The 57,671-nt window shown below is 71.1% G+C and carries 47 protein-coding genes (1 of these 47 running past the window's edge); 34 read left to right on the top strand and 13 right to left on the bottom strand.

The window, feature by feature from the left end; translation table 11 throughout:
* The 7 genes from ACZ4U4_RS26975 to ACZ4U4_RS26945 all read left to right on the top strand — a co-directional run.
* A protein-coding gene (locus tag ACZ4U4_RS26975; RefSeq protein WP_467879326.1) for an acyl-CoA dehydrogenase family protein crosses the window boundary here: on the top strand, window positions 1–1,744 show its 3' portion. It extends 197 nt beyond the left edge of the window; the window shows 1,744 of its 1,941 coding nt (coding positions 198–1,941); its start codon lies beyond the left edge, outside the window; its stop codon occupies window positions 1,742–1,744.
* 339 nt (window positions 1,745–2,083) lie between these two features.
* The gene (dxr, locus tag ACZ4U4_RS26970; protein ID WP_467879323.1) at window positions 2,084–3,358 is read left to right on the top strand and encodes a 1-deoxy-D-xylulose-5-phosphate reductoisomerase; all 1,275 of its coding nucleotides are present in this window, start codon (window positions 2,084–2,086) and stop codon (window positions 3,356–3,358) included.
* Window positions 3,355–4,659 (top strand): M50 family metallopeptidase, encoded by a 1,305-nt coding sequence (locus ACZ4U4_RS26965; RefSeq protein WP_467879320.1) that lies wholly within the window; start codon window positions 3,355–3,357, stop codon window positions 4,657–4,659. The genes dxr and ACZ4U4_RS26965 overlap by 4 nt, the downstream gene beginning before the upstream one ends.
* Before the next feature lie 188 nt (window positions 4,660–4,847).
* A complete protein-coding gene (ispG, locus tag ACZ4U4_RS26960) occupies window positions 4,848–6,005 on the top strand; it encodes a flavodoxin-dependent (E)-4-hydroxy-3-methylbut-2-enyl-diphosphate synthase (protein WP_467879317.1) in 1,158 nt (385 codons plus the stop codon).
* Window positions 6,006–6,179: 174 nt separating this feature from the next.
* Window positions 6,180–7,025 (top strand): GNAT family N-acetyltransferase, encoded by an 846-nt coding sequence (locus ACZ4U4_RS26955; protein ID WP_467879315.1) that lies wholly within the window; start codon window positions 6,180–6,182, stop codon window positions 7,023–7,025.
* A gap of 265 nt (window positions 7,026–7,290) precedes the next feature.
* On the top strand, window positions 7,291–7,827 hold the full coding sequence (locus tag ACZ4U4_RS26950; RefSeq protein WP_467879312.1) for a GNAT family N-acetyltransferase: 537 nt from the start codon (window positions 7,291–7,293) through the stop codon (window positions 7,825–7,827).
* Between the two features lie 337 nt (window positions 7,828–8,164).
* The gene (locus ACZ4U4_RS26945; protein ID WP_467879310.1) at window positions 8,165–9,874 is read left to right on the top strand and encodes a proline--tRNA ligase; all 1,710 of its coding nucleotides are present in this window, start codon (window positions 8,165–8,167) and stop codon (window positions 9,872–9,874) included.
* Between the two features lie 515 nt (window positions 9,875–10,389).
* Here ACZ4U4_RS26945 and ACZ4U4_RS26940 read toward each other — a convergent pair.
* The 3 genes from ACZ4U4_RS26940 to ACZ4U4_RS26930 form a co-directional block, all read right to left on the bottom strand.
* Window positions 10,390–11,304 carry an aminoglycoside phosphotransferase family protein gene (locus ACZ4U4_RS26940; protein ID WP_467879307.1) on the bottom strand — a complete coding sequence of 305 codons (915 nt, stop codon included), beginning with the start codon at window positions 11,302–11,304 and terminating at the stop codon, window positions 10,390–10,392.
* Window positions 11,305–11,365: 61 nt separating this feature from the next.
* Window positions 11,366–11,863 carry a ferritin-like domain-containing protein gene (locus tag ACZ4U4_RS26935; protein WP_467879304.1) on the bottom strand — a complete coding sequence of 166 codons (498 nt, stop codon included), beginning with the start codon at window positions 11,861–11,863 and terminating at the stop codon, window positions 11,366–11,368.
* 153 nt (window positions 11,864–12,016) lie between these two features.
* Window positions 12,017–12,634 (bottom strand): hypothetical protein, encoded by a 618-nt coding sequence (locus tag ACZ4U4_RS26930; protein WP_467879301.1) that lies wholly within the window; start codon window positions 12,632–12,634, stop codon window positions 12,017–12,019.
* Window positions 12,635–12,793: 159 nt separating this feature from the next.
* Here ACZ4U4_RS26930 and rimP point away from each other — a divergent pair, with 159 nt between their 5' ends.
* The 8 genes from rimP (at window position 12,794) to ACZ4U4_RS26890 (ending at window position 21,341) form a co-directional block, all read left to right on the top strand.
* On the top strand, window positions 12,794–13,336 hold the full coding sequence (gene rimP / locus ACZ4U4_RS26925; RefSeq protein WP_467879299.1) for a ribosome maturation factor RimP: 543 nt from the start codon (window positions 12,794–12,796) through the stop codon (window positions 13,334–13,336).
* 2 nt (window positions 13,337–13,338) lie between these two features.
* On the top strand, window positions 13,339–14,331 hold the full coding sequence (nusA, locus tag ACZ4U4_RS26920; protein ID WP_467603556.1) for a transcription termination factor NusA: 993 nt from the start codon (window positions 13,339–13,341) through the stop codon (window positions 14,329–14,331).
* Between the two features lie 133 nt (window positions 14,332–14,464).
* Window positions 14,465–14,755 carry a YlxR family protein gene (locus ACZ4U4_RS26915; RefSeq protein WP_467879296.1) on the top strand — a complete coding sequence of 97 codons (291 nt, stop codon included), beginning with the start codon at window positions 14,465–14,467 and terminating at the stop codon, window positions 14,753–14,755.
* Between the two features lie 156 nt (window positions 14,756–14,911).
* On the top strand, window positions 14,912–17,971 hold the full coding sequence (infB, locus tag ACZ4U4_RS26910) for a translation initiation factor IF-2 (protein ID WP_467879294.1): 3,060 nt from the start codon (window positions 14,912–14,914) through the stop codon (window positions 17,969–17,971).
* A gap of 173 nt (window positions 17,972–18,144) precedes the next feature.
* Window positions 18,145–18,444 carry a DUF503 domain-containing protein gene (locus ACZ4U4_RS26905; protein WP_467879291.1) on the top strand — a complete coding sequence of 100 codons (300 nt, stop codon included), beginning with the start codon at window positions 18,145–18,147 and terminating at the stop codon, window positions 18,442–18,444.
* A 61-nt stretch (window positions 18,445–18,505) separates the two neighbouring features.
* The gene (gene rbfA / locus ACZ4U4_RS26900) at window positions 18,506–18,961 is read left to right on the top strand and encodes a 30S ribosome-binding factor RbfA (protein WP_467879288.1); all 456 of its coding nucleotides are present in this window, start codon (window positions 18,506–18,508) and stop codon (window positions 18,959–18,961) included.
* Window positions 18,958–19,884 carry a tRNA pseudouridine(55) synthase TruB gene (gene truB / locus ACZ4U4_RS26895; RefSeq protein WP_467879285.1) on the top strand — a complete coding sequence of 309 codons (927 nt, stop codon included), beginning with the start codon at window positions 18,958–18,960 and terminating at the stop codon, window positions 19,882–19,884. The genes rbfA and truB overlap by 4 nt, the downstream gene beginning before the upstream one ends.
* A gap of 509 nt (window positions 19,885–20,393) precedes the next feature.
* A complete protein-coding gene (locus tag ACZ4U4_RS26890; protein ID WP_467879282.1) occupies window positions 20,394–21,341 on the top strand; it encodes a bifunctional riboflavin kinase/FAD synthetase in 948 nt (315 codons plus the stop codon).
* 254 nt (window positions 21,342–21,595) lie between these two features.
* Here the strand turns inward: ACZ4U4_RS26890 and ACZ4U4_RS26885 are convergent, their stop codons facing one another.
* From ACZ4U4_RS26885 to eccE, 3 genes are all read right to left on the bottom strand, one after another.
* Window positions 21,596–24,277, bottom strand: a complete 2,682-nt coding sequence (locus ACZ4U4_RS26885) for an SCO5717 family growth-regulating ATPase (protein WP_467879279.1) — start codon at window positions 24,275–24,277, stop codon at window positions 21,596–21,598.
* 297 nt (window positions 24,278–24,574) lie between these two features.
* Window positions 24,575–25,423 carry a hypothetical protein gene (locus tag ACZ4U4_RS26880; RefSeq protein ID WP_467879276.1) on the bottom strand — a complete coding sequence of 283 codons (849 nt, stop codon included), beginning with the start codon at window positions 25,421–25,423 and terminating at the stop codon, window positions 24,575–24,577.
* Window positions 25,423–26,640 carry a type VII secretion protein EccE gene (gene eccE, locus ACZ4U4_RS26875; RefSeq protein ID WP_467879273.1) on the bottom strand — a complete coding sequence of 406 codons (1,218 nt, stop codon included), beginning with the start codon at window positions 26,638–26,640 and terminating at the stop codon, window positions 25,423–25,425. The genes ACZ4U4_RS26880 and eccE overlap by 1 nt, the downstream gene beginning before the upstream one ends.
* Before the next feature lie 335 nt (window positions 26,641–26,975).
* Here eccE and ACZ4U4_RS26870 point away from each other — a divergent pair, with 335 nt between their 5' ends.
* The 7 genes from ACZ4U4_RS26870 (at window position 26,976) to mycP (ACZ4U4_RS26840) (ending at window position 34,465) form a co-directional block, all read left to right on the top strand.
* Window positions 26,976–28,661, top strand: coding sequence for a type VII secretion protein EccB (locus tag ACZ4U4_RS26870; RefSeq protein ID WP_467879270.1), 1,686 nt, complete (start codon window positions 26,976–26,978; stop codon window positions 28,659–28,661).
* Window positions 28,662–29,044: 383 nt separating this feature from the next.
* A complete protein-coding gene (locus ACZ4U4_RS26865; RefSeq protein ID WP_467879268.1) occupies window positions 29,045–29,371 on the top strand; it encodes a WXG100 family type VII secretion target in 327 nt (108 codons plus the stop codon).
* A 119-nt stretch (window positions 29,372–29,490) separates the two neighbouring features.
* On the top strand, window positions 29,491–29,784 hold the full coding sequence (locus ACZ4U4_RS26860) for a WXG100 family type VII secretion target (RefSeq protein ID WP_467879265.1): 294 nt from the start codon (window positions 29,491–29,493) through the stop codon (window positions 29,782–29,784).
* Between the two features lie 210 nt (window positions 29,785–29,994).
* Entirely contained in the window at window positions 29,995–31,248 is a 1,254-nt protein-coding gene (gene mycP, locus ACZ4U4_RS26855; RefSeq protein WP_467879262.1) for a type VII secretion-associated serine protease mycosin, read from the top strand.
* Window positions 31,248–31,577, top strand: coding sequence for a hypothetical protein (locus ACZ4U4_RS26850; RefSeq protein WP_467879260.1), 330 nt, complete (start codon window positions 31,248–31,250; stop codon window positions 31,575–31,577). The genes mycP (ACZ4U4_RS26855) and ACZ4U4_RS26850 overlap by 1 nt, the downstream gene beginning before the upstream one ends.
* Before the next feature lie 2 nt (window positions 31,578–31,579).
* Window positions 31,580–33,079: a hypothetical protein gene (locus ACZ4U4_RS26845; RefSeq protein ID WP_467879257.1), complete on the top strand. Its 1,500-nt coding sequence runs from the start codon at window positions 31,580–31,582 to the stop codon at window positions 33,077–33,079.
* An 87-nt stretch (window positions 33,080–33,166) separates the two neighbouring features.
* Window positions 33,167–34,465 (top strand): type VII secretion-associated serine protease mycosin, encoded by a 1,299-nt coding sequence (gene mycP, locus ACZ4U4_RS26840; RefSeq protein WP_467879256.1) that lies wholly within the window; start codon window positions 33,167–33,169, stop codon window positions 34,463–34,465.
* Between the two features lie 162 nt (window positions 34,466–34,627).
* Here the strand turns inward: mycP (ACZ4U4_RS26840) and ACZ4U4_RS26835 are convergent, their stop codons facing one another.
* A complete protein-coding gene (locus ACZ4U4_RS26835) occupies window positions 34,628–35,692 on the bottom strand; it encodes a WXG100-like domain-containing protein (RefSeq protein ID WP_467879254.1) in 1,065 nt (354 codons plus the stop codon).
* Window positions 35,693–35,831: 139 nt separating this feature from the next.
* Window positions 35,832–36,128 carry a hypothetical protein gene (locus ACZ4U4_RS26830; RefSeq protein ID WP_467879251.1) on the bottom strand — a complete coding sequence of 99 codons (297 nt, stop codon included), beginning with the start codon at window positions 36,126–36,128 and terminating at the stop codon, window positions 35,832–35,834.
* Window positions 36,129–36,522: 394 nt separating this feature from the next.
* Here ACZ4U4_RS26830 and ACZ4U4_RS26825 point away from each other — a divergent pair, with 394 nt between their 5' ends.
* A complete protein-coding gene (locus ACZ4U4_RS26825) occupies window positions 36,523–36,825 on the top strand; it encodes a hypothetical protein (protein WP_467879248.1) in 303 nt (100 codons plus the stop codon).
* A gap of 272 nt (window positions 36,826–37,097) precedes the next feature.
* Here the strand turns inward: ACZ4U4_RS26825 and ACZ4U4_RS26820 are convergent, their stop codons facing one another.
* Complete coding sequence (locus tag ACZ4U4_RS26820; protein WP_467879246.1) at window positions 37,098–39,089, bottom strand: ATP-binding protein; 1,992 nt, start codon at window positions 39,087–39,089, stop codon at window positions 37,098–37,100.
* 434 nt (window positions 39,090–39,523) lie between these two features.
* Window positions 39,524–39,931 carry a hypothetical protein gene (locus ACZ4U4_RS26815; RefSeq protein ID WP_467879243.1) on the bottom strand — a complete coding sequence of 136 codons (408 nt, stop codon included), beginning with the start codon at window positions 39,929–39,931 and terminating at the stop codon, window positions 39,524–39,526.
* A 237-nt stretch (window positions 39,932–40,168) separates the two neighbouring features.
* Here ACZ4U4_RS26815 and ACZ4U4_RS26810 point away from each other — a divergent pair, with 237 nt between their 5' ends.
* Window positions 40,169–40,477, top strand: coding sequence for a hypothetical protein (locus ACZ4U4_RS26810; RefSeq protein ID WP_467879241.1), 309 nt, complete (start codon window positions 40,169–40,171; stop codon window positions 40,475–40,477).
* Entirely contained in the window at window positions 40,474–41,214 is a 741-nt protein-coding gene (locus ACZ4U4_RS26805) for a WXG100 family type VII secretion target (RefSeq protein ID WP_467879238.1), read from the top strand. The genes ACZ4U4_RS26810 and ACZ4U4_RS26805 overlap by 4 nt, the downstream gene beginning before the upstream one ends.
* A gap of 119 nt (window positions 41,215–41,333) precedes the next feature.
* On the opposite strand, the gene eccCa is transcribed toward ACZ4U4_RS26805, so the two are convergent.
* The gene (eccCa, locus tag ACZ4U4_RS26800; RefSeq protein ID WP_467879235.1) at window positions 41,334–45,290 is read right to left on the bottom strand and encodes a type VII secretion protein EccCa; all 3,957 of its coding nucleotides are present in this window, start codon (window positions 45,288–45,290) and stop codon (window positions 41,334–41,336) included.
* Window positions 45,291–45,567: 277 nt separating this feature from the next.
* Here eccCa and eccD point away from each other — a divergent pair, with 277 nt between their 5' ends.
* The 6 genes from eccD to ACZ4U4_RS26770 all read left to right on the top strand — a co-directional run bounded on the left by eccD (window position 45,568) and on the right by ACZ4U4_RS26770 (window position 52,620).
* Window positions 45,568–47,028, top strand: a complete 1,461-nt coding sequence (gene eccD / locus ACZ4U4_RS26795) for a type VII secretion integral membrane protein EccD (protein ID WP_467879232.1) — start codon at window positions 45,568–45,570, stop codon at window positions 47,026–47,028.
* Window positions 47,029–47,181: 153 nt separating this feature from the next.
* On the top strand, window positions 47,182–47,469 hold the full coding sequence (gene rpsO, locus ACZ4U4_RS26790; protein ID WP_467879229.1) for a 30S ribosomal protein S15: 288 nt from the start codon (window positions 47,182–47,184) through the stop codon (window positions 47,467–47,469).
* 295 nt (window positions 47,470–47,764) lie between these two features.
* Complete coding sequence (locus tag ACZ4U4_RS26785; protein ID WP_467879529.1) at window positions 47,765–49,981, top strand: polyribonucleotide nucleotidyltransferase; 2,217 nt, start codon at window positions 47,765–47,767, stop codon at window positions 49,979–49,981.
* Window positions 49,978–51,357 carry a M16 family metallopeptidase gene (locus tag ACZ4U4_RS26780; RefSeq protein ID WP_467879226.1) on the top strand — a complete coding sequence of 460 codons (1,380 nt, stop codon included), beginning with the start codon at window positions 49,978–49,980 and terminating at the stop codon, window positions 51,355–51,357. Before ACZ4U4_RS26785 ends, ACZ4U4_RS26780 begins: the two co-directional genes overlap by 4 nt.
* 35 nt (window positions 51,358–51,392) lie before the next feature.
* Window positions 51,393–52,145 (top strand): 4-hydroxy-tetrahydrodipicolinate reductase, encoded by a 753-nt coding sequence (gene dapB / locus ACZ4U4_RS26775; protein WP_467879224.1) that lies wholly within the window; start codon window positions 51,393–51,395, stop codon window positions 52,143–52,145.
* A 4-nt stretch (window positions 52,146–52,149) separates the two neighbouring features.
* Entirely contained in the window at window positions 52,150–52,620 is a 471-nt protein-coding gene (locus ACZ4U4_RS26770; protein WP_467879221.1) for a hypothetical protein, read from the top strand.
* A 109-nt stretch (window positions 52,621–52,729) separates the two neighbouring features.
* Here the strand turns inward: ACZ4U4_RS26770 and ACZ4U4_RS26765 are convergent, their stop codons facing one another.
* Both ACZ4U4_RS26765 and ACZ4U4_RS26760 read right to left on the bottom strand, forming a co-directional pair.
* Window positions 52,730–53,281, bottom strand: coding sequence for a hypothetical protein (locus tag ACZ4U4_RS26765; RefSeq protein WP_467879219.1), 552 nt, complete (start codon window positions 53,279–53,281; stop codon window positions 52,730–52,732).
* Window positions 53,282–53,390: 109 nt separating this feature from the next.
* Complete coding sequence (locus tag ACZ4U4_RS26760; protein ID WP_467879216.1) at window positions 53,391–53,630, bottom strand: hypothetical protein; 240 nt, start codon at window positions 53,628–53,630, stop codon at window positions 53,391–53,393.
* A 230-nt stretch (window positions 53,631–53,860) separates the two neighbouring features.
* On the opposite strand from ACZ4U4_RS26760, the gene thyX reads away from it, so the two are divergent.
* The 3 genes from thyX (at window position 53,861) to ACZ4U4_RS26745 (ending at window position 57,528) form a co-directional block, all read left to right on the top strand.
* The gene (gene thyX / locus ACZ4U4_RS26755) at window positions 53,861–54,637 is read left to right on the top strand and encodes an FAD-dependent thymidylate synthase (RefSeq protein WP_467879213.1); all 777 of its coding nucleotides are present in this window, start codon (window positions 53,861–53,863) and stop codon (window positions 54,635–54,637) included.
* A gap of 193 nt (window positions 54,638–54,830) precedes the next feature.
* Window positions 54,831–55,730 (top strand): 4-hydroxy-tetrahydrodipicolinate synthase, encoded by a 900-nt coding sequence (gene dapA / locus ACZ4U4_RS26750; protein WP_467879210.1) that lies wholly within the window; start codon window positions 54,831–54,833, stop codon window positions 55,728–55,730.
* A gap of 112 nt (window positions 55,731–55,842) precedes the next feature.
* The gene (locus ACZ4U4_RS26745) at window positions 55,843–57,528 is read left to right on the top strand and encodes a ribonuclease J (protein ID WP_467879207.1); all 1,686 of its coding nucleotides are present in this window, start codon (window positions 55,843–55,845) and stop codon (window positions 57,526–57,528) included.
* Window positions 57,529–57,671: the final 143 nt, after the last annotated feature.

The following is a 57,671-nucleotide window of genomic DNA, read 5'->3' as shown; positions in this document are numbered from 1 at the left end:
GCGCACCTTCTGCGAAACGCGGATCGACGGCGCCCGCATCGAGCGCGAGGGGCAGATCCCCGACGAGACCGTCAACGGGCTCAAGGAACTCGGCGCGCTCGGCATGAAGATCGATACGAAATACGGCGGACTCGGCCTCACGCAGGTCTACTACAACAAGGCGCTCGCCCTCGTCGGCTCCGCCAGCCCCGCCGTCGGCGCGCTGCTCTCCGCGCACCAGTCGATCGGTGTCCCGCAGCCCGTGAAGCTCTTCGGCAGCGAGGAGCAGAAGAACGCCTTCCTGCCCCGTTGCGCCCGTACCGACATCTCGGCGTTCCTGCTCACCGAGCCGGACGTCGGTTCGGACCCGGCGCGCCTGGCCACCACAGCCGTCCCCGACGGCGACGGGTACCTCCTCGATGGCGTGAAGCTGTGGACCACCAACGGCGTCATCGCCGACCTGCTGGTGGTGATGGCGCGGGTCCCCGCATCGGAGGGGCACCGGGGCGGCATCACCGCCTTCGTCGTCGAGGCCGCGACGCCCGGCATCACCGTCGAGCACCGCAACGCGTTCATGGGCCTGCGCGGGCTGGAGAACGGTGTCACCCGCTTCCACCAAGTGCGGGTCCCCGCCGCGCACCGTATCGGCCCCGAGGGCGCCGGTCTGAAGATCGCACTGACCACCCTCAATACAGGGCGGCTGTCGCTGCCCGCGATGTGCGTGGGCTCCGGGAAGTGGGCCTTGAAGATCGCCCGGGAGTGGTCGGCCGCCCGCGAGCAGTGGGGCAGACCGATCGCCGCGCACGAGGCGGTCGGCGCCAAGCTCTCGTTCATCGCCGCGACCACCTTCGCCCTGGAGGCGGTCGTCGACCTCTCCTCCCAGATGGCCGACGAGAACCGCAACGACATCCGGATCGAAGCCGCCCTCGCCAAGCTCTACGGATCCGAGATGGGGTGGCGGATAGCCGACGAACTGGTCCAGATCCGCGGTGGCCGCGGCTTCGAGACCGCCGACTCGCTCGCCGCACGGGGCGAACGCGCCGTGCCCGCCGAGCAGCTGCTGCGCGACATGCGAATCAACCGCATCTTCGAGGGATCGACGGAGATCATGCATCTGCTGATCGCCCGCGAGGCCGTCGACGCGCACCTGTCCGTCGCGGGCGACCTCATCGACCCGCGGAAGAGCCTCGGCGACAAGGGCCGGGCCGCCGCCGACGCCGGTCGCTTCTACGCCCGCTGGCTGCCCCAGCTCGTCACCGGATCCGGTCAACTCCCGCGTGCATACCAGGAGTTCGGGAAGCTCGCGGGGCATCTGCGGTACGTCGAACGGTCCTGCCGCAAGCTGGCCCGCGCCACCTTCTACGCGATGTCGCGCTGGCAGGGGCGGATGGAGACCAAGCAGGGCTTCCTCGGGCGGATCGTCGACATCGGCGCCGAACTGTTCGCGATGAGCGCCGCCTGCGTACGGGCCGAGCACCTGCGGCTGACCGGCGACCACGGGTGGGAGGCGTACCAGCTGGCCGACGCGTTCTGCCGGCAGTCCCGGATCCGTGCCGACGAGCTCTTCGCCCGGCTGTGGACCAACACCGACGCCCTCGACCGCAAGGTCGTCTCCGGCGTCCTCGACGGCGCCTACCGCTGGCTGGAGGACGGTGTCGTCGACGCCAGCGGCGAAGGCCCCTGGATCGCCGACGCCACCCCCGGCCCCAGTACCCACCAGAACGTCCACCGCCCCGTCCGACGCCCCGACTCCGACGCGCCGTAACCACGGACGGCGCACGGCGGGGGAGCGGCGGGCAGCCCGCCACCGTGCTCGCACGCCCCATGCGCCGTGCCCCATGCGCTGTGCCCCGTGCCCCGCGCATGGGGCACAGCGCCCCATGCCTTACGTCCCATACGGCGCCGACCCCACCCCGCGCACGGGGCCCCGCCCCATGCCCCCGCCCCACGCGCCACCACCCCGCCACCTCACCCCTCCCGCACGGGCCCCGCCCCATCCCGTTCCACCCACCCCACCCCATATCCACCCCTCCCCACCCGCCGTATGCGCCCGAGCGCCGACGTGTTGCGTCCGCCGCCTCCGCGACCGGCCACAATGGACCCCATGACGGACTCCCTCGCCCACCCGCACCTGCGTTTCACCCCGGTTTCCACGGATCCGGACGCGCAGCACGGCCCCCGCGACATCGTGATCCTCGGATCGACCGGTTCCATCGGCACCCAGGCGATCGACATCGTGCAGCGCAACCCCGACCGTTTCCGGGTGACCGCGCTCTCCGCCGCCGGTGGCCGGGTGGAGCTGCTCGCCGAGCAGGCGCACCAGTTGCGGGTCCGCACCGTCGCCGTGGCCCGCGACGAGGCCGTCCCGGCGCTGCGGGAGGCGCTGCGCGCGCGGTACGGCGCGGGCGAGCCGCTGCCGGAGATCCTCGCCGGACCCGACGCGGCCACCGACCTCGCCGCCTCCCCCTGCCACACCGTCCTCAACGGCATCACCGGATCCATCGGCCTCGCCCCGACGCTCGCCGCCCTCAAGGCCGGCCGGGTGCTCGCCCTCGCCAACAAGGAATCGCTGATCGCCGGCGGCCCGCTGGTCAAGGCCGTCGCCGCCCCTGGGCAGATCGTCCCCGTCGACTCCGAGCACTCCGCGCTGTTCCAGGCGCTGACCGGCGGCGCCCGCCAGGAGGTCCGCAAGCTCGTCGTCACCGCGTCCGGCGGCCCGTTCCGCGGCCGCAGCCGCGCCGAGCTGGCCGATGTCACCCCGGAGCAGGCGCTGGCCCACCCCACCTGGTCCATGGGCCCCGTCGTCACCATCAACTCCTCGACCCTCGTCAACAAGGGTCTCGAAGTCATCGAGGCGCATCTGCTGTTCGACGTCCCCTTCGCACAGATCGAGGTCGTCGTCCATCCGCAGTCCTACATCCACTCGATGGTGGAATTCACCGACGGCTCCACCCTCGCCCAGGCCAGCCCGCCCGACATGCGGATGCCCATCGCGCTGGGCATGGGCTGGCCCGCCCGCGTCCCCGACGCCGCGCCCGGCATCGACTGGACGACGGCCCGGACCTGGGAATTCTTCCCCCTCGACGAGAAGGCGTTCCCCTCCGTCCCGCTCGCCTGCCACGTCGGCGACCTCGGTGGCACCGCACCCGCCGTCTTCAACGCCGCGAACGAGGAGTGCGTCGACGCCTTCCTCCACAGCGGGCTGCCTTTCACAGGGATTGTGGATACGGTCGCCGAAGTGGTCGCCGAACACGACATGCCCGGACGGGGAACTTCCCTCACCGTCGCGGACGTACTGGAGGCGGAGACCTGGGCGCGCGCCCGCGCCCGCGAACTCGCCGCCCGGGCGGCACGTACACCTTCGGAGGCTCGCGCATGACGACCTGGATGACCATCCTCGGCATAGTCGTCTTCGTCGTCGGCCTGCTGTTCTCCATCGCCTGGCACGAGCTCGGCCATCTCTCGACGGCCAAGATGTTCGGCATCCGTGTGCCGCAGTACATGGTGGGCTTCGGGCCGACGCTCTTCTCCCGCAGGAAGGGCGACACCGAGTACGGCATCAAGGCCGTCCCGCTCGGCGGCTACATCCGCATGATCGGGATGTTCCCGCCCGGCGACGACGGAAAGCTCCAGGCCCGCTCCACCTCACCGTGGCGCGGCATGATCGAGGACGCCCGTTCGGCCGCCTTCGAGGAGCTCCAGGAAGGCGACGACAAGCGGCTCTTCTACACGCGCAAGCCGTGGAAGCGCGTCATCGTGATGTTCGCCGGGCCGTTCATGAACCTGATCCTCGCGGTCGTGATCTTCATGAGCGTGCTGATGGGCTTCGGCATCAACACCCAGACCACCCAGGTCGGCTCGGTCTCGGACTGCGTGATCTCGGCGTCCGCCAAGACGGACAAGTGCCCCGCCGGCGCCAAGGACTCCCCGGCCAAGGCCGCGGGGCTGCGCGCCGGTGACAAGATCGTCAGCTTCAACGGCCGGGCCATCCCCGACTGGGACACCCTCCAGGGCCAGATCCGCGACACCACCGGCCCCGCCACGCTCGTCGTCGAACGCGACGGCGCCCGCCGCACCCTCCACGCCGACCTCATCGAGAACAAGGTCGCCAAGACCGACGGCCACGGCGGCTATGTCGACGGCCAGTTCGTCACCGCCGGATTCCTGGGCTTCACCCCGGCCAGCGGCGTCGTCCAGCAGTCCTTCGGCCAGTCCGTCGACCGCATGGGCAACATGGTCCAGCAGGGCGTCACCTCTCTGATCAACCTCCCCGGCAAGGTCCCCGACCTGTGGAACGCCGCCTTCAACGGCGCGGAACGCAAGCCGGACTCCCCGATGGGCGTGGTCGGCGCCGCGCGCGTCGGCGGCGAGGTCTTCTCCCTCCACATCCCCCCGGAGCAGCGCGTCGCGACGATGCTCCTCCTGGTGGCGGGCTTCAACCTCTCCCTCTTCCTCTTCAACATGCTGCCGCTGCTCCCGCTGGACGGCGGCCACATCGCCGGCGCCCTGTGGGAGTCGCTCCGCCGTGCCTTCGCGAAGGTCGTCCGCCGCCCGGACCCGGGCCCGTTCGACGTCGCCAAGCTGATGCCGGTCGCGTATGTCGTCGCGGGCGTGTTCATCTGCTTCACCCTGCTCGTCCTCGTCGCCGACGTCGTCAACCCGGTCACCCTCACCGGATAGCCCGGAAAGCAGCAGGTCACACACGTGGACGGCCGGACGTCCCGCGGAGCGCCGCGGGCGTCCGGCCGTCGTCGTACGACGCCGCCACGCGGCCACGATGTGCTTCGGGGAACCCCGGTGCCGTAATCTCGGTTGCCGGAGCCCGCCGACTTCGGGACCTAGATCCACACCTTGGGGTTGCTCGCCAGATGACTGCCATTTCGCTGGGAATGCCGGACGTACCGACCAAGCTTGCCGACCGCAGGGTCAGCCGCAAGATCCACGTCGGGGCGGTACCCGTGGGCGGAGACGCACCGGTTTCGGTGCAGTCGATGACGACCACCCGCACCTCCGACATCGGCGCCACGCTCCAGCAGATCGCCGAGCTGACCGCCTCCGGCTGCCAGATCGTCCGCGTCGCCTGCCCGACCCAGGACGACGCCGACGCGCTGCCCGTCATCGCGAAGAAGTCCCAGATCCCGGTGATCGCGGACATCCACTTCCAGCCCAAGTACGTCTTCGCCGCGATCGACGCCGGCTGCGCCGCGGTCCGCGTCAACCCCGGCAACATCAAGAAGTTCGACGACCAGGTCAAGGAGATCGCGAAGGCGGCCGGCGACGCGGGTACCCCCATCCGCATCGGCGTCAACGCCGGTTCGCTCGACGCCCGCCTGCTCGCCAAGTACGGCAAGGCCACCCCCGAGGCGCTCGTCGAGTCCGCGCTGTGGGAGGCGTCCCTCTTCGAGGAGCACGGCTTCCGCGACATCAAGATCTCGGTCAAGCACAACGACCCGGTCGTGATGGTCAACGCCTACCGCCAGCTCGCCGCACAGTGCGACTACCCGCTCCACCTCGGCGTCACCGAGGCGGGCCCCGCCTTCCAAGGCACCATCAAGTCCGCGGTCGCGTTCGGCGCGCTGCTCTCCGAGGGCATCGGCGACACCATCCGCGTCTCGCTCTCCGCACCGCCCGCCGAGGAGGTCAAGGTCGGCATCTCCATCCTGGAGTCCCTGAACCTCCGCCAGCGCCGCCTGGAGATCGTCTCCTGCCCGTCCTGCGGCCGCGCCCAGGTCGACGTGTACAAGCTCGCCGACCAGGTCACCGCCGGCCTGGAGGGCATGGAGGTGCCGCTGCGCGTCGCCGTCATGGGCTGCGTCGTCAACGGCCCCGGCGAGGCCCGTGAGGCCGACCTCGGCGTCGCCTCCGGCAACGGCAAGGGCCAGATCTTCGTCAAGGGCGAGGTCATCAAGACCGTCCCCGAGTCGAAGATCGTCGAGACCCTCATCGAAGAGGCGATGAAGATCGCCGAGCAGATGGAGAAGGACGGCGTGACCTCCGGCGAGCCGGTCGTCACCGCCGCCGGCTGATCGCCCCGTCAGCCGCCGCACGGCGCCCGTCGCGGCCGAGCCCCGCCGCCCCCTTCCCCGGGGCGGCGGGGCTCACATGTAGCGCCATAGGTGGTGCCCGACAGCGGGAGGTACAGTGCGAGAACCTGCTCCTGCCTGGCCTCCCAGGCCCGCACCGGTGAGGCTTTCCGACACGTGCTGACGACCACCACCCTCAAGGTCCTGGAGCCGGGGGAGCTCGACGCCGCCCTGGAGGTCCTGGACCGCGACCCGGTCGCCAACGCCTTCGTCGCCGCCCGGGTCCAGGTGGCGGGGCTCGACCCCTGGCGGCTCGGCGGCGAGATGTGGGGCTGGTACTCCGGCGGCCGCCTGGAGTCCCTCTGCTACGCCGGGGCCAACCTCGTCCCCATCTGCGCCACCCCCGAAGCCATCCGCGGCTTCGCCGAACGTGCCCGCCGCCAGGGCCGCCGCTGCTCCTCCCTCGTCGGACCGGCCGAGGCCACCGCCGCGCTGTGGGCCCTCCTGGAGCCCGCATGGGGCCCCGCCCGCGAGGTCCGCGCCCACCAGCCCCTCATGGTCACCTCCGCCCCGTCCGCGGAGATCGCCCCCGACCCGTACGTCCGGCGCATCCGCAAGAACGAGATGGAACTGATCATGCCCGCCTGCGTGGCCATGTTCACCGAGGAGGTCGGCATCTCCCCGATGGCCGGCGACGGCGGACTCCTCTACCAGGCACGCGTCGCCGAACTCGTCGGCGCCGGCCGCTCCTTCGCCCGCGTCGAGAACGGCAAGGTCCTCTTCAAGGCCGAGATCGGCGCCGCCACGCCCCGCGCCTGCCAGATCCAGGGCGTCTGGGTCGACCCCGAACACCGCGGCAAGGGCCTCTCCGAAACCGGCATGGCGGCCGTCCTGCGCTACGCCCTCGCCGACGTCGCCCCCGTCGTCAGCCTCTACGTCAACGACTTCAACACGGCCGCGCGCGCGGCGTACCGCCGGGTGGGGTTCGAGGAGGTCGGGGCGTTCATGAGCGTGCTGTTCTGAGCCGGGCTGTCGTGTGGTGACGTGAGCGGGCCCCGCCTGGCCCGAGCTCAGGTCGCGGCGCGCCCCGCGCCCGCATGGTGCCGCCCGGTCTCCGCCGCACCATGCCCCGTCCCGCACCCTGGGGCGCGCGGCGCTGCGGCCCCGTCGGGCTCCGTCCGCACCGTCGCGCGCACCGTGCAGACGCCGGTCCCGCGCCGTCCGCGCCGTTGTCACCGTACGGCTGTGACCGTGCTGTCCGGGGCGTACGCCTTGTACGCTCCCGACCATGGATGACATCGCGGTCGGCCCCCTCGATCTCGCCGCCCGTGTGGACGACGCGCTGGCCGTGCAGGCCCTCGCCTTCGGGCTCACCGACGACGAGATGGCCATCCGCCGCCCCATCGTGCTCCGGCACCTCCAGTGCCCCGGGGCCCGCGCACTGGGCGCCACCACCCCCGCCGGCCGCCTCGTCGGCTTCATCTACGGCATGCCCAACGACCGCGCCCACTGGTGGTCCGGCGTCGTCGAGCCCTACCTCCGCGCCCAGCAGCTCGACCACTGGCTCGACGACTCCTTCGTCATCACCGAACTCCACGTCCACCCCGCCCACCAGCACCGCGGCATCGGCCGCCGACTGATCACGGAGCTGACGGACGGCACCACGCGGCCCCGCAGCATCCTCTCGGCCCTCGACACCGACAGCCCCGCCCGCGCGCTCTACCACTCCCTCGGCTACCAGGACCTCGCCCGCCGCGTCCTGTTCCCCAGCGCTCCCACGCCGTACGCCGTCATGGGCGCCCCGCTGCCGCTGCTCCGGCGCTGACCCCGCTTCGCCGGTGAGGCCGGACGGGGCGTGGGGCATGGGGCGGCGGGCAGCGGCGCCCCGGGGAGGCTGTGCCCTGCCCCGTGCGGTTGCCCCATGCCGTACGCGCCAGGCCCCGCGCGCCGCGCCCCGTGCAGGCGCCGTCCCTCCCTGCGCCGTTCCCCGTACGGGGTGTCCCCGGTGCCTGCCGCAGGCACCATGCAGGCGCCCCGTGCGCACGGCGCTGGGCTCCATAGGGCGCACCGCGCCCCGTGTGCGGCGAGCAACCCATTTCCGTGCGCCCTGCCCAGGCGGCTAATCTCCAAGGAGTCACCTTTCTTACGCAGGAGAAATTCCCATGGCCCACGCCGCTCAGGTCCAGCGCATGTCCCGATTGATGATCAAGACGCTGCGCGACGACCCGGCCGACGCCGAGACCGCCAGCCACAAGCTGCTGGTACGCGCCGGATATGTCCGCCGTACGTCCGCGGGCATCTGGACCTGGCTCCCGCTGGGCAAGAAGGTCCTGGAGAACGTCTCCCGCATCGTCCGCGAGGAGATGGACGCCATCGGCGGCCAGGAAGTCCTGCTCCCCGCCCTGCTCCCCAAGGAGCCGTACGAGGCGAGCGGCCGCTGGGAGGAGTACGGCGACCTCCTCTTCCGCCTCAAGGACCGCAAGGGCTCCGACTACCTCCTCGGCCCCACCCACGAGGAGATCTTCACCCTCACGGTCAAGGACCAGTGCACGTCCTACAAGGACCTGCCGGTGATCCTCTACCAGATCCAGACCAAGTACCGCGACGAGGCCCGCCCCCGCTCCGGCGTGCTCCGGGGCCGCGAGTTCCAGATGAAGGACTCGTACAGCTTCGACACCACCGACGAGGGCCTGGCCGCCTCGTACGCGCTGCACCGCGAGGCGTACACCAAGATCTTCGAGCGTCTCGGCCTGGACTACCGCATCGTCTCCGCCGTCTCCGGCGCCATGGGCGGCTCCGCCTCCGAGGAGTTCCTCGCCCCCGCCGCGGCCGGTGAGGACACCTTCGTCGACTGCCCGTCCTGCGACTACGCCGCGAACACCGAGGCCGTCACGGTCAAGATCGCCCCGGTCGAGGGCGCCGACCACGGCCCCGTCGAGGAGCTGGACACCCCCGACACCCCGACCATCGAGGCCCTCGCCGCGCACCTGGGCGTCCCGGCATCCGCGACGCTGAAGAACCTCCTGGTGAAGGTCGACGGCGAGATCGTCGCGGTCGGCGTCCCCGGTGACCGTGAGGTCGACCTCGGCAAGCTCGGCGAGCACCTCGCGCCCGCCACCGTCGAGCTGGTGACCGCCGAGGACTTCGTCGACCGCCCCGACCTGGTCCGCGGCTACGTCGGTCCGCAGGGGCTGGCCGGCACCGCGTTCCGCTACCTCGCCGACCCGCGGGTCGCGAGCGGCACCGCCTGGATCACCGGCGCCAACAAGCAGGGTATGCACGCCAAGAACGTCGTCGTCGGCCGCGACTTCGAGGTCGACCAGTACCTCGACGTGGTCGTCGTCGAGCCGGGCGACCCCTGCCCCAAGTGCGGCACCGGCCTGCGCATCGACCGGGCCATCGAGATCGGCCACATCTTCCAGCTCGGCCGCAAGTACGCGGACGCTTTCGAGCTGGACGTGCTCGGCCAGAACGGCAAGCCCGCGCGCGTCACCATGGGCTCGTACGGCATCGGCGTCTCCCGCGCGGTGGCGGCGCTCGCCGAGCAGAGCCACGACGAGTCCGGCCTGTGCTGGTCCCGCGAGGTCGCCCCGGCCGATGTGCACGTCGTCGCGGCAGGCAAGGCCAAGCAGACCGAACTCGCCCTGGAGATCGGTGAGAAGCTCGGCGCCGCGGGCCTGCGCGTGCTGGTCGACGACCGCCCCGGTGTCTCGCCCGGCGTGAAGTTCACCGACGCCGAGCTGATCGGTGTCCCGACCATCGTGGTCGCCGGTCGGCGCGCGGGCGAAGGCGTCGTCGAGGTCAAGGACCGCCGCACGGGCGAGCGCGAGGAGCTCTCCGTCGAGGACGCGGTCGCGCGACTCAGCGCCTGACACGTGCTACGGGGCCGACCGGGGCGAGAGCGCCTCGGCCGGCCCTTTCGGCGTGCCTGGGTGGCTGTGGCTGCGGAGTGCGTGAGGGGAGCCGTGCCTGCTCCGGGGCCCCATGCGGGACGGAGCCGCGCACCGCGCATGGGGCGCTCGCACCGTGCGCGTCCTTGCCGGGGCCCACGCCCCCCCGCACCGTGCGGCCCTGTTCCGGGCCCCATGAGCCTGCCACACGCGCGGCCTCGCGCCGCAGGCAACCGCGTATCGCGCATGAGGCGGAGGAGCCTCATACGGCACGGAGCCGCGCACCACGCACGGGGCGGAGGGGCCTCATGCGGCACGGGGCGGAGCAGCCCCATGCGGCACGGAGCCACACACCGTCCATGGGGCGGACCGGCCCCATGCCTCCGCACCATGCGGAGAAGAGCCGCCGCCCCATGCGTGACCCACGAGCCACAGGGCGACGGGGCCGGCTGCACGAGGCCCGGGCGGAGTGGTGGGGGAGCGCCCCATGCCCCCGTTCAGAGCCAGGTGGCGAATTCCAGGAGGAGTTCGCCGTGGCGGCGGTCGCCCGATGCGGTTTCGCGGACTCCGGCGGCCACCGCGCGGTAGAGCGTCCAGTCGCGCAGCCGGTCCCGGTCGACCTCCAGTGACTCGGCGAGCTTCGCCACCCGGCGGCGGGTCGCGGCCGCGGCGCCCGAACCGGCCGCCAGGTCCTCGAAGCGGTCCGTGACCAGCGCCGCGAGATCGTAGGCCCGCTCGCCGATCACCGGGACGGGGCCCACCGCCAGCCACGGCGCCCGCTCCCCGGCCAGGACCTTGCCCTGACGGAACGCGCCATGCAGCACGTACTCCTCGGTGGCCGAGTCCGGCAGCGCACGGCGCAGCTCCGCCGCCTGCTCCACGAGCGGGGCGGCCGTCGGCGTCCGTGTCCCCGCCGTGCGCAGCGCCTCCACCGCCTCCTCCGTACGGCCCGACAGCGTCTCGAAACCGTGGTCCCCGCCGGGCGGCGCCACCCAGAGGCGGCGTACCGTTCCTGCAGCCTCCAGCAGCGCCTTCGCCGACGGCAGCGACCGCAGCGAGACCGCGCCCTGGAGACGCTCCAGCAGCAGCGCGCCGCTCGCCTCGTCCGCCTGCAGCAGCCGGACCGCGCCCCAGCCGTCCCACAGCCGCAGCACCGCGGCCTCCTGCGCGTGCGAGCGGCCCGGGACGGGGAACTTGAGCGCCGCCGGGGTCCCGTCCTGCTGCCGGACGAGGGCGACCAGGCTGCTGCGGCCCCCGGGTGCGTCCACCCGCTCCAGCGTCAGCCCCCAGGCGTCGAGCCGCTCCTGAACCGCCGACGGCAGCGCGGCCAGCCAGGCGCGCACGGGGGCGGCCGGGTCGCTGCCGAGGGAGTTCACCAGCCGCCGCGGTGGTTCGACGGGTGCCGTTGCCATGCCTTGCCGTCCCTTTCCGGGATCCTGGGCCGCCCGGCCCGCCAGGGCCCGCGGCCGGTCGTCAGAGCGCGTTCGCCGAGGCGCTCGCGGAGGGGGACGGGGCGCTGGTCGCCGCCCGTTCCACGAGCCCAGGGAAGGCTACGCCGCTGCCGCGCCAGCGCACCGCACGCACCGCCGCCTCCCGCAGCGCGGCGGCCGCGTCCGCCCGGCGCTTCTCGTCACCCGAGCGGACCAGCCCCGCGTAGACGGCGGCGAGCCGGTCCTCCAACTCGGCGGCGAGGCGGACCGCGGCGGCGGCGTCCGGCACCGGGAAGGGCAGCTCGTACGCGGCGGCCGCCGCCGCGGGGGTGCCGCCGAGGTCGCGCACCGTGCGGTGCAGCGCGTCGCGGCGCGCACGGTGGGCGTCGTACGCCTCGCGGGCCTCCTTGCGGCGGTCGTCGGCGATCCGTCCGCCGACCACGCCGTAGCCGTAGACGGCGGCGTGCTCGGCGGCCAGGGCGCTCTGCACGGCGGACAACTGCGTGGGGCGGGCATCTGCGGGGCGCGGGGAGGGCGTCACGGGGCGGGCCTGTTCCTTCGGTGAGTGGGGGAGTGTGCCGGGACGGGGCACGGGGCGGCCCGCACGGTGCGGGCGCCCCGTGCGGACCGGAGCGGGGGCCGCGTGCGCCGGGCGCCCGTCCGGACTGTGGCGGTCCGGTGCGTACCGGCCGTCTCACCCGGTGGCGGTCAGCAGATACGCGTGGGCGGCGCCGGCGGCGGCCACCGAGGCCAGCAGGCGGGCCAGGTCGGGCGGCGCGGTGCGCAGCGTGCGGGTACGGGCGTCGGCCAGGCGGCGCTCGGCGTCGGCCAGCGCGGTGCGCGCCGCCTTCTCGTCACCGGGCACCCCGGAGCCGGGCGCCGCGGACCCGTCGTCCCCCTGCTTCGACGCCGCGGCCTTCTGCGGGGCCTCGGCCCTCGGCGATGCGCCGGACTCCGGCGAGGCGTCCGGTTTCCCGGAGGCGCCGGACGCCGACGGCCCGGCCGGACCCGTCGGCCCGCCGCCGGGGGAGGACGCACCGTCGGCGGGCCGGGCGCCGAACGCCTCGGCGTGGCGCGCCACTTCGGCGCGGAGCGGCCCTAGGCGCGTCCCCAGCGAGGGATGGGCCGCGAGGGTCGCGTCGTAACGGGCCAGCAGGCGCGTGCTGTCGCCCGCCGCCGCGGCCCGCAGCCGCTCGGTGGCCGCGGTCTGCCGCCCACGGGGCGTCCCGGAACCGTCGGAGCAGCCGCTCAGCAGGGGGGCGGCGCCCAGCACGGCACCGGCCAGCAGGGTCGTTCTGCGCGTGAGCGCCACGTTCGGCACGTTCCACATCCCGGGTCTTCCGTAGTGATCACCGCTGGCGAGCGTATCCGCGACCGGCCACCGAATCGTCAGTACCCCGCCGGAACAGATAGGCTTTGACCCGACACGCGACCCACCCACAACAGCACACGCGGCCGAGGAGTCACCCGGATGAGCACCACCCAGAGCGAGAGGCTGCGCGGGCTGCTTGAACCGCTCGTCGCCGCGCGAGAGCTGGATCTGGAAGAGATCGACGTGACCCCCGCGGGCAAACGGCGGGTGCTGCGGGTCGTGGTGGATTCCGACGCGGGCGTCCAGCTCGACGAGTGCGCCGAGCTCAGTCGCGAGGTCTCGCAGGCGCTGGACGACTCCGACGTGATGGGCGGCGCCCCGTACACCCTTGAGGTCACCTCGCCCGGCGCCGACCGGCCGCTGACCGAGCTGCGGCACTACCGCCGCGCCGTCGGCCGGCTGATCAAGGCGCAGCTGCGCGAGGGCGGCGAACTGGTGGCCCGTATCCAGGCGGTGGACGAGGACGGCCTCGACCTGGAGGTTCCGGGCGTCAAGGGCCGCAAACCGACCCAGCGGCGCCTCGCCTTCGACGAGGTCGCCAAGGCGCGGGTCGAGCTGGAGTTCAACCGTAAGAGCGAGTCGTCCGATCGGCGCGGTGCGCAGGACGACGAGAAGATCGACGAGAGTCAGGAGGAGGCGTAGCCGTGGATATCGACATGAGTGCCCTGCGGGGTTTGGTGCGGGAGAAGGAGATCTCCTTCGACCTGCTGGTCGAGGCGATCGAGTCGGCCCTCCTCATCGCCTACCACCGTACCGACGGCAGCCGCCGTCAGGCGCGGGTGCAGCTGGACCGCAGCACCGGCCATGTGACGGTGTGGGCGAAGGAAGATGCGGCGGACCTGGAGCCGGGCGAGGAGCCCCGCGAGTTCGACGACACCCCGTCCGGCTTCGGCCGGATCGCGGCGACCACCGCCAAGCAGGTCATCCTGCAGCGGCTGCGGGACGCCGAGGAGGAGATCACCTTCGGCGAGTTCGCCGGACGTGAGGGCGACGTCATCACCGGCGTCGTCCAGCAGGGCAAGGACCCCAAGAACGTCCTCGTGGACGTCGGTCCGATGGAGGCCATGCTCCCCGTACAGGAGCAGGTCCCCGGTGAGGACTACTCGCACGGCACCCGGCTGCGGTCGTACGTCGTCCGGGTCGCCAAGGGCGTCCGCGGCCCGTCCGTGACGCTGTCGCGTACCCACCCCAACCTGGTGAAGAAGCTCTTCGCCATGGAGGTGCCGGAGATCGCCGACGGTTCCGTCGAGATCGCCGCCATCGCGCGTGAGGCCGGGCACCGTACGAAGATCGCGGTGCGCTCCACGCGCTCCGGGCTCAACGCCAAGGGCGCCTGCATCGGCCCCATGGGCGGTCGGGTGCGCGCGGTCATGGCCGAGCTGCACGGCGAGAAGATCGACATCGTGGACTGGTCCGACGACCCGGCCGAGCTGGTGGCGCACGCGCTGTCGCCGGCCCGGGTCAGCAAGGTCGAGGTCGTCGACCTCGCCGCGCGTTCCGCCCGGGTCACCGTCCCCGACTACCAGCTGTCGCTGGCCATCGGCAAGGAGGGGCAGAACGCCCGCCTCGCCGCCCGGCTGACCGGCTGGCGTATCGACATCCGCCCGGACACCGAGCAGCAGGCCCCCCGGGACTGAGCCGCACGGCACGCCCCCGCGGCACCGCTCGGGAAATTGAGTGGTGCCGCGGGGGCCGACCGGGAATTCTGATGGAGTCGTCCGGCCTTTACCCCATCGGGGTGAGGCCGGCGCGGGGAGGTAGACTTAAGCAGTGTCTGGCCGGACGCATGCCCGCGCATGCCCTGAGCGAACCTGTGTGGGATGCCGGGAGCGAGCGGCCAAGGGCGATTTGCTGCGCATCGTGGCGATGGAGGGTGAGTGCACCCCCGATCCTCGCGGTACGCTGCCCGGCCGGGGTGCTCATGTGCACCCGACACGGGTCTGTCTCGACCTGGCGGTCCGCCGCCGGGCGTTCAACCGGGCCTTCCGGGGCCCGGGGCCGTTCGATGCAGCGGCCTTGCGGCAGTACATCGAAGGCGTCGAACAGCGGCCCGGGCAATAACGCACGAATGCACAGCGCACGGAAAACCCCGTGCGGTCAGGTACCTCGCGAGTCGGAAGTAGGTCGAGATTGCGATGAGCACTCGATGAGTACGCGATGAGTACGCCCATGAAGTAGCGACGGTCCGGTGGACAACCCGGACCTAGAAGGAGCGAAGTGGCTAAGGTCCGGGTATACGAACTCGCCAAGGAGTTCGGAGTGGAGAGCAAGGTCGTCATGGCCAAGCTCCAAGAACTTGGCGAATTCGTCCGATCGGCATCCTCGACGATCGAGGCACCGGTTGTTCGCAAGTTGACCGACGCTTTCCAGGCGGGTGGCGGCAGCGGCCGCGCCGCCGGCAAGCCCGCGGCGCCGCGCAAGGCTGCGCCCGCAAAGCCGTCCGCGCCCTCCCCGGCGCAGGCGGCGCGTCCGGCTGCCCCGAAGCCGGGCGCCCCCAAGCCTGGTGCACCCAAGCCGGGCCCCGCGGCCCCGGCCGCGCCCGAGGCGCCCAAGAGCGAGGCGCCCAAGAGCAGCGCGCCCACCCCGGGTCCGCGCCCGGCGTCGGCCCGTCCGGCCCCCAAGCCCGCTCCGGCCGCCCCCGCGCAGCCCGAGTTCCAGGCCCCGCCGTCCGCGCCCGCCGCACAGCCCGGCCCGCGCCCCGGCGCCACCCCCGGCCCCCGTCCGGCGCGCCCCGCGCCGCAGGGCGGCCAGGGTGGTCAGGGCCGCGGCAACGCCCCGCGTCCCGGTGGCGAGCGCGCCCCGCGTCCCGGCGGCGGTCGTCCGTCCGGCCCGCGTCCGGGTAACAACCCCTTCACCTCCGGTGGCTCCACGGGCATGGCCCGTCCGCAGGCCCCCCGTCCCGGTGGCGCGCCGCGCCCCGGCGGCCAGGGTGGTCCCGGTGGTCCCCGTCCGCAGGGCGGCGGCCAGGGTGGTCCCCGTCCCCAGGGTCAGGGCGGCGCCCGTCCGACCCCCGGTGGTATGCCCCGTCCGCAGGGTGCGGCCCCCGGTGGCGCCCCGCGTCCCGGCGGCGGTAACCGTCCGAACCCGGGCATGATGCCGCAGCGTCCGGCTGCCGGCCCGCGTCCGGGCCCCGGCGGCCGTGGCCCCGGCGGTGCCGGTCGTCCCGGTGGCGGCGGCGGTCGTCCTGGTGGCGGTGGCGGTTTCGCCGGTCGTCCCGGTGGCGGCGGTGGTCGTCCTGGTGGCGGTGGCGGTTTCGCCGGTCGTCCCGGTGGCGGTGGCCCCGGTGGCGGCGGCTTCGGCGGTCGTCCCGGTTTCGGTGGCCGTCCCGGCGGCCCCGGTGGCCGCGGTGGCACGCAGGGTGCGTTCGGTCGCCCCGGCGGTCCCGCGCGTCGCGGTCGTAAGTCGAAGCGGCAGCGTCGCCAGGAGTACGAGGCCATGCAGGCCCCGTCGGTGGGCGGCATCATGCTGCCGCGCGGCAACGGCGCGAAGGTCCGCCTCTCGCGTGGTGCCTCGCTGACCGACTTCGCCGAGAAGATCAACGCGAACCCGGCCTCGCTGGTCCAGGTCATGCTGAACCTCGGCGAGATGGTGACCGCGACCCAGTCCGTCTCCGACGAGACGCTGGAGCTGCTCGCCGGCGAGATGAACTACGTCGTCGAGATCGTCAGCCCGGAGGAGGAGGACCGCGAGCTGCTCGAGTCCTTCGACATCGAGTTCGGCGAGGACGAGGGCGGCGAGGAGATGCTCGTCGCGCGTCCGCCGGTCGTGACCGTCATGGGTCACGTCGACCACGGTAAGACCCGACTGCTGGACGCGATCCGCAAGACGAACGTCATCGCGGGCGAGGCCGGCGGCATCACGCAGCACATCGGTGCGTACCAGGTCTCCACCGAGGTCAACGACGAAGAGCGCCGCATCACCTTCATCGACACCCCCGGTCACGAGGCGTTCACCGCCATGCGTGCCCGTGGTGCCAAGTCGACCGACATCGCGATCCTCGTGGTGGCGGCCAACGACGGTGTCATGCCGCAGACGATCGAGGCCCTGAACCACGCCAAGGCGGCCGAGGTGCCGATCGTGGTCGCGGTCAACAAGATCGACGTCGAGGGCGCCGACCCGACCAAGGTGCGCGGTCAGCTCACCGAGTTCGGTCTGGTGGCCGAGGAGTACGGCGGCGACACCATGTTCGTCGACATCTCCGCGCGCCAGGGCACCAACATCGAGCAGCTGCTGGAGGCCGTGGTCCTGACCGCGGACGCCTCGCTCGACCTGCGCGCCAACGCGGAGCAGGACGCCCAGGGCATCGCGATCGAGGCCCACCTCGACCGTGGCCGCGGCGCCGTGGCGACCGTCCTGGTCCAGCGCGGCACCCTGCGGGTCGGCGAGACCATGGTCGTCGGCGACGCCTACGGCCGTGTCCGCGCCATGCTCGACGACAAGGGCAACAACGTCGAGGAAGCGGGTCCGTCGACCCCCGTCCTGGTCCTGGGTCTCACCAACGTCCCCGGCGCCGGCGACAACTTCCTCGTCGTCGACGAGGACCGTACGGCCCGCCAGATCGCCGAGAAGCGCGCGGCGCGCGAGCGCAATGCCGCCTTCGCCAAGCGCACCCGCCGGGTGTCCCTCGAGGACCTCGACAAGGTGCTCAAGGCCGGCGAGGTGCAGCAGCTCAACCTCATCATCAAGGGCGACGCGTCCGGTTCGGTCGAGGCCCTGGAGTCCTCGCTGCTCCAGCTCGACGTCGGCGAAGAGGTCGACATCCGGGTGCTGCACCGCGGCGTCGGTGCGGTCACGGAGTCCGACATCAACCTGGCGTCCGGCTCCGACGCGATCGTCATCGGCTTCAACGTGCGCGCCGAAGGCCGTGCCACGCAGATGGCCGACCGCGAGGGCGTCGACGTCCGGTACTACTCGGTCATCTACCAGGCGATCGAGGAGATCGAGGCGGCCCTCAAGGGCATGCTCAAGCCGGAGTACGAGGAGGTCGAGCTCGGTACCGCGGAGATCCGCGAGATCTTCCGCTCGTCCAAGCTCGGCAACATCGCGGGTGTCCTCATCCGCTCCGGCGAGGTCAAGCGCAACACCAAGGCGCGCCTCATCCGCGACGGCAAGGTGGTCGCGGAGGACCTCACGATCCAGGGCCTGCGCCGCTTCAAGGACGACGTCACCGAGATTCGCGAAGGTTTCGAGGGCGGTATCAACCTCGGCAACTACAACGACATCAAGATCGACGACGTCATCGCGACGTACGAGATGCGCGAGAAGCCGCGCGGCTGATCACGTAGCGCACCGTCCGCGCGGAGCCCGGCCCCCTTCGGGGCGGCCGGGCGGCGGGCGGACCCGGGGCCGGTCGGCGGAGCGTAATTTCCGTCGATCGGCCCCGGCCGTTGCGTGTACGGTGCGAGGGACTCGCGATTCCGAGGCCCCACGGGTGGCTCTACCCGTCGTACATGTACGTAGGGACACTGTCCTTCGACCTGCTTCTCGGCGACGTACGGTCGCTCAAGGAGAAGCGCTCCGTCGTCCGCCCGATCGTCGCCGAGCTGCACCGCAAGTACGCGGTGAGCGTCGCGGAGGTCGGGGACCAGGATCTGTACCGCCGGGCCACCATCGGCCTCGCGGTGGTCTCCGGGGACGCGGGGCACCTCACCGAGGTGATGGACCGCTGCGAGCGCCTGGTCGCCGCACGGCCCGAAGTGGAGCTGCTGTCGGTACGCCGACGGCTGCACGGCGACGACGACTGGTCATGACGGCCGGGCGGACGGACGCCGGTGGAAGCACAATTGTGGAAGATACGAAGGAGACGGACCAGTGGCCGACAATGCGCGGGCGAAGAAGCTGGCGGACCTCATCCGGGAGGTGGTCGCCCAGAAGCTGCAGCGTGGCATCAAGGACCCGCGGCTCGGCACGCACGTGACCATCACGGACACCCGGGTCACCGGCGACCTGCGGGAGGCGACGGTCTTCTACACGGTGTACGGCGACGACGAGGACCGGGCCAGCGCCGCCGCGGGCCTGGAGAGCGCCAAGGGCATCCTGCGCTCGGCGGTCGGCGCCGCGGCCGGGACGAAGTTCACGCCGACGCTGACGTTCGTCGCGGACGCCCTGCCGGAGAACGCCAAGACGATCGAGAACCTGCTCGACAAGGCACGGGCCTCGGACGCCAAGGTGCGGGAGGTGTCGTCGGGCGCGCAGTACGCCGGTGAGGCCGACCCGTACCGCAAGCCGGGCGACGACGAGGACGACGAGGGCGCAGCCGCAGAATGAAGCGTAAGAACACCGGGCCGGACGGTCTTGTCATCGTCGACAAGCCGTCCGGCTTCACGTCGCACGACGTCGTGGCGAAGATGCGGGGCATGGCCCGGACACGCCGGGTCGGCCACGCAGGGACCCTCGACCCGATGGCGACGGGCGTCCTCGTCCTCGGCATCGAGCGGGCCACCAAGCTGCTGGGCCACCTCGCGCTGACGGAGAAGGAGTACGTCGGCACGGTGCGGCTTGGGCAGACCACCGTCACCGACGACGCGGAGGGCGAGATCACCGCGTCCAAGGCGGCGCACGGCCTGGCGCGGGGGGACATCGACGCGGGCGTCGCGGAGCTGTCCGGCGCGATCATGCAGGTGCCGTCGAAGGTCAGCGCCATCAAGATCGACGGTAAGCGTTCGTACTCGCGGGTGCGGAACGGCGAGGACGTCGAGATCCCGGCCCGGCCGGTCACCGTCTCGTCGTTCGTCGTCCACTCCGTGCACGAGGCCGAGGCGGAGGACGGCACCCCGGTGACCGACCTGCTGGTCTCGGTCACCTGCTCCTCGGGGACGTACATCCGCGCCCTCGCCCGGGACCTGGGCGCGGGGCTGGGTGTCGGCGGGCATCTGACGGCGCTGCGGCGCACCCGCGTCGGGCCGTACAAGCTCGACCGGGCGCGGACCCTGGAGCAGCTGCAGGGCGCGGTGGACGACACCGAAGGCGCCGGGCTGCCGGTGATGCCGATCGGCGAGGCGGCGGCTGCCGCCTTCACCCGGTGGGACGTCACCGTGTCGCAGTCCCGGCTGCTGATGAACGGCGCGCGGATCCCGATGCCGCTGTTCGAGACCGACGGCCCGGTCGCGGCCTTCGACCCGGACGGCACCTTCCTCGCCCTGGTGGAGAACCAGGGCGGCCGGGCCAAGAGCCTGGCGGTGTTCGCCTAGAGCGGACGAGCACCGTACGGGGCTGTGCGGCCCGGTGTGGAGTGATCGGGGGAGCCGGTCCGGAGCTTTTGGCTTCGGGCCGGCTCTCTGTGTTGGGGGAGAGGCGGGGTCGCTCCGCGTGGGGGGGCGGGGCCTGGGCTGCGCTGCGTGAGGCGGGGCGTGGTGCGTGGGCCCCATGCGGCGGGCCCCGTGGGTGGGGTTGGGTGGCCCCATGCGGGGCGTGGCTTGCCGGTCGTTCCGGCCCCGTGCCGTTGCTCCGGCTCTGCCCTGTGCCGGTCGTTCCGGCCCCGTACTGTCGCTCCGCTCCGCCCCGTGCGGCGGGCCCCGTGCCCCTCGTGCGGGGCGCCCCATGCACGCGCCCCAGGGGCTCGGGGCGTGCGCCCCAGGGGGTTCGGGGCGGTGAGGCCACCCTTCTCGGGTGGCGGGGGGCCCGGCATGGCAGTCTTAGACCTGCGTCATGCCGAATTGACGCAGTGGACGGACAAGAGTTCGGGCGAGGAGCGGGCACAGTGCAGCGCTGGCGTGGCTTGGAGGACATTCCCGAGGGCTGGGGGCGCAGCGTCGTCACCATCGGCTCGTACGACGGAGTGCACCGCGGCCACCAATTGATCATCGGTGAGACCGTCGCGCGCGCCCGGGAGCTGGGTATCCCCGCGGTGGTGGTCACCTTCGACCCGCACCCCAGCGAGGTCGTCCGTCCCGGTACCCATCCGCCGCTGCTCGCCCCGCACCACCGGCGCGCGGAGCTGATGGGGGAGCTGGGTGTCGACGCCGTTCTGGTGCTGCCGTTCACCCGGGAGTTCTCGCAGCTGGCGCCCGCCGATTTCGTGGCGAAGGTGCTGGCCGACAAGTTGCATGCGCGGGTCGTCGTCGAGGGCCCCAACTTCCGCTTCGGACACAAGGCGAAGGGCACCGTCGAGACCCTCGCCGAGTTGGGCGTGGCCCACGGCTTCACGGTCGAGGTCGTCGACCTCGTGGAGCGGGGCTCGGCGGGCGGCGGGGTGCCGTTCTCGTCCACGCTCACCCGTCGGCTGGTCGCCGAGGGCGACGTCGCGGGCGCGGCGGAGGTCCTGGGCCGGCCGCACCGCGTCGAGGGCGTCGTCGTCCGCGGTGCGCAGCGCGGCCGTGAACTGGGCTTCCCCACCGCGAACGTGGAGACGCTGCCGCACACCGCGATCCCGGCCGACGGGGTCTACGCGGGGCTGCTGCATGTCGAGGGCGAGGCGATGCCCGCGGCCGTATCGGTGGGCACCAACCCGCAGTTCGACGGGAAGACCCGCACCGTCGAGGCGTACGCGATCGACCGCGTGGGGCTGGACCTGTACGGCCTGCACGTCGCGGTGGACTTCCTCGCGTACATCCGCGGTCAGGAGAAGTTCGCCACGCTCGACGCGCTGCTGGAGCGGATGGCGATCGATGTGAAGCAGGCCCGTGAGCTGATCGCCGCGGCGGGCTGAGCCCGGCCGCGCGGGGCCGCGCCATGCGAGAGGGCGCCCGGGGAACTCCCCGGGCGCCCTTCGTCGTCCGCGCCATGCGTGGTGCGTGGTGCGTGGTGCGTGCGCCCCGTGCGCCATGCGTCGTGCGCGAAGCCACGCGTCATGCCCCGCGCCCCATGCCTCGCGCCCCATGCGCGGGGCGCCACGCACACGCAGCGGGGCCCGGCACCGTGAAGTGCCGGGCCCCGTCCGCCTGGTGTGGGTCACCTACCGCGTCACTGCGGAGGCTGCTGCTGCCACCCCTGCTGGTCGGGCTGCGGCGCGTCCGGGGCGGGCTGCTGCTGTTGCCAGTGGGCGGGCGGCTGCTGCGGCTGCTGGGTCCAGCCGCCCTGCTGCGGCGGGTAACCGGCCGGCGGCTGCGCCTGGGGCTGCTGCTGCGGCTGACCCTGCTGCGGGTACTGCTGCTGCCCGTACGGGTCCTGGGCGTACGGATCCTGGCCCATCTGCTGGCCCTGCTGCGGGTACATTCCCTGGGCCTGCTGGGCGCGCGAGAAGTCCTCGGCGACCAGTGCGGAGAGGTTGAAGTACGCCTCGCGGGTCTTGGGCCGCATCATGTCGAGGTCGACCTCGGCACCGGCGGCCAGGTGTTCGTCGAACGGCACCACGACCACACCGCGGCAGCGCGTCTCGAAGTGCGACACGATGTCGTCGATCTTGATCATCTTGCCGGTCTCGCGGACCCCGGAGATCACCGTGATACCGCGCTGCACCAGGTCGGCGTAGCCGTGCGCGGAGAGCCAGTCCAGCGTGGTGCTGGCGCTGCTCGCACCGTCGACGGACGGCGTGGAGATGATGATCAGCTGGTCGGCGAGGTCCAGGACGCCGCGCATGGCGCTGTAGAGCAGGCCCGTACCGGAGTCGGTGAGGATGACCGGGTATTGGCGGCCCAGGACGTCGATCGCGCGGCGGTAGTCGTCGTCGTTGAACGTCGTGGAGACCGCCGGGTCGACGTCGTTGGCGAGGATCTCCAGACCGGACGGCGCCTGCGAGGTGAACCGGCGGATGTCCATGTAGCTGTGCAGATGCGGGATGGCGTGCACCAGGTCACGGATGGTCGCGCCGGTCTCGCGGCGCACGCGGCGGCCGAGGGTGCCGGCGTCCGGGTTCGCGTCGATCGCCAGGATCTTGTCCTGCCGCTCGGAGGCGAGCGTGGCGCCGAGCGCGGTGGTGGTCGTCGTCTTGCCGACGCCGCCCTTGAGGCTGATCACCGCGATCCGGTAGCAGGACGTCACCGGCGTACGGATCAGCTCCAGCTTGCGCTGCCGCTCCGCCTCCTCCTTCTTCGCGCCCAGCTTGAACTTGGACGGCTGCGCGTTGGCGCCCGGCTTGCGCCGCTTGGGCTGGTTGCGCAGCAGCCGGTCGGAGGTCAGCTCGACCGCGGCGCTGTAGCCCAGCGGCGCACCCGGCGTGGCCCGCTGCTGCGGCTGCTGCTGACCCGGCTGGGAGTACGAGGCGTAGTTCGCGCCGCCCGCCTGCTGGCCCGGCAGCGGCTGGTGCGGGACCTGCCCCTGCTGCGCGGCCTGCTGGGCCTGCTGGGCCTGCTGTGCCGCCTGTGCCTGCTGGGCGGCGTGGGCCTGTTGGGCCTGCTGCGCGGCCTGCGCCTGCGGGTCGTAGCCGGCCTGTGCGGGCTGACCCTGCTGGGGGTAGCCGGCCTGTGCCGGCTGCTGGGCCTGCGGGGGGTAGGCGGCCTGTTGCGGGTACGTCTGCGGCTGCTGCTGCGGGTACCCCTGCGCGGGTTGCGGATAGCCGTACGCCGACTGCTGGGCGGGCGCCTGCTGCTGGGGCTGCTGCGGGTAGCCGTACGCGGGTTGCGGATAGCCGTACGCGCCCGGCTGGTGCTGGGGCGCCTGCTGCGGGTAGCCGCCCTGCTGGGGGTAGCCCTGCTGCGGCGCGGCCTGCTGCGGGAAACCGGCCTGGGGCTGGGGCTGCTGCGGGGCCTGCGGCTGCTGCGGGGGCAACTCCTGCCCCGGCTGCGGCTGCTGGGCCTGCTGCGGGGGCTGCTGGGCCTGGGCCTGCTGGGCCTGCGCGGTGCGCGGGTCGGCGGGCTGGTACTCCGGCGGCAGCGGCGGCAGCCCGCCCTGCGCGGCGGGGTCCGTCTGCGCGGGCCACGGCGCGCCCTGCGGCGGCACGCCCGGCTGTGCCCCGCCCTGCGGCGGCACATCCTGCGGGGCGCCACCCTGCTGCGGGGCCTGGGGCGGGTTCTGCTGCGGCTGCGCGGCGGCCTGCTCCGGCGCGGGCGGTGCGGCCGGTGCCTGCTCGGGCTGTACCGCCTGCGGGACCTGGGGCGGTACCGGCTGCGCGGTGGCCTGCGGATCCGGCTGCTCGGGCGCCGGCGGTGCGGGCGGGGCCTGCTGCGCGGCGGCCTGCCCGGCGTCGGGCCCCGGGGTGTCGGCCACGGGGGCCTGCGGTGCGGCCGGTGCCGCCTCCTCCGCCGGTGCGTCGTCCTCGTCGTCGCCCCACAGGGAGGCCGACGGGTCGGCGCCCGTACCGGAGCGGACGTTGCCGCCGCCCGGGGCCGGGGCGTCGGCGGGCGCGGCCTCCGCCTGGGGCGCGGCCGGAGGCTCCGGGGCGTCCGCGGGCTCCTGCGGGCGCAGCATCGGGAAACCGGGCGGCGCGGCGTCGGCGGGCGGCGGCACCGGGGCGCCGGGGCCGTCCTGCGGTGCACCGGCCGGCGGACCCGCGACACCCGGGCCGGACAGCGGCTGTCCGGTGGGCGGCGGGGGAGAGGCGGGGGACGGGGCGGGCGCCATGGGCGTGCCCGCCCCGCCGCTGGTGTCGTTGCTCGCGTACCAGGCCGGAGCCGCGAAATCGATCTTGAATTCGCCCGTCAGGTCGAACTCGGACTGCTCGTCGTCAGGGTCGTTCCCGTCCGGGCGGAAAGCCTCCCGCTCGTTCACTGTGCCTCCTGGTGTACTGCAACGCACCTGAACGGCAGGACCGGATACAGGCGGATCGATCGGATGTCACGGAATTCGGAACACCCCGCCCGGGGTTGCGCCAACACTGCTTACTCCATCCCCGTATCGGCTGCCGTCCGGTGTGCTCCTGCGGCGACATACAGCCTAATCAAGAGTCGGGCCCGAACGGCAGTCGACGTCATGTCGTCTTCTGACCCCGCGGTACGCCTACGGGCGCACCCGAGGATGCGCCCGTAGGGAAAGCCCCGCTCCGCGGGCGCGGGGCGCCCGGCGTCGTCAGTCCATCCGGCGCGGTCCGCCGAGCAGATTGGTCTCCGCCTCGGTGGGTTGCGTCATCACGAACTGGTGGCTGTCGCGCGTACACCAGAGCATCGCGTTGTCGCTCAACGTCGGCAGCACCGCGCCGACCTGCTCCGGAAGACGCATCACACGGGTGACGACCTCCGCCTCCTCCGGCGACAGCCGCTGCAGTCCGACCAGATCCGCCCGGCCCAGCAGCTGCGGCGAGCGCGGCCCGAGGAACGGCAGCACCGTGAGCACCGACTGCCAGGGACTCGGCGCCAGCTGATTGCGCGGGGGGCGCGCGCCCATGTCCCGCACCACCAGTACGGGGCTGGAGACCGACGGCCCCTGGGGCGCGATCTGACGCACCTCGTGCACCGACACACACTGCTGACCGCCACCGGCGGCCTGCGCCATCTGGCCCCAGGCCGGCGGCCGCGCCGTCTCGACCGCCACGCGTGCGCCGGTGGCGACCGTACGCAGTGCCAGCACCTGCGCCATCCACATGCTGCCGACCAGCGCGATCTCCAACGGCGCGGGGCGCAGCAGGGACAGCACCGCGGGCTGGTTCTGCGGGTCGATGCCGATGATGACGCCGTCGTCGCCGACCGGCAGGGTCAGCGACGCCAGCGACTCGGCCGTCAGCACGTGCGGGCTGCGGCGCGGACCGCGCAGCCCGAAGCCCGGCTGCGGCGTCGGCCCCGACTGCGCCGACCGCTGCTCGTCCGGACGCGGCTGGTGCGAGGGACGGCGCCCCTGCCCGGCGTCCGGCGCCCCGATGGGCGGATTGCGCCAGCCCGTCCCGGAGTTGTTCACACGCGGCTGATACGTGGGAGAGGTCATCAGCGGGTACCTCCGAGGGGAAGCGTGGCGAGCAGACCGGGCAGCTGCTCCCGGTCGAGCCGGACGAGCCCGACCTTCGCCGAACCGGAACGCCGCTCCAACTCCCGCTGCGCGGCGTCGAGTTCGTTCTCGCTGCGGGTCGACAGCCGGACGTAGCCCGAGATCGCGGGCGCCCGCCCGCTGCCGTGCGTCGCGGTCAGCGCGAAGGTGCTCGCCATCGCCGGGGTGCTGGTCAGCAGCTGGGTGACGGCCGCCAACGGCGCACCGCCGGGGCCGAGCTGGGGCCAGCGCCCGATCCAGTACGTGGTGTGCCAGCGGTCGTCGCAGCGCCATGCCCGCGTCGTCTCCTGGGTGCGGCGACCGGAGCGGCTGTCGCGCCCCATGGCGCCGTTGGCGGCCCGCGGGCTCACGCACACCGCAGTGCCGACCGCGGCCACGACCTCCCGCTCGGCCAGCACGCGCGCCCGGACGCCGTGCGAGGTCAGACGGCTCACCAGCTGGTCGGCGGCGCGCAGCAGCGACCGCTTGGCGCCGTCCATCCCGCCGCCGCGGGCCTCGATCGCCTCCGCGCACAGCTCCGGGTCGAGCTTGAGCGCGATCCACGTCAACTGCACCGCGGGGGTCTGCGACTGCGCCTGCAGCGGTGCGTACGAGCGGGCGGCGACGGCCTGTTCGGGCAGGTGCGGCGCCGGCGCCGGCTGGGTGTACTGCACGTACTGCACGGATTCGAGGTGGATGTCCTCGACGTCGAGCGCGGTGTGGAGCACGTCGAGCGGCAGCATGTGGCTGCCGCTGACGGGCCGCAGCGGCTCGTCCCGGGGCTCGACCTGCACCAGGGCGGTCAGGAAGGTGCCGTCCCCGACGAAGCCGACGGCACGCTGATCGGCGTCGGTGTACTCGTACGTGCGCAGCGCCGGGTCGCACTCGACGACCGGGGCGAAGGCCGGCTCGACGCCCTGCGTCGTCGCGGTGCTCGCGGCCTTGCCGCGGCGCTTCATCGCCCGCACGGTCGTGATCCACTCGGGGAGCGGGATCCGGCGGCGGCGGCCGAGCGCGAAGATGACGAGGACGGCGGCGAGCACGACCGCGACGGTCAGCGCGATCACGTTCACGGACGCGCCGACCAGGACCAGCGCGGCGGCGATCTCGATGATGGCCAGCTGCTGGACGCGGACGGGGCCGATACTGCCGATCTGCGGGCGCAGCCGCGGGACCACCGGTCCCCCCGACGAACTCCGGCCCCCTTCTCCGCCGTTGGCCGGATCCGGTCCGTCCTGACCGCCGATTCCCGCGGTGCGCGGTGCCGTGGAAGGCTGTTGTTGCTGTTGCCGCCCATTGCGGCGTCGAGCCCTGGTGGCGCTGGACATCCCCCGGCCTGCTCCTCTACTGGTGGTGTGGCCTCACGGCGTATCAATCGCCGTGGAGACTGGTGCGTTGGAAGGTGGCACCCGTACCGTACGGGTCGATCGACACACGGCATAGTAGAGGGCGCTACGGCTTGAGTGCCGGGGGCGGTCGATGCGGATCCGACACACGGGGAGAGAAAGCAACAATGGCATCACGTCGGGACGAGCTCAATGCGTATTCATTCGCGCGGAAGCGTACGAATGCCGCATTTCTGAAGCCGCTGCCGAGCGGTTCGATCGAGAGTGCGCCGCGCCCGCTGAAAGCTGTGCTGCCGAGCGTCCTGATGGGCGTCGTGATCCTTGTCGGCTTCGGTGCCTGCGGCATCGTGAAGCCGGTCGCGCCCGAGGGCTGGGACAAGGTCGGGGAAAACGTCATCGTGGGGGCCGATTCGACGACCCGTTATGTCGTTCTCTCCGGTGACGGTAGTCAGGGTAAGAAGGAGAAACTCCTCCACCCCGTCCTGAACCTCGCCTCCGCGAAACTCCTTCTCGACCCCGATAAGTACAAAGTCGTGAATGTGAAGGAATCCGAGCTGGACGGAAAGATCGCACACGGTCCCGCCGTCGGAATTCCGTTCGCCCCCGACCGTCTTCCCAATGCCACGGATGCCGGAAAGGCGAAGACCTGGGCCGTCTGCGACCGTCCGGGCAGCGGTATCAACAGCAAGGCCCAGCAGGCCGTGTTCGTCCTCGGGGGCAAGGACAAGAACCTCGTCGAGGACAAGGGGCGCCTCGACATGCACCAGGTGCTCTTCGTGCGCGACCCGCAGAAGAAGCTCTGGCTGGTCGACCACAACGGCTTCAAGTTCGCACTCGACGCCACCCTGGGCGGGCGCATCGCCGCGCCGGCGGGCCAGGGCTCGAAGGACCCCGACCTGCTCCTGCGCCGCGTGCTCTTCAAGGAGGCCGAGCCGCAGGACGTGACGCAGCAGTGGATGGACACCCTCATCAAGAGCCCGGTGCCGATCTACCTGCCGATCGTCCCGGGGGCCGGCAAGCCCTCGCACGCCTCCGGTGTCCCGCCGCAGCACCGGACCATCGGCACCGTCCTCGAAATCCCCGGCAGCGCGGACCAGAGCGCGACGGACGGTGAGAAGGCGGGCAAGAAGTACGTCGTCACCGCGGGTGGCGTACAGCAGGTGTCGGACTTCGTCGCCAAGCTTCTGATGGAGGGGCCGAACGCCCAGCAGGTGCACCCCGACAGCTCGGCCATGACGCCTGAGCAGGTCTCCACCTCCAGCATCACTCCGATGAGGGACGACAAGGACCGCTTCGTCTCGTATCTGGGCAAGGTGGGGAACACCGATGTCGACATGCCCTGGCCGACCGAAGAGGTCGACATGGCCAACAACTTCGCCGAGGGCTCCCAGACCGGTGGCCTGACCACCCCGACCGAGAACGGTGTCTCCTGCACCGTCTACGACGGCACCACCACCAAGCTTCCCGGCGGCGCCGACAAGGCGCTCGGCTACCCCAACGGCCTGCCGAACATGGGCACCTGGATCGGCAAGGACTACCCGGCGAAGATCGCCAGCGGCGCCTCCTCCTACGTCACGCCCGGCAGCGGCCAGCTCCTCCAGCGGGTCCGCACGCCCCAGGAGAAGGACGGCTCGCTCTACCTGATCACCGACACCGGGCTGCGCTACCGGGTGCCGATCAACAACGACAGCTCCAGCAAGGCGGGCAACGCCAAGCAGGAGGTCAACCAGGCCGCCCTGCGGCTGGGGTACAAGGGCGTCCACGCGGAGCCCATGCTGGCGACCTGGATGGACCTGCTGTCGGAGGGCCCGGTGCTCAGCGTCGACGCCGCCCGCAAGACCGGCACGTCGTAACGGGACGGCGGGCGGCACACCCCGCCCGCACCCGCCCCGTGCATTCCACGGGCGGGTCACCGGATTTCGGTGGCCCGCCCGGCTTTTCCGGATTTGCTCCACGGATTCCGTTGCCTCTCGGAAGGGGCCCGGGAAAATCTTGATGTGTTTCTCCGTGGGCCGATAGAATCCCATCTGTCCACTTCGCATGATGCTTTCTCGAACTGGCCCTACGGGGCGGCCAGTTGGTGTTGTGGTGATCCGGTCACAACGCCGCTCCCTCTGTTGGGAGCGACTGTATGAAGTGGTTAAAGTGGTCGATGGCGCCAGCAGGCGGCGCCGACCGCGCAGCACCGTCGCCGGTGCGGTGCGGGTGACGTGCGAGTCTCATGGGGGACGTTGCGATGAGTGGTAGTCAGTTCACAGTTACCGAAGAAGAGATGGTCGCGTTCAGCGGCAAGATCGGTTCGGTGACGCAGGCGATCGAGGGCGAGATCCGGCACCTCAACACGGTCGTCGACAACATCACCTCCGGCTGGCGGGGCCAGGCGGCCTCTTCGTACAACCAGCTCCAGTCCAAGGTGAACGAGGACGCGACTCGCATCAACCAGCTTCTGAACGAGATCAAGGAAGCGATCGACGGCACGACGAAGAACTACGCGGCCTCGGAAGAAGCGCAGCACGCGTCGATGTCCCACGTGGCCTCCGCCTCGGACTCCCCCTTCGGGTGAGGACCGGCGCCGCTGCGGCGGCGCGGTGAGCCAGTAGCCGCGGCACAGCGATGCGGCATCGCCCGTATCGCGCCGCGGCCGTGTGAATCGACCAGTTCAGTACATTCCGAGGAGAGATCATGTCGGGCCACATTCTCGTCAATGCCGAGACGATCGAGCAGGCGTCCCAGGACGTGAAGCGCACCGCCAACCAGATCCGGCAGCAGCTGGACGACCTGGAGGCCGGCGTCAAGCGCATCGCCACCACCTGGGAAGGCGCGGCGAAGGAGGGCTACCAGGCCCGCCAGCGCGAGTGGGACAAGCGCGCGCACTCCCTGCAGCAGACGCTGGAAGCCATCTCCAAGGCGCTCCACGAGGCGTCCGTGAACTACCGCGACACGGAGCACCGCAACGCCAACATGTGGAACCACTGAGCACCAGCAGGTGACAGCGGCTTCCGCCGCCGCAGGCGGAAACGGCTAACGGCTGAGCAGCCACGAGGCTCGCACAGTGGCAGAAGAGGGCGGGCGCGCTGCACCAGTGCGCCCGCCCTTCTGGCGTCCGGGCCCGCGCCGCTCCCGTAGCCGACGGCCCCCCGTACCGCTTCCTCGTCCCGTCCACCACGCATGGAGAGCAGACAACCCGTGGGATCTCGCGCCAACGGTCACCGAGCAGGGCACCACCGCCGCGCGGCGGCCGCACTGGTGACAACGGCCTGCACCATCGCTCTTTCCGGTGTCACCGCCCTCCCGGCGGCCGCGGACGAGAACGTTCCGCTGAACAGCGGCGAGTGCAAGTTCAACACCACCGACATCAAAGAGACCCCGTGGTCCCTGCAGCGCCTGATGACCCCGCAGCTGTGGGCGAAGACCCACGGCCAAGGGGTCCGTGTTGCCGTCATCGACACGGGCATCGACGCCGGGAACGACCAGATCAAACCGGCCATCGGGTCCGGTGGCCAGACCTTCGTCAAGGGCGGCAACGAGACCGAGGACCGGGTGGGCCACGGCACCAAGGTCGCCGGCATCATCGCCGCCCAGCCGCGCCCCTCGTCCGGCTTCTACGGTCTGGCGCCCCAGGCCAAGGTCATCCCGTTCCAGCAGACCGACCAGGAGAAGCCCGGCACGGCCGACAGCCTCGCCAAGGCCATCAACGCGGCCGTCGGTGAGGGCGTCGACATCATCAACATCTCCCAGGGCACGGACGCGAGCGAGGACCGGCTCCCCACCCTGAAGGCGGCGGTCGCCAAGGCCGCGAAGGCGGGCATCCTCATCGTCGCCTCGGCGGGCAACGACGGCGCCTCCGGCAAGGAGAAGCGGATGTACCCGGCGGCGTTCACGGAGTTCGACAACGTTCTGGCCGTCGCCGCTTCGGACCGTAACAACGAACGTGCGGCGTTCTCGCAGCCCGGCGACTACGTCGACATCGCGGCGCCCGGCGTCGACATGGTCTCCACGGTGCCGGACGGCGGTAACTGCGTGGACCAGGGCACCAGCTTCGCCGCCCCGTACGCGGCCGGCGCCGCGGCGCTCCTCAAGTCCCTGCACAAGGACTGGACGCCGCAGGAACTGATCTGGCACCTGGAGCAGACCGCCGAGCGCGTCAACCGGGGACCGGACCACAACATCGGATGGGGCGTCATCGACCCGGTGGCCGCCCTCAACGACACCACCAGGCCCACCGCCGAACCCACTCCGGACAAGCCCGCCGCCCAGAACACCACCAAGGTGCAGCCGGCCGCCCTCACCATCGGGGAGAGCCCGGAGGACCGGCGGGCACGCATTTCCCTCTACATTGTGGGCGGAGGACTTCTGGCGGTTGCCGGAGTGGTGGGTTCGTCGATCGCACTCCGGGACTGGCGGCGGAAGAACGGCTTGATCACACGGGGAGGACAGTAATGGGCAGTGCCGACGAATATTTCGTCGATCTTGAAGCTCTGGACACGGTGGGCCGAAAGCTCAACGGCGTACTCCGCTCGATGGAGGAGACCAAGACCAAGGCCGGTCACAGCACTTACCTGCCGGAGGGAACTCTTGGCACCGGTTTCAGGGAAGAGCGGGAACTCCGGGAAGCCCATGACGCCATGAAGGCGTGGATGGACGACAACATCCTGAAGAAGATCGCAGAGCTGGTCGACGATCTCAGCAAGAAGACGGCGAAGACGCGGGACGCTTACCACGACCGCGAGTACGACGCCTCCAACGCTCTGAATCCTGGAGGGAAGTAGTCGTGAGCGAGAACAAGGGCGGAGTCACCACCGACAAGGGCTGCTTCTACGCCAAGCACGAGACCAAGTTCTACCAGTACAACATGGACCAGTTGAAGGCCATGGTGGCTGACGCCAAGCCTGGCAAGGTCAAGGAAATCGCGACCAACTGGAAGTGGATCCACGACACCCTCATCGGGTCGGACGGCCGCGGCGGGCTGCGGAAGGAATTCGACGACGCCGTCAAGGAAGTCCTGGAGTCCTGGGGTGGTCAGGCGGCGGAGGGATTCCGTCGGACCGCGCAGAAGATCAGCGAGAACATCGGCAACGCCGGTCCCTGGGCGATCAATATGCACGACATCATGAATGGCGTCGAGGCGTCGCTGAGCGACTACAAGCAGAAGATCGACGACATGAAGAAGCCGACGGGCACCGAGAGCAAGCTCGATGCCGCCGGTAACTACGCCCTGAAGGTGGTCACCTTCGGGTCCAAGGGCGGGCGCGACGACTCCAAGGCCAACAGTGAGCTGGCGTCCGGAAAGCCGACCGAGGACGTCCTCAACGGCAACTCCGGTGAGCTGTCGGAGGGCAAGGAGCGCCAGCTCCAGACGGCGATCATCATGGAGTACCTGGGGTCGGCCTACAAGTCGAATGTGGCGGCGATCGGGAAGCCGCCAGCTACGAGCCTGAGGGACAAAGAAGTACCTCCTCCTGGCGGCGACACGCCGCCGCCACCACCGTTCGTCCCCATGCCCGACAGCGTGATGAATCCGCCGAAGCCGTCGGCGCCGAAGTCCGACATCCCCGGCGCACACGGTGGCGGGTACAAGTCACCTGTGGGCCTTGAAGGTCCGCGTCACGACGGCGTCTCCGGCGGACTGGGCAGCACCATGCCGGCGAAGTCGTCCACGATGCCCAGCATCGGCACCGGACTTGACAGCTTCTCCGGTGGCGGAGGAGCCGGTGGCGGGGGGCTTTCGGGCGCCGGTGGCGGGCTCGCCGGAGGCGCGGGCGTCGGCGGCGGTGCAAGCATCGGCGGCGGGAGCGGTGCCGGTGCCGGCACCGGACCCAGCTCCACGGGTATGCCCGGTGGCGCCGGAATGATCGGTGGCGGTGTCGCCGGTCGCGGCGGCGCGGCAGGCGGTGCGGGCGCCCGTGGTGGCCGTGCCGGTATGCCGGGCATGGGAGGCGCTGCAGGCCGCGGTGCCGGAGGAGCGAAGGGCGGCGGTGCAGCCGCCGGACGCGGCAGCGCGCTGGCCAAGCAGAAGGGCGGCGTGATCGGCGGCGCCAAGGGCAAGACCGGCGCTGGCGCCCAGGGCGGCTCCGGGCTGCACCGCAGCCGTGGCGGTTCGCAGAAGGGGAGCCTCGGGGGGCGGCGTCCCGCGGGGATGGCCGGCGCGCCCGGCGTGAACGGAGCCAAGGGCGGCGGCAAGAACGAGAACGGCGAGCGTCCCGACTACCTCGTGGAGGACGAGGAGACCTGGACGCCCGAGCGTAATGTGGCCCCGAAGGTCATCGAGTAGAGACTCACTGGCCAGGTAATCGGCGGAGACGAGGGGGCCCGCAGTCTTCGGGCTGCGGGCCCCTTTCTCTAGGGAGAGGTGTACGGCATGAGCTTCACGCGGACGCTGCGGGCGGTGAGCGGCGCTGCAGTGGCTGGAGCGATGCTCTTCGGTACCGCGCCGGTCGCTTCGGCAGACCAGATGAGAGATCAACAGTGGGCGCTGAATTCCCTTCATGCGGAGGAGGCGTGGAAGGTCTCCACCGGTAAGGGGGTAACCGTCGCTGTTCTCGACGCCGGTGTGAATGGGAGCGTTCCTGATCTCAAGGGCAACGTTCTCCCCGGAAAGAATTTCTCCACCGGCGATCCCGCCGATCAGGAGAGTGTGAACAACCACGGAACCTCCATGGCCTCTCTGATTGCGGGACATGGACATGGTCCTGGCAATGCTGATGGCGTCATGGGGCTGGCGCCGGATGCGAAGATCCTCCCGGTGAAGATCACGAACTCCGAGAATGCCACGTACGGTACGACATATGCTGGCGGTCTGAGGTATGCAGTCGACCATGGGGCAAAGGTCGTCAACATGTCGATCGGTGACCCTGTCACGCCCACCGAAGAGGAATACTCCGCTATTGCCTATGCGGTGAAGCACGACGTGCTGCTTGTCGCAAGCTCCGGAAACGATGGCTCGGGGAACGCAAACTATCCGGCAGCGGCCCCTGGCGTTCTGGGCGTGGGTGCCAGCGACAGGAATCAGAAGGTCTGGGACGATTCCAACTACGGTTCCTATGTGATGCTCACGGCACCCGGTGTCGAAATCCGCTCTGCTGCGGCCACCAAGTCTTACCGGTACGCGAGCGGAACCTCCGACTCCACCGCCTACGTCTCGGCCGCCGCCGCTCTGCTCCGCTCCAAGTTCCCCGATCTGACGGCTGGTCAGATCGCGAACCGTCTGGTGAAGACCGCGAAGGCGCCCGCCGGTACTGACACGCCCGATCCGTATTACGGCTATGGCGTCATCGACCCGTACAAGGCGTTGACCGCCGATATTCCGGCGGGGTCGAAGAACGGGCCGCTCAAGTCGCCCGAGGCGGGTGACGACGGTTTGATGAAGCCGTCCAATCGGTCGGATGCGACGGAGCCGCCGGATACCAGTAACTTCCGTGCGGCTCTCGGGATCATCGGATTCTCGCTGATCACGCTCTTCGTGATTGTCGGCATCATCGTCCTGGTCGTCGTGAAGAAGAAGCGGAAGAACGGCCCTCCGCCTGGTGGGCCCATGGGATTCGGTGGGCCGGGTGGGCCCGGGGTGCCGCCGCAGCAGGGCATGTATCAGCAGCCCGGTGCCTACCAGCAGCAGCCCGGTGGGCAGGGCCCCTATCCGCCGGCGCCTCCCGGTCAGTGAGGTTCAGCTGAGGGGCATTGCCCTTTGAAACGTTGTCAGGGCCCGGCAGTTATTGGACTGCCGGGCCCTGATGGATTGGTGGAGTTTTCGCGGAGCGGGAGATTGCGGAGTTCGCGCGGTGGTGAGCCCGTCGCCTCGTTGTCGCCTGTGTGAGGGAGGGCCTCAGCCGAAAACGGACCGCATGTGTTCCCGCACCGTGTCCGTGTGTTCCTGGTGGCGGGTAGCGGCGCCGCCGGTGTGCCGGTCCGTGTGGCGTTGGGCGTGGTTCAGGCCGCGTTCGGTGAGGTCGGCGTGGGCGCGGTCGGTGTAGCTGGTGGGGTCGGCGAGGCTGGTGGCGCCGTCCTGGTAGTTCTGCAGCCGGTCCTGCGCGTCCTGCTGGACGTCGTCGGCGTACTCCTTGGCCTTGTCCTTGCCAATGTCGGTGGTTTCGTTCCACCGGATGCCGTCGCGTTCGCCGAAGTGGGTCTCGATGCCCTGCTCGGCGATGTTCTGGCCCATTTCCGTGCCGGCCTCTTTGGCCTTTTCCTTGGAGCCCTCGACGACGGTTTCCTTGGCGAACTCCTTGGCCTGGTTCTTCGCCTCGGCGACGACCTTGTCCTTGACCTCTTCCTTGACTGTCTTCTTGATGTAGTCGGCGGCCAGCTTGCGGGATTCCTTGGAGACCGCCTTCTTCGCCATCTTCTTCACGGCATCCATGGTGGCGTGCTCCATGGCCTTGGTGGCCGCCTGCACCACTTCCCGCTTGATCTTGTCGAGGATCTGCCGGACGATCACGCGCGTCGCCTGGGTGGCGCCGGCCGCGCCCAATTCGGAGAGGCCCAGGGTGAACGGCGCCGCGGCCTGTGCGGAGATGAGTTCCACGGCCAGCATCACCAGCTGGACGATGACCGCGACTTTCCCTTCGATGACGGCCAGTGCGGCGGCGTCGAAAGCGAGCGCGATGACCTCGGCCGCCGCCGCGGCGTCGCGGAGATAGTTGTCGCCGCTGTTCCCGCCACCGGCGAACGCGCCCCATTCGTCGGTGAAGCCCTCGACGGCTGCACCGGAGTTGGCGGACGTCACCTCGTTGGCCGCGGACGAGCCTTGGGAAAGGGCTTCGTCGACCTGCTCGGCGAAGGTGCGCCAGGCCGCCGCGCAGTCGAAGAGCGCGTCCTCATCGGCCTCGGGCCATTCGTATCCCAGGAGGTCCAGGACCCAGGTGACCTCTTCGGGAAGTGTCAATGACACGGTGTTGTCCCCCGTACGGTGTGGCAGAGAAGCGCGATGTGGCCGCGGTCGGCGGGCCGGGTCGCGGTGTGGGAAGGAATGCCGGAGCGGCTCCGGGAATACGGAGCGCGGTGCCGGACGGTGCGGGGCGTCGGCCCCGTCAGATCATGGGGCGGCCGACGGCGCTGATCGTGTGGATTCCCTGGTCGTCGGAGGCCGTATAGGACCGGGCCATCTCGCCGAGCTTCTCGCCGATTCCCTCAAGGCGTTCTCCGAGTGAGTCCATCGACGTGAACATGCCCTTTTTGATCGGGTCGTAGATGGTGTCGAAGATTTCGCCGAAGTCGCACTTCTTCCAGGGGTCGCCGATGCTTTCCAGGTCGTCCTGGAGTTTCTTCGACGCCTTGCTGAAGTCGCTGCCGATGCGGATGAACGCGGTGCCCTGTGCCTTCAGCACGTCCGGTTCTATGTCAAAAGCCTTGCCTGCCATCGCTGCCCCCGTTGCATGCCCATTTCCGCATGGGCAATTTCACATTCAACACTCTTACTTTATGTGATCTCCATGGCGCCGCGTCAAATGGGGTTGTGCAGGAAATGTGGGAGTCGTGGAGCGTTAATGGGTGGGTTGAGTGGGTGAGCTGGATTCCGGTCGGGGCGGTGAGGAAACGGTGCGGTGGCAGGGGGTGGAGAATTCCCGGATACAGGGAGGGCGGGGGGAGGAAAGGGAGGGGCGGGAGACCGTTTTCTCGGTGGAGTGGGGTGGAGTGGGGCGTGAACGGGGCGCGTCGGGCGGGGTGTTGCTCCGTGGAGAGTGCGGGCGGTGCCGGGGCGGTCCCGTAGCATCTCGGATCATGGAAGCAGCCAGGGGCGAGGAAGAGCCTCTTTCGGGGGAACGGCCGGCGGTGACGCCCCGTCAGGCGCGGCGGATACGGATCGCGCTGGCCTCGGTGATGATGGGCGCGATGGCCGTAGTGCTGGTGGTGCGGCTGGCCAGCCGGACCTCGGTGCTGGTGGTCGGGGTCTACGGCGCGGCGCTGGTGCTGTGCGGCGTGGTGATCGAACTCAGCCGCCACGGACGTACCCGGCTGGGGAGTTGGCTGCTCGGCATCGGGCTCGCCGCCGCCCTCGCCGCGGACTGGCTCCTGCTGCCGTGAGCCCGGAGCCGCCACAGGCTCATCGGACCTGACCCTGCCCCCGCACCATGCGGCCTGAGCCGCGCGCCCTGGCCCCGCAGCCCTCGAACCCGTAAGCCCCGAGCGGCAAGACCGGCGGCAGGTACGGAAAGAGGCCCTGGACCCGCATCCCCCCGGACACACTTGGCCCCGGACCGCTCACCGGCCCGGGGCCCACGCATACCGGAGAAGAACGGCCTACTGTCCCGCCGCCCCCAGGCGGCTGCACCGTGGCGGCGGCGAAGGCGCGTCGCCTACCGTCCCGAAGGCTCCGCCTCATCGCCGGCTCCCAACCGCGCCGGGACGGCACCCGGTATCGCCAGGATCTGCCGGGCGGTGACGCCGCGTTCGGTGGCGAGGAGCAGGATGCCGTCCGGCGACAGGTCGGCGTCGAGGACGGGGGAGTCGGTCGGCACCGCCGTCACCACCTCCCGGGTGCGCCGGTCGTGGACGCGGACGCAGCCGTCGCCCCGGGCGAGGGCGAACGGTGAGGTGGCACGGTCCTCCTCGGAGAGGTGCACCACCTGTTCGGGCGCCGCGTCGAGCGGGGCGCCGTCCGCCAGGGCGTGGACGACGAACGCGCCGTCACCACCGGGCAGTGGACGGGCGCCCGGCGCCGTGCCCGGGACGCGGCAGACCGCCACCGGTACGGGGGCCGGGCCGCCCGGGAGCACCCCCGCGGTGACGGCCGTCGCCCCGACGAGCGGCACCCTCCACAGGGTGCGCCACGGCAGGGCCAGATCGAGGCCGTGCAGCGCCTGTGCGTACGGCGTCAGCCCGTCCTCGGTGAACGCCGTCTCCAGGAAGGCCGCGCGGAGGGCGGGCGTCGCCCGCGTACGGATCAGCAGTGGCGCCGTGCGCAGATACGTACGGGCCGGGGCGCCCAGCTCCTGGAGCGGTACGGCTTCGACGGCGGCGCGCAGCGCCACCGGGTCGGCATGGGCGAACAGGCCCGGGTCGGTGAGGAGTTGCGGCAGCAGCCCGGCGTCCAGGGTGTGTCCGGCGATGCGGTCGCGGACGTAGGGGTCGGCCCGGGACCAGTCCTGGTCGGGCACCGCCTCCAGCAGCTTCATGGCGATCCGGGTCTGCGCGCCCCGGACGTCGGGCAGCCACTCCCGGATCTCCGCGGCGAGCGCGGGGTGGACGAGGCGGACCAAGGTCCGGCCGTCGGCGCCGTCCCCCGGGTCGGAGGGGGGCTCCACCCGGTCCACGAACGGGGCGGTCAGCAGCCCGCGCTCGGCCGGCTCCCGGCTCAGATCGCGCTCCGCGACGGCGCTCGCCAGCGCGCCCCACAGCGGCAGCGGCAGCCCCTCGCCCTCGGCCAGCGCGAGCGGCGCCAGCAGCAGCCGCAGCAGCTGCGGCTCGGCGCCCAGCCGCCGGGCGTGCAGATCGACCGCCTGCCCCACGGTGGCGGGCAACCGCTCCGCATCCGCCGGGTCGAACCCCTCCGGTGCCAGCAGCGCGGACCGGACGGCCAGCTCCACCGTCAGATGGTTCCCGCCGGCGCGGGCGGCCAGCGCCGCCGCGAGCGCCGCGCGCGGTCGCGGGTCGGTGGTGAACGGCAGGGCGGGCGCCCCTCGGGCCGGATCGAGCGCCGTGGCGGCGTGCGCCGCCAGCCCGTCCGGATCGGCCCACTCCGGTGCGTCCAGGTCGATGATCTGCGCCTGGCCCTGCGGCAGCTCGGCCGTGAGCGCGGCGGCCAGTTCGCGCGGGACGACGGTCAGCAGCTGCACGGTGGGGAGGGCGGCGAGCGGTGCGAGGACCTCGCGCACCAGGCGCGCCGGTTCCCCCGCGGCGCGCACGGGGCCCGCCGCGGCGACGTCCGGGACCACCAGCGTCACCGTCTCCTCCCGCGCGCCCAGCTCGGTGAAGACGTCGGCGCCGGCGGCGAGTCCGAGGTGATCGGCGACGGTCCGCAGGAACTGCGCCGCGGTGAGCCCGTCGGGGCGCGGCACGGCGGGCGCGGGGAGGTCCGGCGGTACGGTCGCCGGGTCCAGGTCGTCCACCGGCAGCCGGTTGCGGGACTCCGGGTCGCACAGCATCAGGAAGCCGGTGAGCAGCCGTCCGCGCCCGCTGCCCGGGGCGCCGGTCAGCGCGATGACGCGGGGTGCGCCGGGCCAGCTCATCCGCCAGGCGGCGAGCGCGCGGAGCACCGGGGTACGGCCGCCGACGTACGGGTGCGGCGCATAACCGGGCATCGCGACGCCATCCGTCCGCGAGGCGTCGATGGTTTCCTCGTCCCCCATGAAATCCCGCCCTTCACCGTCTCGCCGTCGTTCTCCGGCTCACCGGCGATCTTATGATCCGCGTCGCGCCCCCGGAGTCCTCGGGGCCGCGCTGTTCCGGAACCGGTACACGGGGTACGTCCGGTGGGCGGCGGACCGGGTATCGGACGCCCGATCCGTTATCCGGCTGCCGGTTTTCGCGTCGAAAGACCCGTACTCCCGATTTCCGTACGCCCTTCACGGGGCGGAACGTGCGGGACCGCAGCGGGCGTATCTCCCCGGGCACTTCCGGAGAGGCGAGTTGCCGCGCGCTGCGAACCAAGGTGTGAAGAAAAGGGGGAAATTGGGAAAGGGGGGAGGGAGGAGGTGGAAGGAATTGCGCGGGAAACAGGAAGGGGGAGGGGAAGAGATCCACGAGCGGGATCTCTTCCCCTCCCCCTGCGCCGTCCGCGGCCTCAGCTCCGGTGGGAGGAGCCGCCGCGGCCGCGGCGCGGGCCGGTGACGAGGCCGGAGGACGGGCCGTCACGCTCGGCGCGCTCCTTGTCCTCCTGCTCCTGCTGCTGCTTCTGCCAGGCGGCGAACTTCTCGCGCGACTCCTCGCGTTCCGCCAGCGTCTGGTCCTCCGCCGCGCGCCGCATCTCCCCGAGGCGGTCGCCGATCGCGTCCATGTACGACGGCGTCTGGATCGCTTCCTTCATGCCGATCCGCCCGGACAGGACCTCCTTGGCCATCTCCTGGAGCTGCCCGCCGACGTTCGGATTGTCCGCCAGGGTCTTCAGTGCCTTGCGCAGCCGGTGCGCCTGCTCCGGATCCTGGGCGACATCCATCAGGTCCTCGTCCTGGATCTGCCGTTCGTTGCTCATGCTGCCCCCTTGAACGTGTGGCACAGCAACCCCGTGTGCTGCACCGGCGTCACGAGTCTAATGACGGGCAGGAACAGGGCGTCAAGGCGGGTTGTCGCTATTGCCGGATATTACGTACCGCGCATTCCGGAATGAACCGTCCGGCCGCCGAACGGCAGGGTGGCCGCCCTTTGCCGATGTGCTACATCTGAGACGATGTCCGGCAGGTCGCCGCCGATCGAATACGGGGAGAAAAAGATGTCCGACGAAGTCCGGACCGATACCGAGCAGTTGCACAAGCTCGGCACGGTCTTCGAAAAACACGCGGATGATCTGGCTCGGCAGTTGACCGCATTCCGGCGGCGCGCCGATGCCGCCGCACTGCGCGACGGTTTCGGTGACGCGGAGGCGGCCCGTTCCCACGTGGAACTGTACGAGCAGGCCGAACGCGCCCTCGGGCAGCTGCGGGAGCGGCTCGCCGAGGTCGGCGGCGGCATACGGCAGACCGCCGTCTCGACGCAGACGGTCGAGGACGGGCTGGACGCGATGATCAGGAGTGTCGGATGACGGGGCGGGGCAACCCGGAGGCGCTGCACGAGGCCGCGGTCGGGTGGCGGGAGATGGGCGGCCACCTCGACGGCATGGTCCGCGAGTTGGACACACATGTGGCCCGGGCGGCGGCCGCCGACTGGCAGGGCCCCGCGGGCGAGGCGTTCGCCGCCGACTGGCACCGCCTCAAGCGGTCGGTGGACGAGGCGCTGCCGGTCTTCGAACTGGCCGCAGCCGACCTGGAGTCCGCCGCCGCCCGCCCCGCCGCACCGGAGCACGACGCCGGAGCGAAGGACGCCCCGGCGCCCGCCGCACCGGCCGGCGACTCCCCGGACAACAGCCGCGATCTGATGTACGGCGTGATGGCCCTCGGCCAGCTGGGCAACGCGCTCGGCGGCTTCGCCCGGGGCAAGAAGGGCGGCGGCCAGGGCGCCCGCCCGCCGCTGAAGGGCGAATGGGCGGTCTCCGACGCCCCCGCGGGCCCCGACCCGTTCGGCCCCGGCGGCCCCCGCCGCGGCGGCGCCGGCGTCGCCAAGGGCGCCCGCACCCCGGAGGCCGCATCCGGCACCGACGGGACGAAGAGCGTCGCACCGGCGGACAAGAGCTCCGGCGGCGCGGACCCGAAGGGCGCGAAGGAAGCCAAGGAAGTGAAGGACACCAAGGGTGCCGCGGTCCCCGGCGCCAAGCCCGCCGCCGACGTCGCCCCGTCCGATGGCGTCCGTCCCGACGTCGGCAGGCACGGCGCCTTCGGCTGAGACCGGTCGCAGGCCCGCCCCGGCCCCGTACGGAACGGAAACTCCCCCACACCAAACGGCGGTGGGGCACCCCTCCGAAGAGGGACGCCCCACCGCCGTTGTCGTGCCGAGGCCGCGGATCAGCGGCCGCTCGCCGGCAGCCAGCCCGTCTGGACCAGCTGCGCACCGCGCTTGCGCGTGACGAACGTGGCCCGGCCGGGCGTCAGGCTCTGGCCCTTGACGTTGCCCATCAGGGGACCCTCGCCCGGGTCGGCCGAGAGGATCAGGCCCTGGGCACCCAGCTCCTTCGTCCGCTGCATCACCGGCTCGAACGAGGACCGTCCCGCACCCGAGGAGGTACGCGCCAGGATCAGGCGCAGACCCAGGTCACGGGCGAACGGCAGGTACTCCAGGAGCGGCTGCAGCGGGTTGCCGCTGCTCGTCGCCACCAGGTCGTAGTCGTCCACGATCACGAACGCGTCCGGCAGGTCGTACCAGCTGCGGTTGCGCAGCTGCTCCGGCGTGACGTCCGGGCCCGGCATCCGGCGGCCCAGCGAACCGGCGAGACCGGAGATGACCTCCTCCAGCTGCGGCCCCGCTGCGCAGTACTTGTACAGATGGCTCTCCGGGACCTCGCCGAGCAGTGCGCGGCGGTAGTCGGAGACCACCATCAGCGCCTTCTCGGACGGGTACCGCTCGGCGATCTGCTTGGTCAGCAGGCGCAGCAGCGACGACTTGCCCGACTCGCTCTCGCCGTAGATGACCAGCAGCGGGTCGGTCTCGAAGTCGACGAAGGCGGGCGACAGCGTCGTCTCGTCGACACCGATGGCGATGCCGTGCTCCGGGTAGTCGCTGCCCTTGGGCAGATCCCGGGCGTACAGCATCGTCGGCAGCATCCGCACCTGCGGGGCGGGCTCGCCCTGCCAGTGCTCCTTGACCGTCTCCACGAGATTCGCCATGCCCTCGCTGAGCGACTCCGGCTCGCTGACGCCGTCCAGCCGCGGCAGCGCGGCCAGGAAGTCCAGCTTCTCCGGCGACAGACCGCGGCCCGGCTTGCCCATCGGCACGTTCTCCGCGCGCTTGCGGTCGAACTCCGACTCCATCGCGTCACCGAGCCGCAGCTCGACACGGTTGAGGAGCTGGTCACGCAGGGCCGGACGGATCTCGGTGTAGCGGGAACCGGCGATGATCAGGTGGATACCGAAGCCCAGACCACGCCCGGCGATGTCCAGGATGACCGGGTCCAGCTGCTCGTAGTCGGTCTTGAACGTCGACCAGCCGTCGATGACGAGGAAGACGTCGCCCCACTTCTGGTCGGGGAACGCCCCCGAGGCACGCCGCTGGCGGTAGGTGCCGATGGAGTCGATGTTGTGCTGCCGGAAGAACTCCTCACGCTCGTTGAGGATCCCGACGACCTCGGCGACCGTACGGCGGACCTTCTCCGCGTCCAGCCGCGAGGCGACCCCGCCGATGTGCGGCAGCCCCTCCATGGCGAGCATGCCGCCGCCACCGAAGTCCAGGCAGTAGAACTGCACCTCGGCCGGGGTGTGGGTGAGCGCGAACGACGCGATCGCCGAACGGATCAGCGTCGACTTGCCGGACTGCGGACCACCGACGACCAGGCCGTGACCGGCACCGGCCGAGAAGTCCAGGTACATCACGTCACGCCGCTGCTCGAACGGCTTGTCCACCAGCGCGACCGGCACCACGAGCTTGCCGAGCGCGCTGTACTCCGGCGCGTGCACGCCCCGCTCGGGGGTGACGGCCAGCGCGGGCAGCAGCTGGTTGACGGTCGGCGCCTCCTCCAGCGGCGGCAGCCACACCTGGTGCGCCGGCGGGCCCTGACCCTGCATCCGCTGGACGATGACGTCCAGCACGGTGTCGGCCAGCGCGTCGTCCTGCTGCGGCGCCTCCGGCTCGACCGGCGTCGGGTCCTCGATGATCTGCTCGGCGACCGGCGCCGCCGTGAACGGCACCGGCAGCCGGTTGGCCCGCCCGCCGCCGCCCCCGCCGCCGGCGCCCGGCCCGCGGTAGGGACCCGACACGTACGCGGCCTTGAACTGCACCATCGTCTCGGTGTCGTACTTCAGGATGCCGGAACCGGGAACGTTCGGCAGGTGGTAGGCGTCCGGCACACCGATCGCGGTCCGCGACTCGGCCGCGGAGAACGTCCGCAGACCCAGCCGGTACGACAGGAAGGTGTCCAGACCGCGGAGTTTGCCCTCCTCCAGACGCTGCGAGGCGAGCAGCATGTGCACACCCATCGAACGGCCGATCCGGCCGATCTGGATGAACATCTCGATGAAGTCCGGCTTGGCGGCCAGCAGCTCGGAGAACTCGTCGATGATCATCACCAGCGACGGCAGCGGATCCAGCGGGGCACCCGCGGCACGCGCCTTCTCGTAGTCGGTGATGTTCGCGTAGTTGCCCGCCGACCGCAGCAGCTCCTGCCGGCGCTGGAGTTCACCGGTGATCGAGTCGCGCATGCGGTCGATCAGCGAAACGTCCTCACCGAGGTTGGTGATGACCGCCGCGACGTGCGGCATCTCCGACATACCGGTGAAGGTGGCGCCACCCTTGAAGTCCGCGAGGATGAAGTTCAGCGTCTCGGACGAGTGGGTGACCGCCAGCGCCAGCACCAGGGTGCGCAGCACCTCGGACTTACCGGAACCGGTCGCACCGACACACAGACCGTGCGGGCCCATGCCCTCCTGGGACGCCTCCTTGATGTCGAGCATGACGGGCTGGCCGTCCCGGTCGACACCGATCGGCACCCGCAGCCGCTCGTGGAGCGTCCGCGGCCGCCAGGTGCGCTGCACGTCGACGGAGCCGGCGTCGCCGATGTCCATCAGATCCGTGAAGTCGAGGTTGGACAGGAGCGGTTCCTCGCCGTCCGCACCGGCACCGGCCCGCAGCGGTGCCAGCTGACGCGCCAGCGCCTCCGCCTCCGGGATCGACAGGGTGTCGCAGACGCCCTCGTACACCGCGCCGTTGGCCGACTCCAGCACCAGCTTGCCCGGCCAGACCTGTACGGCCAGACCGCCGCGGATCTCGTCGAGGTCGCCCGGGACGACCTCGATGATCGTGACGCCCTGGAGCCCCTCCGCACCGGCGATCACCGAGTCGATCGGCACCTCGCCCGCGTCCAGCAGGACCACCAGGTGCGGGGTGTCCGTCACCGGCGTGCCCTGCGGGTTGAAGCGGCCGCGGCCCTCCAGCTCGTCCGCCAGCAGCTCCTCGACCTCGCCGAGGTCACCGACGACCAGCCGGCGGGTGCCCGCGCCGTCCGTGGTCTTGTCCTGGACGTGCGGCAGCCACTTCGTCCACTCCCACTCCGCCTGCGCACCCGGCGAGGCGACGACCGCGACCATCAGGTCCTCGGGGGAGTGCAGCGTGCACAGCTGCGCCACCATCGCGCGGGCGGCGCCGTAGACGGTGTCCGGGTCGCCGGAGACCGTCAGGTGGTAGAAGGCACGCAGCGACACCGCGAGCGGGAGGTTCTCCAAGTGCCCGTGCTTGTCGAGGAATTCCTTCATCGCGTGCGCGGTCAGCGGCTCCAGCTCGTCGACCGGCGCGGTCTCCGGCGCCTTCAGCGGGGTCGACAGCTGCTGCGGGCCGAGCCCCAGCCGCACCTGCGCGAAGTCCGGGTCGCTCGCCCGGCGTTCCCAGACCCGCTTGCCCTCCGCGACGACCGACCACAGCTGTCCGGGATCGGGGTGCGTGAACAGCTGCGCATCGCGCTGCTTTCGCGCGGTACGTCGTACCTCTTTTCGCTTCTGCGAAAGGTACTTGAGGTAATCCTGACGCTCCTGAACCATTTGCCCGGAAGGGCCTTGGCGGGCTTTGACGATCTGTACGATCGCCATTGCCAGGGTGGAAACCACCATCACGCCGCCCATGATTTTCATGAACGGCTGTCCGCCCATGAAAAGGAATGCGGCCGATGAGCCCATACCCATCATGGGCATGAACATCATCAGGATGTTCTCCTGCTCCCCTTCCCGGGGGAGTTCGGGAGGCGCCTCCAGCGTCACCTCCTCACCAGGAACTTCAGGTGGTAGCGCGCGGGGCGGGCGCTTGACGATGACAACGCTCACCGAGGCATCAGTCCTTCATGCATCTCGCAGTCTCGGACCGCCCCCGTTGGATTCGACGGTCCCCCGAGCCAAGTCCTTGGCCCGACGCAGGCGTTGATCCTACTGTTTGAAGTCAAGTCTCGGGGGGAGTGGGGCAAGCGCCGAATCGGGCGGTACGCTGACGCCCCGCGAGCGTGCCGCGACGGCGAGAAAAGGGCTCCCACGGGGGATCCGTATATGACTCCATATATACGCCACGCACGCGACAAAACACCCAACGGATAGGGGGAACCGCCAGGTGAGCACGACCACAGGTACCGGCTTCTGCCGGGTCACAGTCGCCGCGCCCGACGCACGGATCGATGTGGCACTGCCGGAGGACGTCGCACTCGTCGACATCTACCCGGAGATCCTGCGCCTGTCGGGGCAGTCCCAGGCGGAGGGTGCCCCCACCGGCTATCACCTCGTGCGCCGCGACGGCACCGTCCTCGACGCCGGTCAGTCGCTCGCGCAGCAGCAGATCCTCGACGGCGACCTCCTTCTGCTCAAGCCGTTCGCCGAATCGCTGCCGCTCCCCGTCTTCGACGATGTCTCGGACGCCGTCGCCTCCGCGGTCAAGCAGAACCGCACCCGCTGGAGCGACGACCTCATGCACTACGTCGGCCTCACCGCCGGCGTCCTGCTGCTCACGATGATGGCGTTCGCCCTCTGGTTCTCGAACCCGGTCGACCGCGACATGCACCGGCTGCCCGGCATCATCGCCGGCGTCGTCGGCATCGTGCTGGTCGCCGTCTCCGGCGTCCGTGCCCGCGTCTACGACGACCACGGCTCCTCCATCGCGCTGGGCCTCGCCTCGCTGCCGCATCTGCTGATCGCCGGCTCCGGCATCTTCCCCGTCGAGGCGGGCGAGGGCCCCGGGCGCCTCCACCTCCTCGTCGGCTGTGTCGTCGTCCTGATCGCCTCGGTCCTGCTGGTCGTGCTGCTGCCGCAGGGCGACGCACCGTTCGTCGCCGCCGCCTTCCTCTCGGCGATCGGCACCCTCTCGGTCTTCGCCGCGATCCTCACCGACGCCGCCCCCATCGAGGTCGCCGCCGTCACCGCCGCCGTCTCCATCGCACTCGTCGCCTGGCTGCCCGGCCTCTCGGCCCGCTTCGCCCGCCTGCCCATCGGCTACAAGTCGCCCGACCAGATCGCCAAGGGCTACGACGCCGACCGCGACTCCGAGGCCGTCGACTTCGTCAAGATCGGCAACCAGGCCCGCCGCGGCCACGAACTCCTGCTCGGCCTCGTCGCCGGCTGCTCCGCCCTGGTCGTCGGCTCCGCCGGTGTCGTCCTCGGCTTCTCCGACAACATGTGGGCCCAGCTGATGGCGCTGGCCGCGGGCATCACGATCATGCTCCGCGCCCGGCTCTTCGACTACACCGCGCAGATCGCCTGCATGGTCGTCGCCGGGATCCTCACGATCGTGCTGCTCATCCTGGGCATCGCGCTCCACCCGCCGGTCGACGCCCTCGTCGAGCTGGCCCGCTTCGGCGACTCCGGCCCGCTCAACATCCGCACCGTCTGGTTCTCCGCCAGCATCGCCGCCGGTGCCGCCCTGCTCGTCGGCGTCGGGCTCGTCGTCCCCCGCAAGGGTGTCACCCCCTTCTGGGGCCGGGTCTTCGACATCTTCGACGGCCTGGTGCTGCTCTCCCTGGTGCCGCTCTGCCTCGCGGTCCTGGACGTCTACGCCACCGTGCGCGGCCTGACCGGCAACTGACCGGCGCCCCGCACCCACGACGGCCTCCCGGCCCACCCGGGGGGCCGTCGTCGTCGGCTGGTACGCTGTGTGACGGTCCGCCGTGAGTCATCAAGATTCCCTGTGAAGCCAATCCAGGGACGCTCCCGGACCGATCACCCAGAGGAGTATCGAGTGTCGCTCGACGCCGCCACGAAGAAGCAGATCATGTCCGAGTTCGCCCAGAAGGAAGGCGACACCGGCTCCCCCGAGGTCCAGGTGGCCCTGCTCTCCCGCCGTATCTCGGACCTGACCGAGCACCTCAAGACCCACAAGCACGACCACCACTCCCGCCGTGGTCTGCTGCTGCTCGTCGGCCAGCGCCGCCGCCTGCTGCAGTACCTGGCGAAGAAGGACATCACGCGCTTCCGTGCGCTGGTCGAGCGCCTGGGCATCCGCCGCGGCGCGGCGGGCGCCAAGTAAGACGCCGTGAAGGGAGCGGTTCCCACCGGGGGCCGCTCCCTTTGCCGTACGCACCGGACACCGGCGTCGCCGCGAGGCGGCCGGAAGCTTTGTAGTCTGGTGTCACGAGTACAACCGAACGAGGGGGAGCGCCCCCTGGCCGCCGGTCCTCGGTAGTGGCCCCCGGACGTGCGCCGCACGACATCTCCGCGGCCCCGCCCCGGGAGCTTCGATCGAAGACCGGCCCGTACCGGCGCTCCGCCGACGAAGGTCCGCCGCCACACGGGCGGCGGACGCTGACGAGGAGATTTTCTTGGTGGAGAACGAGACCCACTACGCTGAAGCCGTCATCGACAACGGCACCTTCGGCACCCGCACCATCCGCTTCGAGACGGGCCGCCTGGCCAAGCAGGCCGCCGGCTCCGCCGTCGCGTACCTGGACGACGACACCATGGTGCTGTCGGCCACGTCCGCGTCGAAGAAGCCCAAGGACCAGCTCGACTTCTTCCCCCTGACGGTCGACGTCGAGGAGCGGATGTACGCGGCCGGCAAGATCCCCGGCTCCTTCTTCCGCCGCGAGGGCCGGCCCTCCGAGGACGCGATCCTCACCTGCCGCCTGATCGACCGCCCGCTGCGCCCCTCCTTCGCGAAGGGCCTGCGCAACGAGATCCAGATCGTCGAGACGATCATGGCGCTCAACCCCGACCACCTCTACGACGTGGTCGCCATCAACGCCGCCTCCTGCTCCACGCAGCTGGCCGGCCTGCCCTTCTCCGGCCCGATCGGCGGCACCCGTGTCGCGCTGATCAACGGCCAGTGGGTCGCCTTCCCGACCCACACCGAGCTGGAGAACGCCGCCTTCGACATGGTCGTCGCCGGCCGTGTGCTGCCCGACGGCGACGTCGCGATCATGATGGTCGAGGCCGAGGCCACCGAGAAGACCGTCCAGCTGGTCAAGGACGGCGCCGAGGCCCCGACCGAAGAGGTCGTCGCCGCCGGTCTGGAGGCCGCCAAGCCCTTCATCAAGGTGCTGTGCAAGGCCCAGGCCGACCTCGCCGCCAAGGCCGCGAAGCCGACCGGCGAGTTCCCCGTCTTCCTCGACTACCAGGACGACGTCCTGGAGGCGCTCACCGCCGCGGTCAAGGACGAGCTGGCCCAGGCGCTGACCATCGCCGGCAAGCAGGAGCGGGAGAACGAGCTCGACCGCGTCAAGGAGATCGCCGCCGAGAAGCTGCTCCCGCAGTTCGAGGGCCGCGAGAAGGAGATCTCCGGTGCCTACCGCGCGCTGACCAAGAAGCTGGTCCGCGAGCGCGTCATCAAGGACAAGGTCCGCATCGACGGCCGTGGCGTCACGGACATCCGTACGCTCGCCGCCGAGGTCGAGGCCATCCCGCGCGTGCACGGCTCGGCGCTGTTCGAGCGTGGCGAGACCCAGATCCTGGGCGTCACCACCCTCAACATGCTCCGCATGGAGCAGCAGCTGGACACCCTCTCCCCGGTGACCCGCAAGCGCTACATGCACAACTACAACTTCCCGCCGTACTCCGTCGGTGAGACCGGCCGCGTGGGCTCGCCCAAGCGCCGCGAGATCGGCCACGGTGCGCTCGCCGAGCGCGCCATCGTGCCGGTCCTGCCGACCCGCGAGGAGTTCCCCTACGCGATCCGCCAGGTCTCCGAGGCGCTGGGCTCCAACGGCTCGACGTCCATGGGCTCGGTCTGCGCCTCCACCATGTCGCTGCTGAACGCCGGTGTGCCCCTCAAGGCCCCGGTCGCCGGTATCGCCATGGGCCTGATCTCCCAGGAGATCGACGGCAAGACCCACTACGTCGCCCTCACCGACATCCTCGGTGCGGAGGACGCCTACGGCGACATGGACTTCAAGGTCGCCGGTACCAAGCAGTTCGTCACCGCCCTGCAGCTCGACACCAAGCTCGACGGCATCCCCGCCTCGGTCCTGGCCGCCGCGCTCAAGCAGGCCCGCGACGCCCGCCTCCACATCCTCGATGTGATGAACGAGGCCATCGACGTCCCGGACGAGATGTCCCCCAACGCCCCGCGGATCATCACCGTCAAGATCCCCGTGGACAAGATCGGTGAGGTCATCGGCCCCAAGGGCAAGATGATCAACCAGATCCAGGAGGACACCGGCGCCGACATCACGATCGAGGACGACGGCACCATCTACATCGGTGCCGCCGACGGCCCGGCCGCCGAGGCCGCCCGCGCCACGATCAACGGCATCGCCAACCCGACCATGCCGGAGGTCGGCGAGCGCTACCTGGGCACCGTCGTGAAGACGACGACCTTCGGTGCGTTCGTCTCCCTGCTCCCGGGCAAGGACGGCCTGCTGCACATCTCGCAGATCCGCAAGCTCGCCGGTGGCAAGCGCGTGGAGAACGTCGAGGACGTGCTCGGCGTCGGCGCCAAGGTGCAGGTCGAGATCGCCGAGATCGACCAGCGCGGCAAGCTCTCCCTGATCCCCGTGATCGAGGACGAGGACGGCGACGACAAGAAGGACGACGCCGCCAAGTGACGTCCCGCACTCACCGGACGACGGCCCGCACCTCTTCGGAGGGGCGGGCCGTCGCCCGTACCCAAACACTCCTCAAGGGCGAGGGCGGCGCGGGCACCGTCCGCCGGACCGTCCTCCCCGGCGGCCTGCGGGTGGTCACCGAGACCCTCCCCACCGTCCGCTCGGTCAGCTTCGGCATCTGGGCACACGTCGGCTCCCGCGACGAGACCCCGTCGCTCAACGGCGCCACCCACTACCTGGAGCACCTGCTCTTCAAGGGCACCGAGCGGCGCAGTGCCCTGGACATCTCCGCGGCCGTCGACGCCGTCGGCGGTGAGATGAACGCCTTCACCGCGAAGGAATACACCTGCTACTACGCGCGGGTCCTCGACACGGACCTGCCGCTCGCCATCGACGTCGTCTGCGACATGCTCACCGGTTCGCTGATCGAGCCCGAGGACGTCGAGGCCGAGCGCGGGGTGATCCTCGAAGAGATCGCGATGACCGAGGACGACCCGGGCGACGGCGTCCACGACCTCTTCGCGCACACGATGCTCGGCGACACGCCTCTGGGCCGCCCGGTCCTCGGCACCCCCGACACCGTCAACGCCCTCACCCCCGCGCGGATCCGCCGCTTCTACAAGAAGCACTACGACCCCACGCACCTCGTCGTCACCGCCGCCGGCAACGTCGACCACGCCAAGGTCGTCCGCCTGGTCCGCCGCGCCTTCGAGCGGGCCGGCGCCCTCGACACCGCGGCCGCCACCCCGCTCGCCCCGCGCGCGGGCTCCCGCACGCTGCGCGGCGGGGGCCGCGTCGAGCACCTGAACCGCAAGTCCGAGCAGGCCCACGTCATCCTCGGCACCCCGGGCCTCGCCCGCTCGGACGAGCGCCGCTGGGCCCTGGGCGTCCTCAACACCGCCCTCGGCGGCGGGATGAGCTCCCGCCTCTTCCAGGAGGTCCGCGAGAAGCGCGGCCTGGCCTACAGCGTGTACTCGTACACCTCCGGCTACGCCGACTGCGGCCTGTTCGGCGTCTACGCGGGCTGCCGCCCCAACCAGGTGCGCGACGTCCTCGCGATCTGCCGCGACCAGCTCGACCAGGTCGCCTCCGAGGGCCTCACCGACGACGAGATCCGCCGGGCCATCGGCCAGCTGCGCGGCTCCACCGTCCTCGGCCTGGAGGACTCCGGCGCCCTGATGCACCGCATCGGCAAGAGCGAGCTGTGCTGGGGCGCCCAGCTCTCCGTCGACGAGATGCTGGAGCGGATAGCCGCGGTCACCCCCGACGAGGTCCGGGAGGTGGCCCGTGAGGTCCTGGGCGCGCGACCGTCGCTGTCCGTCATCGGACCGTTGAAGGACCGGCAGGCCGACCGGCTGCACGAAGCCGTCGCCTGACCCGTTCGCCGTACCACCGAGAGAGAGCTGACACGATGAGCAAGCTGCGCGTGGCCGTGATCGGCGCCAAGGGCCGGATCGGCTCGGAAGCCGTCAAGGCCGTCGAGGCCGCCGAGGACATGGAACTGGTCGCGGCGCTGGGCCGCGGCGACTCCCTGGAGGCGCTGACCGACGCCGGCGCCCAGGTCGCCGTCGAGCTGACCAACCCGGACGCCGTCATGGGCAACCTCGACTTCTGCGTCCGCCACGGCATCCACGGCGTGGTCGGGACGACCGGCTGGACCGACGAACGCCTCGCGCAGCTGCGCACCGCGCTGGCCGCCTCCCCGGGGACCGGCGTGCTCATCGCGCCGAACTTCTCCGTCGGCGCCGTGCTGACCATGACCTTCGCCCGGCAGGCCGCCAAGTTCTTCGAATCGGCCGAGGTCATCGAGTTGCACCACCCGAACAAGGCGGACGCCCCGTCCGGTACGGCCACCCGCACCGCGCAGCTCGTCGCCGCGGCCCGCGAGGAGGCCGGCTGCGCCCCGCAGCCCGATGCCACCAGCACCGCGCTGGACGGCGCCCGCGGCGCGGACGTCGACGGCGTCCCCGTCCACTCGGTACGGCTGCGCGGGCTCCTCGCCCACCAGGAGGTGCTGTTCGGCGGCGTGGGGGAGACCCTCACCATCCGCCACGACTCGCTGCACCACAGCAGCTTCATGCCGGGCATCCTGCTCGGCGCACGCCGTGTGGTGTCCACCCCGGGCCTGACGGTGGGCCTGGAAAACTTCCTCGACCTGGGCTGACGTCATGGGCGGAAAGATCACCTACTTCTTCCTCGCGACCGTGCTGGTGCTGGTCTTCGGCGTGGTCGCGATGGAGGGCGTCCTGCTCCTGCTGACCGGGGAGCCGGCCGCGATGGGCATGGGCGCCATAGCCTTTGTCCTGCCGGTCATCGGCGCCTGGTTCCTCTGGCACAACACCCGCTTCGCCCGCGACGCCCACCGCCTCGGCCGTGAGCTGGCGGCCGAGGAGGGCGCCGAGGGCGCTGCGGACGTCGAGGACGAGGCGCCGGCCCGCACCCCGGGCGGCCGGATCGACCGGGACGCCGCCGATGCGATCTTCGCCCGGCGGCAGGCCGAGACGGAGGAGGCACCCGACGACTGGCGGTCCTGGTTCCGTCTCGCCGTCGCCTACCACGACGCCCGCGACACCCCCCGCGCCCGCAAGGCCATGCAGCGCGCCATCGCCCTCCATGACGGGGCCCCGGCGCGTACCTGAGCGCGTGACCTGGGCGTACGTCCACGGGCCTGCGCGATCACGACTGACATGACGACGGCGTCCGGCCGGGAGAATCTCCCGGCCGGGCGCCGTCGTCGTACGTCCGCGGCTATCTGCGGTACTCCGCGGCCCACGCCTCCAGGACGTCGGCCGCCCGCTCGAACGCCTCCGAGCGGGAGAGGAAGTCGGCGTCGTGGTCGGTGAGCAGCACCCGCGACGTACCGGACGCCCGCCGGTCGACCAGTGCCTGCCCCTGGACCGTCCGGGGCAGCCCCAGCCAGCGCACCGGCTGCTGCACCGTCCGCAGCGCCCCGGTGGCGCTCCACGCCTCGGTGACCGTGGAGAACAGGCCGACCCGCCGCAGCCCGTGCGCGCTGACCCAGACCCCCATCCGCAGCATCCGCAGCGCCAGACCGATGACGACCAGCGCCAGCACCACGCAGGTCACGGCGCCCGGCAGCGAACCGGCGAAGCCGATGATCATGGCGGAGAGCAGCACGAACGACGCCAGCAGCAGGGCCACGGCCGAGATCCCCACCCGCCAGGGGCCGGGACGGTACGGCCGCCGCCAGCGCTCTGGCGCCTCGTGGGGCAGCGGCGGGGCCGCCGTACGGTCGTCGACGTCGAGGTCGCGGTCGGCCGTCAGGAAGGGCAGGGGCACGGCTGATCCTCACTCAGGGCACTGATGGAAGCTGTGACCGGTGAGGCTATCGGCAGTGCGCAGCCGGAACCACCCGAGCCCTCCGGCACGGGTGGTTCGGGCCCGCAGGTCAGCGGTGCGCGGCCTCGGACTGATGCGTGGTGGCTGCGCCCGGGGTCTCCTGCTGCAGCGCCGGAACCCCGAACAGCAGGGAGCCGGCCAGGCCCCCCACCACGGTCAGGGTGATCAGCGTGCGGCCCGCCAGCTGGGAGCGCGAGGCGCGTTCCCGGGGCGGGGGAGTGACATTGCTGCGGAACCGGTCTGCCTCGGCGACGAAGGCGAACGGGACGGGCTCACGCCGGCGGAACATCTGGGGCTCTCCTAGGAACCTCGAAGTGGGCACTTTCACAGAGTGAGACGCTTGAGGCGTCCGTTTGGTGCCCGTTTCCAGTAACTTCTGTGAAAAATATCAACGGCCCCGCCCGCTCCGGACACCGGGGTCCCTTTTGCCCGCTAACACCGCATCAGGCGGGATTTCCCGCGCTGTCAGTGGCGGGCCGTAGGCTGGACGCCGCACGGAACGAACGGAAGGAACCACCGGTGTCCCAGACCCCCGCCGCGAGCACGCAGAGCCCTGACGGCCCTGACAGCTCCGACAGCGATCTTGCCCGCTTCCGGAGCGAGGTGACGGTCGAGCTGGTCAAGCACAGCGCCGCGGACAGCGACGTGCTCTGGGCGGCCCGCGTCTCCACGGCCGGTGAGCAGTCCCTCGAAGAGCTGCAGAAGGACCCGGAGCGCTCCAAGGGTCTGATCAACTACCTGATGCGCGACCGGCACGGCAGCCCGTTCGAGCACAACAGCATGACCTTCTTCATCAGCGCCCCGATCTTCGTCTTCCGCGAGTTCATGCGCCACCGCGTCGGCTGGTCGTACAACGAGGAGTCCGGCCGCTACCGCCGCCTGGAGCCCGTCTTCTACGTCCCCGGCGCCGACCGCAAGCTCGTCCAGCAGGGCCGCCCCGGCAAGTACGAGTTCGTCGAGGGCACCCCCGAGCAGCACGAGCTGACCAGCCGCGCCATGGAGGACTCCTACCGCCGGGCGTACGCCGCCTATCAGGAGATGCTCGCCGCCGGCGTCGCCCGCGAGGTCGCCCGCGCCGTCCTGCCGGTCGGCCTCTACTCCTCCATGTACGCCACCTGCAACGCCCGCTCCCTGATGCACTTCCTCGGGCTGCGCACCCAGCACGAGCAGGCGAAGGTGCCGTCCTTCCCGCAGCGCGAGATCGAGATGGTCGGCGAGCAGATGGAGGCCCACTGGGCCCGGCTGATGCCGCTCACGTACGGCGCATTCAACGCCAACGGCCGCATCGCCCCGTAAGCCGCCGACCTGCACCGCGGCACCTCCGGGGCCCCGACCCGGGAGGTGTCCGTATTGCAGCATTTTGAGAACTTCATCTACGCTGAAGAAACGGACCCGGCACTGCTTGAACCCCCGAGCAGGCAGTGCCGGAGTCCACATCCCGGCTCCCCGGCGGCACATCCAGCGGGGAGCTACGAGTAGCGTGGGACCCATGGCTCCGACTTCCACACCGCAGACCCCGTTCGGGCGGGTGCTGACCGCCATGGTCACGCCGTTCACGGCGGATGGCGATCTCGACCTCGACGGCGCGCAGCGGCTCGCCGCCCATCTGGTGGACGCCGGCAACGACGGTCTCGTCGTCAACGGCACCACCGGAGAGTCCCCGACCACCAGCGACGCGGAGAAAGCTCAGCTGGTCCGCGCCGTGGTCGACGCCGTCGGTGACCGCGCCTTCGTGGTGGCCGGAGCCGGAACCAACGACACCCGGCACAGCGTGGAGCTGGCCCGCGCCGCACAGGACGCCGGCGCCCACGGCCTGCTCGCGGTGACGCCGTACTACAGCAAGCCGCCCCAGGAAGGACTCCTGCGGCACTTCACGGCCATCGCCGACACCACCGACCTGCCGGTGATGCTGTACGACATCCCGGGCCGCAGCGGTGTCCCGATCAACACCGAAACGATTGTCCGGCTGGCGGAGCACCCCCGGATCGTCGCCAACAAGGACGCCAAGGGCGACCTCGGCCGCGCGAGCTGGGCCATCGCCCGCTCCGGCCTCGCCTGGTACAGCGGCGACGACATGCTCAACCTCCCGCTGCTCTCCGTCGGCGCCGTCGGCTTCGTCTCCGTCGTCGGCCATGCCGTCACCCCCGAGCTGCGCGCCCTGCTGGACGCCCACCTCGCCGGTGACGTCACCAAGGCGACGGAGATCCACCAGAAGCTGCTGCCGGTCTTCACCGGCATGTTCCGCACCCAGGGCGTCATCACCACCAAGGCGGCCCTCGGCCTGCAGGGCCTGCCCGGCGGGCCGCTGCGCCTGCCGCTGGTGGAGTTGGCCCCCGAGGAGACGGAGCAGCTGACGCGGGACCTCGCCGCCGGCGGGGTACAACTCTGAGCACAGACTTCACAACTGAAAACGGCCCCCAACCGCCCCACAGCAAGTGCACGAATGTCATGCGCGCCACGTGCCCCGACGGCAGCGTGGCGCGCGTGGTGAGGAGAGTCTTTTGAGTCATCCGCATCCCGAACTCGGCCGTCCCCCGAAGCTCCCCAAGGGCGGCCTGCGGGTCACACCCCTCGGCGGTCTGGGAGAGATCGGCCGCAACATGACGGTCTTCGAGTACGGAGGCCGGCTGCTGATCGTCGACTGCGGAGTGCTCTTCCCCGAGGAGGAGCAGCCCGGAATCGACCTGATCCTGCCGGACTTCACGTCCATCAGGGACCGGCTCGACGACATCGACGGCATCGTGCTCACGCACGGTCACGAGGACCACATCGGCGGCGTCCCCTACCTCCTGCGGGAGAAGCCGGACATCCCGCTGATCGGCTCCAAGCTGACCCTCGCGCTCATCGAGGCGAAGCTCCAGGAGCACCGCATCCGTCCGTACACCCTGGAGGTCAAGGAAGGCCACCGGGAGCGGATCGGTGCGTTCGACTGCGAGTTCGTCGCCGTCAACCACTCCATCCCGGACGCCCTCGCGGTCGCCATCCGCACCCCCGCGGGCATGGCGGTGCACACCGGCGACTTCAAGATGGACCAGCTGCCGCTGGACCGCCGGCTGACCGACCTGCCGGCGTTCGCCCGGCTCGGCGAGGAGGGCATCGACCTGCTCCTCACCGACTCGACCAACGCCGAGGTCCCCGGCTTCGTGCCGCCGGAGCGGGACATCTCCAACGTCCTGCGCACGGTCTTCGCCAATGCGCAGAAGCGCATCATCGTGGCGAGCTTCGCCAGCCACGTCCACCGCATCCAGCAGATCCTCGACGCCGCCCACGAGTACGGCCGCCGGGTCGCCTTCGTCGGCCGCTCGATGGTCCGCAACATGGGCATCGCCCGTGAGCTGGGTTACCTCAAGGTCCCCGCGGGCCTGGTCGTCGACGTCAAGACGCTCGACGACCTGCCGGACGACGAGGTCGTGCTGGTCTGCACCGGCTCCCAGGGCGAGCCGATGGCGGCGCTGTCCCGGATGGCCAACCGTGACCACCAGATCCGGATCGTCCCCGGTGACACCGTGATCCTCGCGTCGTCCCTCATCCCGGGCAACGAGAACGCGGTCTACCGCGTGATCAACGGCCTGACCCGCTGGGGCGCCGACGTCGTCCACAAGGGCAACGCCAAGGTCCACGTCTCGGGCCACGCCTCGGCCGGCGAGCTGCTGTACTTCTACAACATCTGCAAGCCGAAGAACCTCATGCCGGTGCACGGTGAATGGCGCCATCTGCGCGCCAACGCCGAGCTGGGCGCCCTGACCGGCGTGCCCAAGGACCGGATCGTGATCGCCGAGGACGGCGTCGTGGTCGATCTGGTCAACGGCGTCGCGAAGATCGTCGGCAAGGTGCAGGCGGGATACGTGTACGTCGACGGCCTCTCGGTCGGCGACGTCACCGAGACCCACCTCAAGGACCGCCGCATCCTCGGCGACGAGGGCATCATCTCGGTCTTCGTGGTCGTGGACAGCAGCACCGGCAAGATCGTCGGTGGCCCGCACATCCAGGCCCGCGGCTCCGGCATCGACGACTCGACCTTCTCCGCGGTCATCCCGAAGATCGACGAGGCCCTGGCCAGGTCGGCCCAGGACGGCGTCGTGGAGCCGCACCAGCTCCAGCAGCTGATCCGCCGCACGATCGGCAAGTGGGTGTCGGACAACTACCGTCGCCGCCCGATGATCCTTCCCGTGGTCGTCGAGGTCTGACAGGTACGGCCGCCGACAGGCACGCCCGAGGAGCGGGGGGGGGGGGGGGGGGGGGGGGGGGGGGGGGGGGGGGGGGGGGGGGGGGGGGTGGGGGGAGGGGGGGGAGAAAAGAGAAACCAGGAGGGGCGACAGAGGCCGATAGG

It is taken from the genome of Streptomyces sp. NPDC029159 (assembly GCF_055564055.1).
This window is presented reverse-complemented; position numbering and strand designations above follow the sequence as displayed.

Excerpts from the sequence above, each read along its gene's own strand:
- dxr (WP_467879323.1), top strand. The coding sequence starts at position 2,084 with ATGACGGACTCCCTCGCCCACCCGCACCTGCGTTTCACCCCGGTTTCC.
- ACZ4U4_RS26965 (WP_467879320.1), top strand. The coding sequence starts at position 3,355 with ATGACGACCTGGATGACCATCCTCGGCATAGTCGTCTTCGTCGTCGGC.
- ispG (WP_467879317.1), top strand. The coding sequence starts at position 4,848 with ATGACTGCCATTTCGCTGGGAATGCCGGACGTACCGACCAAGCTTGCC.
- ACZ4U4_RS26950 (WP_467879312.1), top strand. The coding sequence starts at position 7,291 with ATGGATGACATCGCGGTCGGCCCCCTCGATCTCGCCGCCCGTGTGGAC.
- ACZ4U4_RS26945 (WP_467879310.1), top strand. The coding sequence starts at position 8,165 with ATGGCCCACGCCGCTCAGGTCCAGCGCATGTCCCGATTGATGATCAAG.
- ACZ4U4_RS26940 (WP_467879307.1), bottom strand. The coding sequence starts at position 11,304 with ATGGCAACGGCACCCGTCGAACCACCGCGGCGGCTGGTGAACTCCCTC.
- rimP (WP_467879299.1), top strand. The coding sequence starts at position 12,794 with ATGAGCACCACCCAGAGCGAGAGGCTGCGCGGGCTGCTTGAACCGCTC.
- ACZ4U4_RS26905 (WP_467879291.1), top strand. The coding sequence starts at position 18,145 with ATGTACGTAGGGACACTGTCCTTCGACCTGCTTCTCGGCGACGTACGG.
- truB (WP_467879285.1), top strand. The coding sequence starts at position 18,958 with ATGAAGCGTAAGAACACCGGGCCGGACGGTCTTGTCATCGTCGACAAG.
- ACZ4U4_RS26880 (WP_467879276.1), bottom strand. The coding sequence starts at position 25,423 with ATGACCTCTCCCACGTATCAGCCGCGTGTGAACAACTCCGGGACGGGC.
- ACZ4U4_RS26870 (WP_467879270.1), top strand. The coding sequence starts at position 26,976 with ATGGCATCACGTCGGGACGAGCTCAATGCGTATTCATTCGCGCGGAAG.
- ACZ4U4_RS26865 (WP_467879268.1), top strand. The coding sequence starts at position 29,045 with ATGAGTGGTAGTCAGTTCACAGTTACCGAAGAAGAGATGGTCGCGTTC.
- ACZ4U4_RS26860 (WP_467879265.1), top strand. The coding sequence starts at position 29,491 with ATGTCGGGCCACATTCTCGTCAATGCCGAGACGATCGAGCAGGCGTCC.
- ACZ4U4_RS26850 (WP_467879260.1), top strand. The coding sequence starts at position 31,248 with ATGGGCAGTGCCGACGAATATTTCGTCGATCTTGAAGCTCTGGACACG.
- mycP (WP_467879256.1), top strand. The coding sequence starts at position 33,167 with ATGAGCTTCACGCGGACGCTGCGGGCGGTGAGCGGCGCTGCAGTGGCT.
- ACZ4U4_RS26825 (WP_467879248.1), top strand. The coding sequence starts at position 36,523 with ATGGAAGCAGCCAGGGGCGAGGAAGAGCCTCTTTCGGGGGAACGGCCG.
- ACZ4U4_RS26820 (WP_467879246.1), bottom strand. The coding sequence starts at position 39,089 with ATGGGGGACGAGGAAACCATCGACGCCTCGCGGACGGATGGCGTCGCG.
- ACZ4U4_RS26815 (WP_467879243.1), bottom strand. The coding sequence starts at position 39,931 with ATGAGCAACGAACGGCAGATCCAGGACGAGGACCTGATGGATGTCGCC.
- ACZ4U4_RS26810 (WP_467879241.1), top strand. The coding sequence starts at position 40,169 with ATGTCCGACGAAGTCCGGACCGATACCGAGCAGTTGCACAAGCTCGGC.
- ACZ4U4_RS26805 (WP_467879238.1), top strand. The coding sequence starts at position 40,474 with ATGACGGGGCGGGGCAACCCGGAGGCGCTGCACGAGGCCGCGGTCGGG.
- dapB (WP_467879224.1), top strand. The coding sequence starts at position 51,393 with ATGAGCAAGCTGCGCGTGGCCGTGATCGGCGCCAAGGGCCGGATCGGC.
- ACZ4U4_RS26770 (WP_467879221.1), top strand. The coding sequence starts at position 52,150 with ATGGGCGGAAAGATCACCTACTTCTTCCTCGCGACCGTGCTGGTGCTG.
- ACZ4U4_RS26760 (WP_467879216.1), bottom strand. The coding sequence starts at position 53,630 with ATGTTCCGCCGGCGTGAGCCCGTCCCGTTCGCCTTCGTCGCCGAGGCA.
- dapA (WP_467879210.1), top strand. The coding sequence starts at position 54,831 with ATGGCTCCGACTTCCACACCGCAGACCCCGTTCGGGCGGGTGCTGACC.